At 72.6% G+C, this 55530-nt stretch carries 55 protein-coding genes, 4 tRNA genes and 1 pseudogene (2 of these 60 cut by a window edge); 27 read left to right on the top strand and 33 right to left on the bottom strand.

Going from position 1 to position 55530, the window contains the following annotated elements; genetic code table 11:
- From F7Q99_RS12155 to F7Q99_RS12145, 3 genes are all read left to right on the top strand, one after another.
- On the top strand, positions 1-88 hold the final stretch of the coding sequence (locus F7Q99_RS12155; RefSeq protein WP_153461238.1) for a SigE family RNA polymerase sigma factor. 443 nt of this gene lie to the left of the window's left edge; only the last 88 of its 531 coding nucleotides appear in the window; its start codon lies beyond the left edge, outside the window; the stop codon is at positions 86-88.
- Between the two features lie 398 nt (positions 89-486).
- Positions 487-954, top strand: a complete 468-nt coding sequence (locus F7Q99_RS41060; RefSeq protein ID WP_230210196.1) for a hypothetical protein — start codon at positions 487-489, stop codon at positions 952-954.
- Between the two features lie 133 nt (positions 955-1087).
- Positions 1088-3559 (top strand): pectinesterase family protein, encoded by a 2472-nt coding sequence (locus tag F7Q99_RS12145; RefSeq protein ID WP_195911045.1) that lies wholly within the window; start codon positions 1088-1090, stop codon positions 3557-3559.
- A 170-nt stretch (positions 3560-3729) separates the two neighbouring features.
- Here F7Q99_RS12145 and F7Q99_RS12140 read toward each other — a convergent pair whose 3' ends face one another.
- Positions 3730-5370: an RICIN domain-containing protein gene (locus F7Q99_RS12140; protein ID WP_326846572.1), complete on the bottom strand. Its 1641-nt coding sequence runs from the start codon at positions 5368-5370 to the stop codon at positions 3730-3732.
- 674 nt (positions 5371-6044) lie between these two features.
- The gene (locus tag F7Q99_RS12135; protein ID WP_230210195.1) at positions 6045-7289 is read right to left on the bottom strand and encodes a plasmid pRiA4b ORF-3 family protein; all 1245 of its coding nucleotides are present in this window, start codon (positions 7287-7289) and stop codon (positions 6045-6047) included.
- A 70-nt stretch (positions 7290-7359) separates the two neighbouring features.
- On the opposite strand from F7Q99_RS12135, the gene F7Q99_RS12130 reads away from it, so the two are divergent.
- The gene (locus tag F7Q99_RS12130) at positions 7360-8493 is read left to right on the top strand and encodes a hypothetical protein (RefSeq protein ID WP_195911044.1); all 1134 of its coding nucleotides are present in this window, start codon (positions 7360-7362) and stop codon (positions 8491-8493) included.
- 10 nt (positions 8494-8503) lie between these two features.
- On the opposite strand, the gene F7Q99_RS40365 is transcribed toward F7Q99_RS12130, so the two are convergent.
- The 6 genes from F7Q99_RS40365 to F7Q99_RS12105 all read right to left on the bottom strand — a co-directional run bounded on the left by F7Q99_RS40365 (position 8504) and on the right by F7Q99_RS12105 (position 10033).
- Positions 8504-8896, bottom strand: a complete 393-nt coding sequence (locus F7Q99_RS40365) for a type II toxin-antitoxin system VapC family toxin (protein WP_326846571.1) — start codon at positions 8894-8896, stop codon at positions 8504-8506.
- The gene (locus F7Q99_RS40360; RefSeq protein ID WP_195911043.1) at positions 8893-9120 is read right to left on the bottom strand and encodes a FitA-like ribbon-helix-helix domain-containing protein; all 228 of its coding nucleotides are present in this window, start codon (positions 9118-9120) and stop codon (positions 8893-8895) included. Before F7Q99_RS40360 ends, F7Q99_RS40365 begins: the two co-directional genes overlap by 4 nt.
- Positions 9121-9260: 140 nt before the next feature.
- Positions 9261-9337, bottom strand: a tRNA-Phe gene (locus F7Q99_RS12120).
- A 27-nt stretch (positions 9338-9364) separates the two neighbouring features.
- Positions 9365-9438, bottom strand: a tRNA-Asp gene (locus F7Q99_RS12115).
- 65 nt (positions 9439-9503) lie between these two features.
- A tRNA-Glu gene (locus F7Q99_RS12110) sits at positions 9504-9576 on the bottom strand.
- A 115-nt stretch (positions 9577-9691) separates the two neighbouring features.
- Positions 9692-10033, bottom strand: coding sequence for a metallopeptidase family protein (locus F7Q99_RS12105; protein ID WP_153466096.1), 342 nt, complete (start codon positions 10031-10033; stop codon positions 9692-9694).
- Between the two features lie 70 nt (positions 10034-10103).
- On the opposite strand from F7Q99_RS12105, the gene crcB (F7Q99_RS12100) reads away from it, so the two are divergent.
- From crcB (F7Q99_RS12100) to F7Q99_RS12075, 6 genes and pseudogenes are all read left to right on the top strand, one after another.
- A complete protein-coding gene (gene crcB, locus F7Q99_RS12100) occupies positions 10104-10607 on the top strand; it encodes a fluoride efflux transporter CrcB (protein WP_153461233.1) in 504 nt (167 codons plus the stop codon).
- Positions 10604-10960: a DUF190 domain-containing protein gene (locus F7Q99_RS12095; RefSeq protein WP_153461232.1), complete on the top strand. Its 357-nt coding sequence runs from the start codon at positions 10604-10606 to the stop codon at positions 10958-10960. The genes crcB (F7Q99_RS12100) and F7Q99_RS12095 overlap by 4 nt, the downstream gene beginning before the upstream one ends.
- Entirely contained in the window at positions 10957-11331 is a 375-nt protein-coding gene (gene crcB / locus F7Q99_RS12090; RefSeq protein ID WP_326846570.1) for a fluoride efflux transporter CrcB, read from the top strand. The genes F7Q99_RS12095 and crcB (F7Q99_RS12090) overlap by 4 nt, the downstream gene beginning before the upstream one ends.
- A 183-nt stretch (positions 11332-11514) precedes the next feature.
- Positions 11515-12315: a hypothetical protein gene (locus F7Q99_RS12085; RefSeq protein WP_153461231.1), complete on the top strand. Its 801-nt coding sequence runs from the start codon at positions 11515-11517 to the stop codon at positions 12313-12315.
- A gap of 195 nt (positions 12316-12510) precedes the next feature.
- Positions 12511-14838, top strand: coding sequence for a DEAD/DEAH box helicase (locus tag F7Q99_RS12080; protein ID WP_153461230.1), 2328 nt, complete (start codon positions 12511-12513; stop codon positions 14836-14838).
- A gap of 213 nt (positions 14839-15051) precedes the next feature.
- A pseudogene (locus F7Q99_RS12075) lies at positions 15052-15881 on the top strand (TIGR02452 family protein).
- Positions 15882-15901: 20 nt separating this feature from the next.
- Here the strand turns inward: F7Q99_RS12075 and F7Q99_RS12070 are convergent.
- Together F7Q99_RS12070 and F7Q99_RS12065 are read right to left on the bottom strand one after the other, a co-directional pair.
- Positions 15902-16240 carry a hypothetical protein gene (locus tag F7Q99_RS12070; protein ID WP_153461229.1) on the bottom strand — a complete coding sequence of 113 codons (339 nt, stop codon included), beginning with the start codon at positions 16238-16240 and terminating at the stop codon, positions 15902-15904.
- Positions 16241-16361: 121 nt separating this feature from the next.
- Positions 16362-17456, bottom strand: coding sequence for a hypothetical protein (locus F7Q99_RS12065; protein WP_230210194.1), 1095 nt, complete (start codon positions 17454-17456; stop codon positions 16362-16364).
- Between the two features lie 100 nt (positions 17457-17556).
- Between F7Q99_RS12065 and F7Q99_RS12060 the strand changes: the two genes are divergently transcribed.
- The gene (locus F7Q99_RS12060) at positions 17557-18006 is read left to right on the top strand and encodes an RICIN domain-containing protein (RefSeq protein ID WP_407697773.1); all 450 of its coding nucleotides are present in this window, start codon (positions 17557-17559) and stop codon (positions 18004-18006) included.
- A 19-nt stretch (positions 18007-18025) separates the two neighbouring features.
- Here F7Q99_RS12060 and F7Q99_RS12055 read toward each other — a convergent pair whose 3' ends face one another.
- From F7Q99_RS12055 to F7Q99_RS12045, 3 genes are all read right to left on the bottom strand, one after another.
- A complete protein-coding gene (locus F7Q99_RS12055; protein WP_153461228.1) occupies positions 18026-18721 on the bottom strand; it encodes a tyrosine-protein phosphatase in 696 nt (231 codons plus the stop codon).
- A 195-nt stretch (positions 18722-18916) separates the two neighbouring features.
- The gene (locus F7Q99_RS12050) at positions 18917-19675 is read right to left on the bottom strand and encodes an SDR family oxidoreductase (protein WP_153461227.1); all 759 of its coding nucleotides are present in this window, start codon (positions 19673-19675) and stop codon (positions 18917-18919) included.
- A 21-nt stretch (positions 19676-19696) separates the two neighbouring features.
- Positions 19697-20914, bottom strand: a complete 1218-nt coding sequence (locus F7Q99_RS12045; protein ID WP_153461226.1) for a DNA glycosylase AlkZ-like family protein — start codon at positions 20912-20914, stop codon at positions 19697-19699.
- Between the two features lie 72 nt (positions 20915-20986).
- Here F7Q99_RS12045 and F7Q99_RS12040 point away from each other — a divergent pair, with 72 nt between their 5' ends.
- Both F7Q99_RS12040 and F7Q99_RS12035 read left to right on the top strand, forming a co-directional pair.
- On the top strand, positions 20987-21865 hold the full coding sequence (locus F7Q99_RS12040; protein WP_326847194.1) for a nucleotidyltransferase domain-containing protein: 879 nt from the start codon (positions 20987-20989) through the stop codon (positions 21863-21865).
- Positions 21828-21900: transfer RNA gene (locus F7Q99_RS12035), tRNA-Lys, on the top strand. Before F7Q99_RS12040 ends, F7Q99_RS12035 begins: the two co-directional genes overlap by 38 nt.
- Before the next feature lie 16 nt (positions 21901-21916).
- Here the strand turns inward: F7Q99_RS12035 and F7Q99_RS12030 are convergent.
- The 6 genes from F7Q99_RS12030 to F7Q99_RS12005 are packed head-to-tail and all read right to left on the bottom strand — an operon-like array spanning position 21917 to position 27588.
- The gene (locus F7Q99_RS12030) at positions 21917-22462 is read right to left on the bottom strand and encodes a response regulator (RefSeq protein WP_153461225.1); all 546 of its coding nucleotides are present in this window, start codon (positions 22460-22462) and stop codon (positions 21917-21919) included.
- Positions 22459-23058, bottom strand: coding sequence for a flavoprotein (locus tag F7Q99_RS12025; protein WP_153461224.1), 600 nt, complete (start codon positions 23056-23058; stop codon positions 22459-22461). The genes F7Q99_RS12030 and F7Q99_RS12025 overlap by 4 nt, the downstream gene beginning before the upstream one ends.
- Complete coding sequence (locus tag F7Q99_RS12020; RefSeq protein ID WP_326846569.1) at positions 23051-24055, bottom strand: LLM class flavin-dependent oxidoreductase; 1005 nt, start codon at positions 24053-24055, stop codon at positions 23051-23053. The genes F7Q99_RS12025 and F7Q99_RS12020 overlap by 8 nt, the downstream gene beginning before the upstream one ends.
- Positions 24056-24081: 26 nt before the next feature.
- Complete coding sequence (locus tag F7Q99_RS12015) at positions 24082-24933, bottom strand: ABC transporter permease (RefSeq protein WP_326846568.1); 852 nt, start codon at positions 24931-24933, stop codon at positions 24082-24084.
- Positions 24930-25793 (bottom strand): ABC transporter ATP-binding protein, encoded by an 864-nt coding sequence (locus F7Q99_RS12010; RefSeq protein WP_230210193.1) that lies wholly within the window; start codon positions 25791-25793, stop codon positions 24930-24932. Before F7Q99_RS12010 ends, F7Q99_RS12015 begins: the two co-directional genes overlap by 4 nt.
- Before the next feature lie 25 nt (positions 25794-25818).
- Positions 25819-27588 (bottom strand): ABC transporter ATP-binding protein, encoded by a 1770-nt coding sequence (locus tag F7Q99_RS12005; RefSeq protein WP_153461223.1) that lies wholly within the window; start codon positions 27586-27588, stop codon positions 25819-25821.
- 365 nt (positions 27589-27953) lie between these two features.
- Here F7Q99_RS12005 and F7Q99_RS12000 point away from each other — a divergent pair, with 365 nt between their 5' ends.
- The 7 genes from F7Q99_RS12000 (at position 27954) to F7Q99_RS11970 (ending at position 33804) form a co-directional block, all read left to right on the top strand.
- The gene (locus F7Q99_RS12000) at positions 27954-28112 is read left to right on the top strand and encodes a hypothetical protein (protein WP_153461222.1); all 159 of its coding nucleotides are present in this window, start codon (positions 27954-27956) and stop codon (positions 28110-28112) included.
- Positions 28112-28336: a hypothetical protein gene (locus F7Q99_RS11995; RefSeq protein WP_153461221.1), complete on the top strand. Its 225-nt coding sequence runs from the start codon at positions 28112-28114 to the stop codon at positions 28334-28336. Before F7Q99_RS12000 ends, F7Q99_RS11995 begins: the two co-directional genes overlap by 1 nt.
- A 63-nt stretch (positions 28337-28399) precedes the next feature.
- Complete coding sequence (lxmK, locus tag F7Q99_RS11990; protein ID WP_153461220.1) at positions 28400-29527, top strand: class V lanthionine synthetase subunit LxmK; 1128 nt, start codon at positions 28400-28402, stop codon at positions 29525-29527.
- A 5-nt stretch (positions 29528-29532) separates the two neighbouring features.
- Positions 29533-30522 (top strand): T3SS effector HopA1 family protein, encoded by a 990-nt coding sequence (locus F7Q99_RS11985; RefSeq protein ID WP_230210588.1) that lies wholly within the window; start codon positions 29533-29535, stop codon positions 30520-30522.
- Positions 30523-30569: 47 nt separating this feature from the next.
- Positions 30570-30971 carry a transposase gene (locus F7Q99_RS11980; RefSeq protein WP_153461218.1) on the top strand — a complete coding sequence of 134 codons (402 nt, stop codon included), beginning with the start codon at positions 30570-30572 and terminating at the stop codon, positions 30969-30971.
- Positions 30972-31186: 215 nt separating this feature from the next.
- Positions 31187-32431, top strand: a complete 1245-nt coding sequence (locus tag F7Q99_RS11975; RefSeq protein WP_153461217.1) for a M16 family metallopeptidase — start codon at positions 31187-31189, stop codon at positions 32429-32431.
- Positions 32428-33804: a M16 family metallopeptidase gene (locus tag F7Q99_RS11970; protein ID WP_153461216.1), complete on the top strand. Its 1377-nt coding sequence runs from the start codon at positions 32428-32430 to the stop codon at positions 33802-33804. Before F7Q99_RS11975 ends, F7Q99_RS11970 begins: the two co-directional genes overlap by 4 nt.
- A 116-nt stretch (positions 33805-33920) precedes the next feature.
- Here F7Q99_RS11970 and F7Q99_RS11965 read toward each other — a convergent pair whose 3' ends face one another.
- The 3 genes from F7Q99_RS11965 to F7Q99_RS11955 form a co-directional block, all read right to left on the bottom strand.
- The gene (locus F7Q99_RS11965; RefSeq protein ID WP_153461215.1) at positions 33921-34112 is read right to left on the bottom strand and encodes an LxmA leader domain family RiPP; all 192 of its coding nucleotides are present in this window, start codon (positions 34110-34112) and stop codon (positions 33921-33923) included.
- 102 nt (positions 34113-34214) lie between these two features.
- Positions 34215-34406 (bottom strand): LxmA leader domain family RiPP, encoded by a 192-nt coding sequence (locus F7Q99_RS11960; RefSeq protein ID WP_153461215.1) that lies wholly within the window; start codon positions 34404-34406, stop codon positions 34215-34217.
- Positions 34407-34508: 102 nt separating this feature from the next.
- Positions 34509-34706 (bottom strand): LxmA leader domain family RiPP, encoded by a 198-nt coding sequence (locus F7Q99_RS11955; RefSeq protein ID WP_153461214.1) that lies wholly within the window; start codon positions 34704-34706, stop codon positions 34509-34511.
- Between the two features lie 448 nt (positions 34707-35154).
- On the opposite strand from F7Q99_RS11955, the gene F7Q99_RS11950 reads away from it, so the two are divergent.
- On the top strand, positions 35155-36084 hold the full coding sequence (locus F7Q99_RS11950; protein ID WP_195911042.1) for a phosphotransferase: 930 nt from the start codon (positions 35155-35157) through the stop codon (positions 36082-36084).
- A 39-nt stretch (positions 36085-36123) separates the two neighbouring features.
- Positions 36124-36438, top strand: coding sequence for a hypothetical protein (locus F7Q99_RS11945; RefSeq protein WP_153461212.1), 315 nt, complete (start codon positions 36124-36126; stop codon positions 36436-36438).
- A gap of 85 nt (positions 36439-36523) precedes the next feature.
- Here F7Q99_RS11945 and F7Q99_RS11940 read toward each other — a convergent pair whose 3' ends face one another.
- The 3 genes from F7Q99_RS11940 to F7Q99_RS11930 all read right to left on the bottom strand — a co-directional run bounded on the left by F7Q99_RS11940 (position 36524) and on the right by F7Q99_RS11930 (position 40120).
- Positions 36524-37651, bottom strand: a complete 1128-nt coding sequence (locus F7Q99_RS11940) for a helix-turn-helix transcriptional regulator (protein WP_153461211.1) — start codon at positions 37649-37651, stop codon at positions 36524-36526.
- A gap of 252 nt (positions 37652-37903) precedes the next feature.
- Positions 37904-38218 carry a hypothetical protein gene (locus tag F7Q99_RS11935; protein WP_153461210.1) on the bottom strand — a complete coding sequence of 105 codons (315 nt, stop codon included), beginning with the start codon at positions 38216-38218 and terminating at the stop codon, positions 37904-37906.
- A 426-nt stretch (positions 38219-38644) separates the two neighbouring features.
- A complete protein-coding gene (locus tag F7Q99_RS11930; RefSeq protein ID WP_153461209.1) occupies positions 38645-40120 on the bottom strand; it encodes an FAD-dependent oxidoreductase in 1476 nt (491 codons plus the stop codon).
- Positions 40121-40274: 154 nt separating this feature from the next.
- Between F7Q99_RS11930 and F7Q99_RS11925 the strand changes: the two genes are divergently transcribed.
- Complete coding sequence (locus tag F7Q99_RS11925; protein WP_153461208.1) at positions 40275-40520, top strand: DUF6269 family protein; 246 nt, start codon at positions 40275-40277, stop codon at positions 40518-40520.
- A gap of 27 nt (positions 40521-40547) precedes the next feature.
- On the opposite strand, the gene F7Q99_RS42520 is transcribed toward F7Q99_RS11925, so the two are convergent.
- Positions 40548-42329 carry an AfsR/SARP family transcriptional regulator gene (locus tag F7Q99_RS42520; RefSeq protein WP_153461207.1) on the bottom strand — a complete coding sequence of 594 codons (1782 nt, stop codon included), beginning with the start codon at positions 42327-42329 and terminating at the stop codon, positions 40548-40550.
- A 220-nt stretch (positions 42330-42549) separates the two neighbouring features.
- Here F7Q99_RS42520 and F7Q99_RS11915 point away from each other — a divergent pair, with 220 nt between their 5' ends.
- Complete coding sequence (locus F7Q99_RS11915) at positions 42550-42780, top strand: hypothetical protein (RefSeq protein WP_153461206.1); 231 nt, start codon at positions 42550-42552, stop codon at positions 42778-42780.
- 69 nt (positions 42781-42849) lie between these two features.
- Here F7Q99_RS11915 and F7Q99_RS11910 read toward each other — a convergent pair whose 3' ends face one another.
- From F7Q99_RS11910 to F7Q99_RS11895, 4 genes are all read right to left on the bottom strand, one after another.
- Positions 42850-45834, bottom strand: a complete 2985-nt coding sequence (locus F7Q99_RS11910) for an AfsR/SARP family transcriptional regulator (protein ID WP_326846567.1) — start codon at positions 45832-45834, stop codon at positions 42850-42852.
- A 124-nt stretch (positions 45835-45958) separates the two neighbouring features.
- Complete coding sequence (locus tag F7Q99_RS11905; RefSeq protein WP_153461205.1) at positions 45959-46177, bottom strand: acyl-CoA carboxylase subunit epsilon; 219 nt, start codon at positions 46175-46177, stop codon at positions 45959-45961.
- Positions 46178-46194: 17 nt separating this feature from the next.
- Positions 46195-47742: an acyl-CoA carboxylase subunit beta gene (locus F7Q99_RS11900; RefSeq protein WP_153461204.1), complete on the bottom strand. Its 1548-nt coding sequence runs from the start codon at positions 47740-47742 to the stop codon at positions 46195-46197.
- 27 nt (positions 47743-47769) lie between these two features.
- Positions 47770-48819: a polyprenyl synthetase family protein gene (locus tag F7Q99_RS11895; RefSeq protein WP_153461203.1), complete on the bottom strand. Its 1050-nt coding sequence runs from the start codon at positions 48817-48819 to the stop codon at positions 47770-47772.
- 233 nt (positions 48820-49052) lie between these two features.
- On the opposite strand from F7Q99_RS11895, the gene F7Q99_RS11890 reads away from it, so the two are divergent.
- Positions 49053-49733 (top strand): hypothetical protein, encoded by a 681-nt coding sequence (locus F7Q99_RS11890; RefSeq protein ID WP_153461202.1) that lies wholly within the window; start codon positions 49053-49055, stop codon positions 49731-49733.
- Positions 49734-49897: 164 nt separating this feature from the next.
- Here the strand turns inward: F7Q99_RS11890 and F7Q99_RS43625 are convergent, their stop codons facing one another.
- The 3 genes from F7Q99_RS43625 to F7Q99_RS11875 all read right to left on the bottom strand — a co-directional run bounded on the left by F7Q99_RS43625 (position 49898) and on the right by F7Q99_RS11875 (position 51996).
- Positions 49898-50101, bottom strand: a complete 204-nt coding sequence (locus F7Q99_RS43625; protein WP_407697851.1) for an MbtH family protein — start codon at positions 50099-50101, stop codon at positions 49898-49900.
- 199 nt (positions 50102-50300) lie between these two features.
- Positions 50301-51134, bottom strand: a complete 834-nt coding sequence (locus F7Q99_RS11880) for a LuxR family transcriptional regulator (RefSeq protein ID WP_326846566.1) — start codon at positions 51132-51134, stop codon at positions 50301-50303.
- A gap of 82 nt (positions 51135-51216) precedes the next feature.
- The gene (locus tag F7Q99_RS11875; RefSeq protein ID WP_326846565.1) at positions 51217-51996 is read right to left on the bottom strand and encodes a helix-turn-helix transcriptional regulator; all 780 of its coding nucleotides are present in this window, start codon (positions 51994-51996) and stop codon (positions 51217-51219) included.
- 653 nt (positions 51997-52649) lie between these two features.
- On the opposite strand from F7Q99_RS11875, the gene F7Q99_RS11870 reads away from it, so the two are divergent.
- A complete protein-coding gene (locus F7Q99_RS11870; protein ID WP_326846564.1) occupies positions 52650-55430 on the top strand; it encodes a non-ribosomal peptide synthetase in 2781 nt (926 codons plus the stop codon).
- A gap of 17 nt (positions 55431-55447) precedes the next feature.
- A protein-coding gene (locus F7Q99_RS11865; RefSeq protein WP_153466086.1) for an NAD-dependent epimerase/dehydratase family protein crosses the window boundary here: on the top strand, positions 55448-55530 show its beginning. Its footprint extends 862 nt past the window's final position; only the first 83 of its 945 coding nucleotides appear in the window; the start codon lies at positions 55448-55450; its stop codon lies off the right edge, out of view.

Here is a 55530-nt window from a genome sequence, read left to right as displayed (position 1 = left end):
CCAGACCTCGAAGGGTATGGCCGAGCTGGAACGGATGCTGGGCGCACGCGCGGCTGGAGAACTGGTGACGGGCAGGAGGAGTCGTTGAACGAGGAGGTCGCCGGGCTGCTTCGCAATGCCGCCGAGCAGCATCAGCCCGACCGCGCCCGGATCCAGGCTCGGATGGAACGCGGCATGACACCCGCCGCAACCCGCCACGACGGGCCACGGGTGAGGCGATCCTGGCCGAAGGCGGCTCTCGCTTCCGTTGCCACAGCTGGCATCCTGGCCGTCAGCGTGGCAGTCGCCGCCGTGGTCCGGACTTCGCCACCACGGCCCGACACCGCGACCGCTCCCACATCGACCGCGACGGCGACTGTGAGTCCTACGCCCTTCGTCCCGCCCACCGGCAGCCCGGCCCCGAACGTGCCGACGGGTGACCCCACCCCGAACGTGCCGACGGGTAGCTCCGCCCCGAACGTATCGTCAGGCAGGCCGGCCCCGAACGTGCCGACGGGTAACCCGACCCCGAACGTGCCGACGGGCAATCCGAGCCGGTCACCGTCCGGCAGCCCGCAGTCCCAGCAGGGAGCGCTGTCATCGGACGGCTCTGTCGACCCGCACAGCACGATCTACTGGGCGCAGAGCAACCTCACGCTCAAGACCACCCAACCGCTCGCCACCCTCACCGTTGAGCTGCGGATCGCCCAGACCGGCGGGGTGCAGAACACGGGCTACTGGCAAACTCTGCCCGCCAACTGGTTCGCCGTCACCGTGCAGGATCAGGGCGGTGCGCTGATCTACCGCTGGACGCTCAAGCCTGGCTGCACGGTGCCGCCGGGGCAGCACGTCTTCGCGGCCCAGTACAACCACGCCACGGGCCCGCGGGATCCGAGGGACGACACCTACCGTGCCGACGCCTCGGACTCCGATGGCGCCCTCGCAGTCGGGGGGCACCTCTCCTCCCCGCGGTGAGACGTGCAGCCGGAGGCGGCCCGCCCGGCGGAAAGGAACACACGCTTTCGCACGGCAACCTTTCGTGTCCCGACGGCAACTGATGGAGAATCCGGCCCGCGTCCGCGGGCCGCCGCTCCAGAAGGACAGACCGTTGCCAGATCTCGACCAACGCACACACCGCCGACGCCCGGCGACCCGTCGCGTGCTCGCCACCGCCGGAGTCCTCGCCGTCATGGGCGCCACCGTCCCCCTGATCGCCCAGGCCGTCCTGACCCCGAAGGCCCACACGCTGACCGTAGCCTCTGACGGCAGCGGCCGATATCGAACCGTGCAATCGGCGGTAGACGCCGCGCGGCCGGGCGATGAGATCCGAATCGCCAAGGGCACGTACCGCGAGGTGGTACGGGTGCCGGTCGGCAAGGACGGGCTGACCGTCACGGGAGCCACCGGGAACCCCGCCGACGTCGTCATCAGCTACGGCAACTCCGCCGGCACGGCCAAGTCCGGCGGCGGCCAACTCGGCACCGAGGGCAGCGCCACGGCCACCTTCGCAGCCACCGGACTGACCGTGGAGAACCTGACCGTCGAGAACACCTTCGACCGGGCCGCGGCTCACGTCGGCAGCGCGACCCAGGCCGTCGCCCTGGCGGCCGAGGGCGACCGCCAGGTCTTCCGCAACGACCGCATCATCGGTCACCAGGACACCCTGCTCGCCTGGTCCCCCAACGCCACCGCGCAGACCCGCCAGTACTTCACCGACGACTACGTCGAGGGCGACGTCGACATGATCTTCGGCAACGCCACCGCCGTCCTCGACCACGCGACCATTCAGGCCGACGACGACGGCGCTCCTGCCGACGGCCTCAACGGCTTCCTCACCGCCGCCAACACGGAGACCTCCCACAAGTACGGCCTTCTGATCACCGATAGCACCGTCCGCTCCACCGCGAAGGACGGTACCTACTACCTCGGCCGGCCCTGGCACCCCACCGCCACCGCCAGTGCCCAGGTCGTCGTCCGTAACACGGCGCTCCCGGCCGCGATCAAGAGCGCCACCCCGTGGACCGACATGAGCGGCTTCTCCTGGCACTCGGCCCGCCTCACCTCGTACGGCAACACCGGACCGGGCGCCGCCACCGGCGCCGACAGCCCGCAACTGCCGGCGGCCCAGGTCGGCGAGTACGCCGCCACCGCGTACCTCGCGGGCACAGACGGCTGGAACCCGGTCGCGGCCTCACATGGCACCGGATCGACCGTGCCAGCCGGAACAGCGACCGGTGACACCCGCCATGTCACCGAGCCCGCACTGCCCACCACCGTCTGCGCCACCGTCCCCGCCGCCCGGACCATGCCCACCCGCACTACCGACCAGGGCAGCGAAACCACCCCACCGGACACGATCCGCATCCAGCATGCCCTCGATACCTGCGCCCAGACCGGACAGCAGACCGTGGCCGTCCGCCTGCAGACGACGGACTCCAGCCACAACGCCTTCCTCACCGGACCGCTGGCCGTCCACCAAGGCGAAGTCCTGCTGCTGGACAGCGGTGTCACCCTCTACGGCTCACGCAACCCCGCCGATTACCAGATCAGCGGCAAGCCGCGCTGCGGCGCCCTCGCCTCCTCCGGCGGCGGCTGCAAACCACTGATCAGCGTCGCCGGAGCCAACGCCGGCATCGAGGCCGTCCGCGCCGCCGACGGCAGCCAGGGCCGCATCGACGGCCGCGGCGACCAGACCGTCCTCGGCACCACCACCAGCTGGTGGCAGCTCGCCACCGACGCCCAAAAAGCCGGCTCCAACCAGAACAACCCCCGCCTGATCCAGGCCGACAACTCCGACAACTTCACCCTCTACCACGTCGACCTGCTGAGCTCCCCCAACTTCCACGTCGTCTACAACGGCGGCAACGGCTTCACCGCCTGGGGCGTACGCATCAAGACCCCCGCCACCGCCCGCAACACCGACGGCATCGACCCGGCCGGCGCCACCAACGTCACCATCACCGACTCCTCCATCATGGACGGCGACGACGGCATCGCCATCAAGGGCGGCAACAAGCCCAGCGGCAACATCACCGTGACGAACAACCACTTCTACGGCACCCACGGCATCTCCATCGGCAGCGAGACCACCAGCGGCGTGACCAACGTCCTCTTCCGCGACAACACCCTCACCGGCACCGACGGCCTCGGCAACACCAGCGGCTCCAGCACCGGCATCCGCATCAAGAGCTCCCCCGCCAACGGCGGCAGGGTCACCGGCGTCACCTACCTGAACACCTGCCTCGACGCCGTCCGCGCCCCGCTCGTCTTCGACACCCACTACTCCGGCGGCAGCGGCCCCAACGCCCCCTGGTTCACCGGCATCACCGTCGACGGCGTCACCGCAACCCACTCCCCCAGCGGCGCGAAATCCACCCTCGTCGGACTGGACAAGACCCGCCCGCTCGAACTGACCCTGCAACACGTCAAGCTCGACGTCACCACGGCGACCGCCGCCAACGCCCGCATCACCGCCATCGACACCAACCTCCACCCGTCCGGCCCCGACGTCACCGTGACCACCACCAACGGCCCGGGCGCGGCCCCCACCTGCACCTTCCCCGCCTTCCCCGCCCTCTGACACCACCACCGACCGGGCCACCCAGCGAACCTTGCCCAGCCCGGAGCCGGTGGGCTGCGCCGCGTCGGGCGATCATCGTTCGACGTGGCCGACGCCGGCCGAGGAGTCCGCCCGGCCAAGAGAACGACTGTGGCCCCACCGAAGAGGCGGGGCCACGGTCTTTCCTTCGCCTACTTGAGCGCTGCACCGCCCGAGTTGTGGTACCCGATCGTCTTGTTGATCAGGTTTCCGCCGTCGGTCTCGGCCGTGGTCTGTTCCTGCTGCCCCGCGCCGAAAAGCAGACCGGCGATGTGCGCGTTCGCCACCTGGTCCATGTGCGCGAAGAACCAGTCCACCTTGTCGTCCTTGTAGTGGTTGAGCGTGTTGTTCTGCGCCATGTTGCCCACGGGGATCTGCCACAGGACCACCGGCTTGCCCACGGACTCGGCCATCGTCTTGTAGAACGACAGTTGGGCGGCGGCCTTCTGGTCGGTCCAGAATTTGTCGAGGCCGCCGTGGGCGGGCTGCGCGTACCAGCCCGCGTCGCGGTCCGACACGTCGGTGGCCAGGAAGTCGGCGTTCTGTGCGCCGAGGTGGGCGTAGTCCTTGACGCACTGCGGGGTGTTCTGCTGCCAGTCGAAGCAGGACAGGTGCATACCGACGGCGGTGTTCGGAGCGTACTTGTGCGCCATCGAGATCAGGCACTGGGCGAGTCCGGCGGCGCTGTTCTCCTGCGATCCGCAGTCCGTCGGGTCCGCGGCCGTGACCTGCGCGGCGACCTGGTGCGGGTCGCCGAGCGACCGGACGTAGCCCCAGAAGTCGGGCTCGAGGTCGATCATGTCGTGCGAGGTGCCGATCTTCTGGAGGAAGAAGCGGTAGTCGTTCAGGTACCGGGCGAGCAGGTCGGCCCTGTTGATGGCCTTGACCTCGCCCGGACCGTCGCCCTGGCCCGCCGCGTCGCCGAGGTCGCGCAGCGAGTACCAGGTCCAGAGGAACTTCTGGGGGCGCGGCTTGCCCTGGTAGGTCTCCTGGGCCGCCTTGGCGCCCCGCCAGGTCACGTACGTGCCGGGCGCCGTGGTGCTGCCGTTCCAGCAGCCCCACCAGCCCGTCCACGCGTCCTGGCAGCGGGCCGCCGTGTAGTAGTCCGAGGAGGGCGCGGGCTGGCTGTGCACGTAGGCGTACTGCACGTCGAACGGCGCGGCGTTCGCCGAGGCGTCGGACATCGAGCCGCCGATGAGCACCGTGTTGCTGCCCATGAAACTCTTCGCCGAGTTGTTGCCGCCGCCGGCCGGCGGCGCCGACGTCGGGTGGTTGCCGGAGCCCCCCGGGTTCCCGGTGCCTCCGGCGCTGCCGGCCGGGACGAGCTGCCACTGCTGGTTGGCGCCGTTCCAGTCGTGGTACTGGGCGATCTGGCCCCCGTCGGTCTTGGAACCGAGCGGGACCTCGACGGCCTTGCCGCTGAAGGTGTTGATCAGACGCACGTAGCCGTCCGACGACTTTTCCAGGTGGAACTGCTGGTTGGCGCCGTTCAGGTCACTCCACTGCCTCACCTGGGAGCCTTCGGTCCTCGACCAGCCGTAGTCGTCCAGCACCTTTCCGGAGTACCGGTTCTGCAGCCGGTAGTTCCCGTCACCCGCGTCGATGAACTTCCACTGCTGGTTCGCCTCGCCGGTGCGGCTCCACTGCACCACCGCGGCGCCGTCGTACGAGCCGTAGCCGTAGTCGTCCAGCACCTGGCCGGTGCTGCGGTTGACCAGCAGGTACCAGGGGCTCGTGTCCACGGCCACGGTGCCCGCCGAGGCCGTGTTGACCACGGCCACGCAGGCGCCCACGACCGCCAGGCCGACAGCCGCCCAGAAACCCCGGCGCTGGTGCAGCCGACGGGCGCGATGCGACGGACGAGCTCCGCGCCCGTGGCCGCCCACCCGTGCGACGCCACTGACGACGTGGGGTGGGCGAGGGACATCTCTGTGCTCTCGTTCAAGGGACACGTCTGTGCTCTCTTTCAGCCGTCGCATCTGACCGAACCACTTGGCCGGACACCACTGAGTGGCCGCGGAGGCCGAAAAGGTTGCCGCGAAGAGCCGGAGATTCTCCGTCCGCGATGCGGGCCGTCACCAGCCGGATGGGGCCGCCCCGGCTCTTCACGTACGGCACTGCCGGCACCATGGTCGACGTCGAAGGATTGTGATCGGCGTCACCCTGCCTCGAGCCCCGGGCGGCCCCATCAGGCTGCCCGGGTTCGCCGCGATTCGGGGCCGTTGGCGTCAAGCAACGCGAAAATGCCCCCGAAGCGACTTGCTTCGAGGGCATCGTGCCTGGTCACACGTGGTGGCCAGGGCTGGGGTCGAACCGGCGACCTTTCGCTTTTCAGGCCAAGCAATGGCGTCGAGATGCCCTGTTTCAGGTGGTTCTGCCGTCCGTAGACGGCCGCAGTCAGACGCCGTCATCCGGGTCGATTGGCGTCAGCACTGGCGTCATCCGGCACGGACGAGCTGGTTGGTCTTTACCAGTCGAGAGCGCGGAGCCGCTGGTTCGTCCGGTGCAGGTCAAAGCGGATCGGGTCGAAGTCGGCCGCTGTTTCGAGGCCGAGCCAGCGCAGCAGATCCTCGCGCTCGGGATGGGAGGGGCCGCTGAGGGTCTGCTTGAGGTCGTCGTATCCAGGCGCGCCGCCGCAGTCCTCGGGCGGGCAGGCTCCTGCCCCGTCGACGCACAGCGGGTAGTGGTGGCCCGCCCCGGCAGCCACTTGGCGCTCGACGAGGATGCGGTGCTCCCACGAGTCACCGAAGTCGTAGGTGTAGTCGAGGAACTCCCCCTCCTTGACCAGGGCGTCCAGGGCGGCGGCGGTCTCGTCGACGAAGTCGAGTTCGGAGGAGGGATGGCCGTAGTTGACGCCTTTGACGTCGAACGCGTGCAAGTGGCAGTTCTGCCAGCCCATGGCGGCCTGGATGACCAGGTGCAGTCGGTCGAGGCGGAATCCGGCGGGGACCTGAACGCGGCGCCAGACGGCGGGCTGTTCCACGTCGGCGAGTTCGATGCGGAGCTGGTAGACGGGATCGCCGGGGCGTGCTTCCCCGCGCAGCCGGGCCATGGCTTGACGGCCCCGCGAGGTGAGGGCGACGGCGCCGCCGACACGCTGGACCGAGCCGAGGCCGAGGAGCGTCGCGAGTACGCGGTCCACGTCGCGGTCATTGCTCTGGCGCAGCAGCCGGAGGCGGTCCTCGGGAAGATCGTCGAGGACGTAGAACCCGGAGACCTTGTCCCACACCGCAGCCTGAAGCTCCTGCTCGGGAACCAGGTCGTCGGCGGCATACAGGCTCGTCAGCAGCACCCGGAGCCCGGCCGGGTACTCCTCGGCGAAGATCGAGCCGAGCCACCCGGAGGGGAGCACCGCTTCGCCGATGCGCGGCAGGGCCTCGAACAGTGCGTCGAGGATGCGCTCGGGGTCCTCCAGCACGCGCGCGTTCTTCTTGACCGGCACCAGACGGCCGCCGACGACCCGCAGCAGCCGGGCCGCCTTGGCCCATTCCACCAGCAGGTTCAGGTGGTGGAGTTCCTGGCTCGACTTGGTCTTGAAGGTCCTGTCACCGATGGCCGGGTCGATGGTGTCGCCGGTCTCCAGGAGCGTCACCAGGGCCCGGGCGTCGGCGAGGGTGACCTTGCCAGTCTGGGTGAGCTTGCGCCCTGCGCCGATCCAGCTGACGAGACCTCGGATCTGCTCGACGGTGCGGGGCTGCTCGGATTCCATCATCGGTTCCTGTCTGCCTCGGGTTTGACGGATTCCATCATCGAGGATCGGCAGACTCGCTAGGGTCGCGGCGATGAGCGAGTACCAGTACTACGGGTTCCTGGCGATCGACCGCCCGTTGACCCGCGAGGAGCAGGACGAACTGCGATCGCTGTCGACCCGGGCCCGGATCACCGCGACCAGCTTCACCAACGAATACCAGTGGGGCAACTTCCGAGGCGACCCCAGGCGGATGGTGGAGCAGTTTTACGACGCTCATCTCTACCTGACCAACTGGGGCACCCACCAGGTGATCCTGCGTGTGCCCAAGGGGCAGCTCACACAGCGAGCGGTGGAGCCGTACTGCTTCGACGAGTGTTTCGAGGCATGGACGACCAGGACCCACCTCATCCTCGACCTGCGCAGTGAGGACGAGAGCGGAGACTGGGACGAGGGTGCCGAGGACTCGCTCGGCGCCATCGCCGGGGTTCGTGCCGAGCTGGCCTCCGGGGATCACCGCGCCCTGTACCTCGCATGGCTGTCCGGCATCGGCGCCTGGGCACTCCAGGACGACGACGAGGATGAGTATCGGGCAACGCTCGAGCCCCCGGTCCCGGCCGGGCTCGACCGGCTCACCGCACCGCAGCGGGCGCTCGCGGACTTCCTGCGTGTCGACGCCGACCTGCTGGCGGTCGCCGCCCAGGCCAGCCCGCCCGCCCCCGCACCTCGCAAGCGGCCCGGGAAGAAGGAACTGGCGCCGCTAATCGCCGCGCTTCCCGGGAAGGAGAAGGACGATCTGCTGCTGCGCCTGGCACTGGGCGATGAGCCTCAGCTGGGAGCCGGACTTCTGCGCCGCCTGCACGGCGAGCCGCCCGTCGTGACGGTGCCGGGGCAGCGCTCCGCCGCCGAATTGCTGGATGCCGCGCACGCGCTGGCCACCGAGCGCCGGCAGCGCGGTGAGCGGGTTCGAGCCGAGGCGCGCGCGACGAAGCTGACCGCTCTGGCTGCCGACGAGGAAGCGATCTGGCGCGAGGTCGAAAACCACGTCGCCCGTAAACAGGCGACCCGCTACGACACCGCTGTGGCCCTCCTGGTCGAACTCCGTGACGCCTGTGACTACGTCGGGCGCGGCCTTGAGTTCCGGCAGCGGCTGGCCGAGCTCCGCGACCGGTACCAGCACCTGCCCGGCCTGCTGCGCCGGCTCGACGACCGGGCCCTGCGGGGCTGACGCCCGTCCGTCAGTTGATTACTTCGATGACGCACCGTGCCCCGGAACCTCGCTGCAGCTTGGCGTCGCCAGTGACCAGAGGTACGCCCAGATGCTCGGCAAGGGCTACATACGCGGCGTCATATGCAGTGAAGTTGCCTCGGAGTTCCCAGATCCGCGGCAGGAGCTCCGTGTGCTGGGCTCGCTGAATCGGCAGTGAGGGCAACAGCCGAAGTGCGCGATCCGCGTCGGCGAACTCGATCTTTCGGCCCAGCAGCAGTCCTCGGACGGCACTCGTGGCCTCGATGTCGATCAGCGCTGGGGCGGCGAGGCGTTCTCCCGAAATCCGGCTCGCGCAGGCCTTCCCGACAGGGCCCCGATCAACAAGCGCGGCCACGAGCACCGAGTTGTCGACGACGATCACTCGCCCCGGCCCTCCCGCTGTGCGGCGAGGATGTCGGCCATCGAGACACTGCTCGACAGGTTCTCGCGGGCGGTGGTCAACACCTCCTCGACGGTGGGTTGTGCAGCCTCCTCCTCGAGTCGTAGCCGGAGGTACTCCTGCAGCGATCGTCCCGACTCGTCTGCGCGCCGACGCAGTATCGCGTAGGCCTCGTCGTTCAGGTTCCTGATCTGCACGGTAGCCATGCATGCATAGTAGCGCTGCTCGGCTTTGAATTCAGCGCTATTGCCCTCGGGGTGTGACCGTCCGCTGGGCCGTTGGCGTCAAGCAACGCGAAAATGCCCCCGAAGCGATTTGCTTCGAGGGCATCGTGCCTGGTCAGGCGTGGTGGCCAGGGCCGGGGTCGAACCGGCGACCTTCCGCTTTTCAGGCGGACGCTCGTACCAACTGAGCTACCTGGCCGTACTGCGTCGTCTCGGATGAGACGAGCGATCCCGACGGGACTTGAACCCGCGACCTCCACCTTGACAGGGTGGCGAGCTAACCAACTGCTCCACGGGACCTTGGGTGGCTGGTGGGCCACCAGGTCTTGCGGCACTGCACTTTACTACGGTACTGCGTTACTGCGTGCCCCCAACGGGATTCGAACCCGTGCTACCGCCTTGAAAGGGCGGCGTCCTGGGCCACTAGACGATGAGGGCTTGCGGCCTGTCCCGCTGTTTCCAGCGTTCGGGGACGTCGAGAAGCATATGGGATGCCGAGCCGATCGCCAAAACGGGTTTCGGCCGGGTGGGTGGGGACCCTCCGGTGGCGGGGTCAGGACCAGCCGAGTTCGCCGAGCTCGTGGTCGTCGAAGCCGAAGTGGTGGGCGACCTCGTGGATGACGGTGGTGCGGACCTCCTCGACGACCTCCTCGCGGGTCTCGCAGTGCCGCAGGGTGGGGCCGCGGTAGATGATGATCCGGTCGGGGAGGACGCCCGCGTACCACTCGCCGCGTTCGGTGAGCGGGGTGCCCTCGTAGAGGCCGAGGAGTTCCGGGTCGGCGGGGTCGGGCTCGTCCTCGACGAAGACCGCGACGTTGTCCATCATGGCCGCGAGCTGCGGGGGAATCTGGTCGAGGGCGTCGCTGACCAGCGTCTCGAACTCTTCCCGGGTCATCTCCACCGGATCATTGTCGGGTCTGGGGTGACGGTGTGCCAGGTGGTCGAGGCCGGTGTTTCATGGGCCTATGACGACCTCGGACGGGACGGTGGACGGGTTGGCGCGCGCGGTGCCGAGGCCCGGGGAGGCGGCGCGGCGGCGCCCGCCGCTGCTGCGCGGGCAGGGGCCGGCCGTGGCCGTGGTCGCGCTGGGCGGGGTGATCGGGGCGGTGGCCCGGTACGCGGCGGGGCTGGCGTGGGCCGGCGGGCCGTCGGCGTTCCCGTGGACGACGCTGCTGATCAACGTAGGCGGCTGTGCCGTGATCGGGGTCTTCCTGGTGGCGATCACCGAGGGCCGTCCGGCGCACCCGTTGCTGCGGCCGTTCTTCGGGACGGGCGTGCTGGGCGGGTTCACCACGTTCTCGACGTACGCGGTGGACGTGCGGCGCCTGGTGGAGGAGGGGCGGCTCGGGCTCGGGCTGACGTACCTGGGGCTGACGCTGCTGGCGGCGCTCGGCGCGGTCTGGGCGGCGGCCGGGTTGACGCGCCGTCTGGTCCACCGCGCGGCGCGGGCCGACGGGAGGCGGTCATGAGCAGGTTGACGGGGCCGGCGCTGCGGCTGACCGTGCTGGTGGGGGAGAACGACCACTGGCACCACCGGCCGCTGTACAGCGAGATCGTGCACCGGGCGCGCGCCGCCGGGCTGGCCGGGGCGAGCGTGTTCCGGGGGATCGAGGGGTTCGGGGCGTCGTCGCTGGTGCACACGACCCGGCTGCTGTCGCTGAGCGAGGACCTGCCGGTGGCGGTGGTGATCGTGGACGAGGACGAGCGGGTGCGCGGGTTCCTGCCGCAGCTGGACGAGCTGGTGGCGGAGGGGCTGGTGGTGCTCGATCCGTGCGAGGTCATCCGGTACGTCGGGCGGGGCGCGGGGGAGCACCAGAAGTGAACTGGCTGCTGGTGGTGGCGGGGGCCGTGGTCGGTGCGCCGCTGCGGTATCTGACGGACCGGGCGGTCCAGGCCCGGCACGACTCGGTGTTCCCGTGGGGGACCTTCGTCGTGAACGTGTTCGGCTGCCTGGTGCTGGGCCTGGTGACCGGTGCCGTGGCGGCCGGTGCCGCGTCCCCGCACGTGCAGGTGCTGCTCGGCACGGGGTTCTGCGGGGCGCTGACCACGTACTCGACGTTCTCGTACGAGACGCTGCGGCTGGTCGAGACCGGGGCGGGTCGGTACGCGGTGGCGAACGTGGTCGGCAGCCTGGTCGCGGGGCTGACGGCGGTGTACGCGGGGGCGGGGCTCGCGTCGGCGCTCTGGGGCTGAGATCCGGGGGCGGGGCCACGTCCGGACCATGGGCTTCGAACTGTCGGGGAAGCCGCCGGGTGGACTGCGCCCGGCGGCTTCGTCGTGCCCCGCCCGTGTCCCGCCGGGCCGGGCACGCGTTGATCGTCCAGAGCGGCCGCGCGGCTTCGGGCGGCCCGGGTGGGGCGGCAGAGAGGGAGCTCGGTGGCTTCGGTGCGGGCGGTGCGGACGGTTGGGACGGTCTCGGCGCAGGGTGTGGCGTGGGGCGGCGCGGTGGCTCCGGTGCGAGCGGTGGCCGACCGGTGGGCCGAGCCGAGGGTGGCGAACCTACGGACGGGTGTGGTGCGGGCGGCGGCGGTCCTGGCGGTGGCCGGGCTGGGGCTGACGGGGTGCATGTCGGTCGGCCCGGCGGCCGAGGGGAAGCACGGCGGCGGCGCGCCGGTGGGCCAGGCCGCCGGGCCGGCGGGCAAGCCGGGGGCGACGGCGGGGCCGTCACCCTCGCCGGTCGGCGGGCACTCGGGGGGTGCGTCCGGGCGCCCGGAGCGGCAGGGGGGCTTGCAGGCCGAGAACGCGCCGGCCGGAGGCGCGGCCCCGCCACCGGGCGAGCCGGCGCCAGGCGTGAACGGCGCGCCCGCCGGCGTGATCGCGGTGCCGGGCGCGGCGGCCCCGGCCCCCGAGCCCGGCGCGGGCGGCGCGGCCGGGGGCGTGAGCGCCAGCCCCGTGCCCCGGCCGGGTGGTGGCTCGTCGGGCGGCGGTTCGTCGGGCGCGGTGGGCGGCACCGCGGGCTCCGGCGGCACGGGCGGCACGGGCGGCTCGAGCGGTACCGGTGAGGGCCGCTCCGGCGGCGGTTCTTCGGGCAGCCCGTCGGCCGGCCCGAGCAGCCACCCGTCCACGTCCCCCGAGCCCGAGCACACCTCGCCCGTCGCGACCGTCCCACCGCTCCCCGGGCCCTCGTCCGGTAGCTCCGGTTCCTCGGCGCCGAGCCCGGGCACGGGTACGCATTAGGGGGATGGCCAGGGCGTTTGCCTCTGATCCCGAGGGTCGTCTATGGTGGTAGATCGTTCGTTTGATCCATTTGACTGGCGCCCTACTCCCATCTGGCGCCCTTGGCGCGTTCCGGCGATCCGTGGCTGACCGCATTGAGGCGGTTGTGAAACAGAACCCCGGACTTTGGCGCGTGCCACTTCCGGAAGGTTTTGAATGTCTCTCGTTGACGACGCCCGCTTCGCCATGCCCGCAAGCGAGTCCGCCGCCGATGCCGCCGACACCACCACCGACACCGAGCCGACCGCCGAGCTCGTCGAGACCGACGCCGTCGAGACGGACGCCGTCGAGGCCGAGGATTCCGCCGAGGCCGAGGAAGCCGCCGAGCCCACCATCACCTTCGGCGACCTGGGCCTGCCGGACGAGGTCGTCCGCGCCCTCGCCAAGCGCGGCGTCACCACCCCCTTCCCGATCCAGGCCGCGACCATCCCGGACGCCCTGGCCGGCAAGGACGTGCTCGGCCGCGGCCGTACCGGCTCCGGCAAGACCCTCAGCTTCGGTCTGCCGCTGCTGACCCGCCTCGCCGGCGGCGAGCGCACCCGCGCCAAGCACCCGCGCGGTCTGATCCTGGTCCCGACCCGCGAGCTGGCCATGCAGGTCGCCGACGCCCTGGAGCCGTTCGGCTCGGTGCTCGGCCTGCGCCTCAAGGTCGTCTGCGGCGGCACCTCGATGTCGAACCAGATCTACGCGCTGGAGCGCGGCGTCGACGTCCTGGTCGCCACCCCGGGCCGTCTGCGCGACCTGATCAACCGCGGTTCGGCCGTCCTCGAGGACGTCCAGGTGGCCGTCCTCGACGAGGCCGACCAGATGGCCGACATGGGCTTCCTGCCCGAGGTCACCGAGATCCTCGACCAGGTGCCGGCCGGCGGCCAGCGCCTGCTGTTCTCCGCCACCCTGGAGAACGAGATCGACACCCTGGTGAAGCGCTACCTGAACAACCCGGTCACCCACGAGGTCGACCCGTCGGCCGGCGCCGTCACCACCATGACCCACCACATCCTCGTGGTGAAGCCCAAGGACAAGGCGCCGATCACCAACGCGATCGCCGCCCGCAAGGGCCGCACGATCATCTTCGTCCGCACCCAGATGGGCGCCGACCGCGTCGCCGAGCAGCTCATCGAGGCCGGCGTGAAGGCCGACGCGCTGCACGGCGGCATGACCCAGGGCGCCCGCACCCGCGTCCTCGGCGACTTCAAGGACGGTTACGTCAACGTCGTCGTCGCCACCGACGTGGCCGCCCGCGGCATCCACGTCGACGGCATCGACCTGGTCCTCAACGTGGACCCGGCCGGCGACCACAAGGACTACCTGCACCGCTCCGGCCGCACCGCGCGCGCCGGCCGCTCCGGCACCGTCGTCACCCTGGTGCTGCCGCACCAGCGCCGCAGCGTGTTCCGGCTGATGGAGGACGCGGGCGTCGACGCCAGCCGCCACATCCTGGACCACGCCTTCGACGCCGAGGTCGCCCGGATCACCGGCGCCCGCTCGCTCACCGAGGTGCAGGCCGAGAGCGCCGCGAACATCGCCGGTGCGGCCGAGCGCGAGCTCGCCGACATGACCCGCCAGCTGGAGCGCGCGCAGCGCCGCGCCGCCGAGCTGCGCGAGGAGGCCGACCGTCTGGCCGCCCGTGCGGCGCGCGAGCGGGCCGCGCTGGGCATCGAGGACGAGGCCCCGGCCGCGGAGGCCGGCGAGGCCACCGCGGAGGCGGCGGCCGAGGCTCCCGCGGCGCCGGTGTCGGTGCCGGCCCAGGCCGCCCCGGCGGGCGAGGAGCGCACTCCGTCGTACCGCGAGGCGCGCACCGAGCGTCCGGCGTTCGGCCGCGACCGGGACCGTGACCGTGACCGGGACGACCGTGGGTTCAACCGTGACCGTGGCGGTTTCAACCGTGACCGTGACGATCGCGGCGCCCGCTCCGGCGGCTTCGACCGTGACCGCGGCGGCTTCAACCGTGACCGTGACGACCGCGGCGGCCGTTCGGGCGGTTTCAACCGTGACCGTGACGACCGCGGCGCCCGCTCCGGCGGCTTCGACCGTGACCGCGGTGGCTTCAACCGTGACCGTGACGACCGCGGCGGCCGTTCGGGCGGTTTCAACCGTGACCGTGACGACCGCGGCGCCCGCTCCGGCGGCTTCGACCGCGAGCGCGGTGGCTTCAACCGTGACGACCGTGGCGCCCGCTCCGGTGGCTTCGACCGTGACCGCGGCGGCTTCAACCGTGACCGTGACGACCGCGGCGGCCGCTCCTTCGGTGACCGTCCGGCCCGCTCCTTCGGCGACCGCCCGTCCTTCGGCCGGGACCGCGACGAGCGCGGCAGCAACAGCCGTCCGTTCTCGCGCCGCGACGACCACCGCTCCGGCGGCCGCCCGCAGGCCTCCGGTGGCTTCAACCGTGACCGTGACGACCGCGGCGCCCGCTCCGGTGGCTTCGACCGCGAGCGCGGTGGCTTCAACCGTGACGACCGCAAGCCGCGCTGGAAGAACTGAACGACCGGCGTCGCTTAGCCGGTAGTCGCACAGCCGGTAGTCGTCAGCTGACGCACGACGGGCCCGCTCCACTTCGGTGGAGCGGGCCCGTCGGCGTTCCCCCCGCAACGTTCCCCGGTGTCCCCCGGTATCCCCGATACCCCCCGAGGCGTTGTTCTGTCTGTGAGAATAACCTGTGGCGCGTGGTGAGGGAAGTCCCGTAGCGTCTGCGGCATGAGCAGCAGACTGCATGAAGTGGCCGTGGTGAACGAGGGGATCGTCGAGCGGGGGAGCTACCGGGCGGCCGGGGGCGAACTCGTGCAGGTGGAGGAGCAGTTGGCGGCGGCCAGGGCTGGGACGGTGTCGTACGCGCCGGCCGCCCTGGACGCCCTGCTGCGGGACGGCGGCCCGGGTCCGGGGCCCGGCCCGCGGCGGCCGGTGGAGGTGACGGCAGAGGGCAGCATCGAGGCCGCGCGGCGCCTGGTCGAGGCCGGGGCCGGGCCGGTCGGGGTGCTCAACTTCGCGTCCGCGCGCAATCCCGGCGGCGGCTACCTGCGCGGCGCCCGCGCCCAGGAGGAGGACCTGTGCCGCAGCGCGCTGCTGTACACCTGCCTGCTGGCGCCTACTACGAGGCGCACCGCGCGTCCGGCGATCTTCGCTACAGCCACCGGGTGATCGTCTCGCCCGGCGTGCCGGTGATCCGGGGCGCGCACGGCGAACTGCTCGCCCGGCCGTACCCCGTCACCTTCCTGACCTCGCCCGCGCCCAACCTCGGTCAGCTGGAGCGGCGTTCGGCGGGCGTCGACGTCCGCGGCGTGCTCGCCGAACGGGCACTGCGGGTGCTCGCGGCGGCGGCCCGGCACGAGATCCGGACGCTGGTGCTGGGCGCGTGGGGCTGCGGGGTGTTCCGCAACGACCCGGCGCAGGTCGCCGAGGCCTTCGAGGGCGCGCTGGCCCGGTACGGGGCCGCCTTCGAACACGTGGTGTTCGCGGTGTGGGACCGCACGCCGGTCTCGGCCAACCGGGCCGCGTTCGAGGCCCGGTTCGGCGCGGCGGTGCGGTGAGCCTCAGCCCCGTCGCACGGTCAGCGGGTCCGTCGTACGGCCAGCGCCGTCGCGACGGTCGAGGCGGCGGCGACCACCCCGGTGACCGCGAAGACGGACGGCCAGGCGCCGATCTTCTTCGCCAGCGGGTGCGAGGCGCCGAACGCCGCCACGTACAGCCCGGTCAGCGCCGCCGCGGTGGCCGCGCCCGAACGGCGGTGCCACTGCGCGGCCGCTCCGGCACCGGCCACCGCCAGCACCGCGCCGCCCAGCTCGCGACGCCCGCTCCAACGGGCCACGCCGTAACCGCCGACCAGACCGCTCGCCGCGGTCAGCGCGGCGGGCACGGCGGCCGAGAGCACGTTCGGGACCTTCGCCATCGTCGACTCCACTCATCGGACCGGTTCGCTTCGTCGGACCGGTTCGTTCCGGCTTCCGACGATAACCCGACCCTACGAGCCGGCCCCCGGCCCGGTGCCGTCCCGACCCGCGGTGCCGTTCCTACCGGAACGCCTCCTCGGCGGGCTGTGCCGGCGCCGTCCGGGCCAGCCGCTCCGCCGCCTCCGCCGGGGACAGCACCCGCTCCAGCCGCAGGTCGCCCGGGATCTCCTGGATGAACCGCCCCGCCGACCAGCTGCGCTCGTACGGCTGAGGGTCCAGCACCAGCGTGCGGACCCCGTCCAGCACCGGGATGTCGCTCGGCGTGCCCTCGTTCCAGAGCCACGAGCCGTCCGGCGCCACCAGGTTGAACGCGCCGCTCGCGATCACCTTGCGGCCGTCCAGGAACGCGTCGCGGCTGAGCGCCACCACCTCCGGGTCCGGCCGGGTACCCGGCAGGTGGCCGCCGCCGATCAGCACGTCGGCGAGCAGGGTGTGCAGCTGGAAGTTGTCGCTCAGCCCGTCCATGCGGAGCAGGTAGCCCGTGCCGGTGGGCCGGTCCAGCACCAGCAGCGGCTCGTCGTCGAGCAGTTGCGCCAGACAGGTGAGGCCCTTGAGGTCGTGGAAGCCGCCGCGGTACCGCCGGGCCAGCTCCAGCAGCACGGCCGTCACTCCTGAGGCGCGGGCCTCGGCCCGCACCGCCGCGTGCGCGTACACCGCCCACGCGGCCTGCTGCCACAGGTGCAGCGTCCACCAGCCGGCGACCGCCAGATGCGCCTGCCACTCGTCCAGCACCGCCGGATCCTCGATCCGCTCGTGCGCCTCGGCCGGACCGTCCTCCTCCGGGTCGGGCAGTGGGCCGCCGCCCGTCGCCTCCCATCGCTCCACCAGCCGCTGAGCGCCCGTCAGCGCCCCGCGCAGGCCCGCCAGCACCGGGCCGGCACAGGCCGACGGATCGGCGCCGCCCTCCACGCACGCGCCCACCACCATCGCCAGGTGCGAGCGGGGGAACGGTGGGGCGTCCGGCAGCAGCGCGGCCAGCCGGGGCCCGGCCGCCGCGACCTCGGCCGGGCCGGCCGCGCCGAACAGCCCGGCCACCTGGCCCAGCGCGGGGCCGAACCGCTCGTCGTCGGCGGCCGCGATCGCCGCCTCCAAGGCCGTCACCGCATCGGTGAAGGTGGGCTGCTGACGGAACGGTGGATTGTGATCGGAAGCCATTCGCCGCAGCATAGGCGGCGGTGCGAGCGGGTGTGCCGTCGGGTGCCCGCCGTCACCTTCGGCCGCGAGGCCTGTCGGACCCCGGTGGGAGACTTCACCCGTGACTGACACCGCGATCACGGACGGCCTCTACCGGGTCCGCAACGTCGCCAGCGGGCTCCTGCTCGGAGTCGCCGACGGCAGCCGCCGCAGCGGCGCCCGCATCCACCACGGCGAGGACACCGGCACCGACGCCCAGCTCTGGCGCCTCACCGCCGTCCACCCCGGCGGCGCCCTCTACCACCTGGAGAACGCCGCCAGCGGCAAGCGCCTCGACGTCACCGGGGCCTCCTCCGACAACGGCGTCCTCATCCAGCAGTGGTCGGCCAACGCCTTCGGCGCCCAGGAATGGCTCCTCGAACACCACGACGACGCCCCGGGCACGTACACCATCACCAGCTTCATCAGCGGCAAGCCGCTGACCGCCGCCCCGGCCCCCGACCCTGCCGTCCGGCAGTGGGAGGACATCGACTCCCCCACGCAGTGGTGGCGGCTGGAGCGCCAGGGGTAGGGGTAGGGGCGGGGGCGGATCAGGCGGAGAGGTTGGTCCGGAGGGCCGAGAGGTCCTCGTCGGTGACGCCGTGGGCGCGGAGGTAGCCGGAGATCGAGCCGTGGTGGGTGCCGATCCAGGCGAGCGCGGAGGCGAGAAGGGCGGCGTACACGGGGCGGGAGACGCGCTCGGTGCCGGTCTCGTCGCGGTACGGGGTGGGGCCGTCGAGGAGGCCGAGACCGGCGTTGGAGAGCAGGAAGCCGGCGGTGATGTCGGCCTCGGAGGCGTCGAGGAGGGACTGCAGGACGGCGATGGTGAGGCCGGTGCGGTCCTTGCCGACGGCGCAGTGGACGACGGCCGGGAGGGCGCCCGGCGTGGCGAGGCGGCGGACGGTGGCGGCCAGGGAGGGCCCGGCGGTCTCGGCCATGAACGGGTAGAGCTCGGCCTGGTCCTCGGGCCAGGGGCGGTCGAGGTCCTCGCGGTTGGCGGGGAGGGTCGGCAGGTTGAGGGTCTCGTGGTCGAGGCAGTGCCACAGGTCGGGCCAGACCTCCAGCTCGAACGGGCTGCGCAGGTCGATCACGGTGCGCAGACCGAGGGCCTTGAGCCGCCGGGCGCCCTCCTCGGTGAGGGTGTGGAAGGACCCGGAGCGGTAGAGCACGCCGCGGCGGAGGGCGCCGATGCCCCCGGCGTCACGGAAGTTGCGGACACCGGGGATGTCGATGAAGGCGTCGGTCATGGGCACCACGGTACGGGTGCGGACGGGGCGGCGGGAGGAATCCGGAGACGTCGGGGGCGTGGTCGCGGGGAAGATCTCAGCGTTCGCCCGGCGTCCGCCCATCGTCCTCTCGGCGTCCGCGTGTCGTGCGCGCGTCGTCCTCCCAGGGGCCGCTCAGGGCCGCTCAGGGCCGCTCGGGGTCCGCTCAGGGCCCGCTCAGCGTCCGCCGGAGACGTCCAGGAACGCCCCGGTGGTGTACGAGGCGGCGGGGGAGAGGAGGAAGAGGATCGACTCGGCGACCTCCTCGGGCCGCCCACCGCGCCGCATCGGCAGGCCGGGTGCGACCCGGTCGACGCGGCCGGGCTCGCCGCCCAGCGCATGGATCCCGGTGTGGATCAGGCCCGGGCGGACGGCGTTGACCCGGATGCCCTCGGCGGCGACCTCCAGGGCCAGGCCGCGGGTCATCGAGTCGACGGCGCCCTTCGCGGCCGCGTAGTCGACGTACTCGTTCGGCGAGCCGAGCCGGGAGGCGGCCGAGGAGACGTTGACGATGGCGCCGCCGCGCCCGCCGTGCCGGGTGGACATCCGCCGGACGGCCTGCTTCGCGCAGAGGAACGGGCCGGTGATGTTGGCGGCCCAGATCCGGGTCAGCCGGTCCTCGTCGAGGTCCTCCAGCCGGCACTGCCTCTCCAGTGTGCCGGCGTTGTTCACCAGGCCCGTGAGCAGCCCGAGTTCGGCGTCCACCGTGGCGAACAGCCGCTCCACGTCGGCGGTGCGGGAGACGTCGGCCCGGACGGCGATCGCGGTGCCGCCCTCGGCGCGGATGGTGGCCACGACGGCGGCGGCGGAGGCCTCGTCCGCACGGTAGTTGACGCAGACGTGGTAGCCGCGCCGTCCGGCGAGCAGGGCGGTGGCGGCACCGATGCCGCGGCCGGCGCCGGTGACGAGCAGGACCTCGGGAGGAGCGGTCGACATGGTTCGTACCGTACCCGGGGGTCAGCCGGCTGTGCGGGGGATTCCGGGGATGCCGGCCGCCGCTCTCAGCACCGCGATCTTCGGCGCGCGGCTCTTCGGCGAGTCGAGGCTGAACCCGCGGGCGTCGCCGAGCTCGTCCCGGACGAACGCCTCCGTCCGCCGCAGAGCCTCGCGCAGCGCGTCGTCGGGCGGCACGAAGGACTGGTGGACGATCTCCGCCCGCTCGGTGTCGTACTCCCACAGCCCGACGATCCGGCCCCGGTCGAGCACCACATGGGTCTGCGGGTCGGCCTCGCCGCCGAACGGGCGGCCGACCCGGCCGGCGGGCAGCGGGCGCTCGGCGTCGGCCGGGTCGAGCAGCCGGGGGAGGTCGCGGTGCAGCAGATGGATGCCGTCGATGCCGGCGAGCAGCGTGTAGCGCGGTTCGGCCGGCACGGTGAACTCCGCGAACTCGTCGACGAGTTCGGGTGGGAGGAGGAACTCGGAGCCGGGCGCCGGCGGCACCATCCCGGCCTCGGCGACGGCCCGCCGGGCGGTGGCCGCGGTGAACCCCGAGAACCAGCGGAAGTGCTTCAGCGTGGCCGGACCGGCCCAGGAGAAGTAGCGGCGGGCGAAGTCCGCGGCATCCCCGGAGACGGGCTGGTCCCACCCCACGTAGCCGTAACGCTGCTGGTCCAGACGGCCGTTGACGGGCACCCGGCGGATCCGCCCGCGCGACTGCATCAGTCCGAGGGCCAGCGGCAGCGTCGTCGAGACGCCGCGTTTCTTCCCCGCCTCGCCGAGCGGCCGGACGGCGTCCCCGACCGCCTCCCTGATCGACGTCGGATCCAGCGGCTCCACGTCCGACAGCACCCGCTCGATCGCCAGGCAGAGCTTCTCCACCTCGTCCCGGCCGACCCCCAGATGCTTCTCCGCGGCGGCCAGTTCACCCGCCGGGGCGGCCGCGCCGACCGCCAGCCCCAGCGCGAAGTCGGCCGCCGGCAGGACGTACGTGCAGCCGCGCGCCGTCGGCAACTCGTGCACCTCCAGCCGCGCCACCGCCGCGTCCACCGCCGCCCGGCCCAGCCCGGCCCGGGCGAACAGGCCCAGATACGGCGCCGCGCCACCCACCGAGCGGGCCCACCCGGTGGCGGCCAGCACCTCGGCGGCCGACGCGCCGGTGTGCGGGCGGTCCAGCCACTGGCGGTGCGACCACCAGGCCCGCAGCTTCTCGGGGCTGATCTCCGGACTGTGCTCCATGGGCCCAGTATCGGCGGACCGGCCGGCCCGGCACCGGAATTCGCTCGCCCGGCGCGGCCCGTACCAGGGAGGATGCGGTACCGGCCGTTCGACCGCACCGTCGACGCTCGACCACGCCATCGAGAGGAGCACGCCATGCTTTCCGTCCCCGGTACCGTCCTGCTCGCCGGCATCGTCGGCTCGACCGCGTACGGCTTCGCCCACGCCGGCTCCGACATCGACCGGCTCGGCCTGTTCGCGACCCCCACCGAGGAGTTGCACGGCCTGCACCGCCCCGCCGAGTCGCACGTCGGCACCGCGCCGGACGTCACCCTGCACGAGGCCGCCAAGTGGTGCCGCCTCGCGCTCTCCTGCAACCCCACCGCGTCCGAACTCGTCTGGCTGCCCGACGACCTGTACGAGACCCGCACCCCGCTCGGCGCCGAACTCATCGCGATCCGCACCAGCTTCCTGAGCGCGCCCGCCGTCCGGAACTCCTATCTCGGCTACGCCGACCAGCAGTTCCGCAAACTGCTGACCCGCGACACCACCGACCCCGCCACCCGCCGCCGGGCCGCCAAGCACGCCCGCCACCTCGTCCGGCTCGTCGAACAGGCCGTCCGCCTCCACGAGACCGGCACCAACGTCGTCCGCCTCCCCGACCCCGACCGCATCCGCGACCTCGGCGAACGCATAGCCGACGACCCGGCCACCGCCGAACCCCTCCTCACCGCCGCCGCCGACCGCCTCACCCGCCCCGGCATCCTCCCCGCCACCCCCGACCCGCGCCCCGCCGAAGCCTGGCTCCGCCGCGTCCGCGCCGCCCACTACACCCCACCCCCCACCCCGGCGCGTCCCCCCAATCCACTGGCGGACCCGCGGGCCCCACCGGGTAGGATCGCAGTGGCCCTCCCCACACGGGGACCGGGGCCGCGGGCCACTAGCTCAATTGGCAGAGCTGCGGACTTTTAATCCGTAGGTTCAGGGTTCGAGCCCCTGGTGGCCCACCGAACGGAGGCCAGGTCAGAAACTCTCTGACCTGGCCTTTTCCATTCCCGTTTCATCCCGCACGGAAGGTTCTGCCCTCAATGCCGTGCCGGGGTGGCCCAGTTCTCCGGCAAGAGCCGCTTCCCCGGCCGTGCTGATCGCGTCGCCGAGCAGCCCGGGGTCGACGTGGCACCGACCGGCCGGTGCGGCCCGGACGACCGCGGCGAGTTCGGTGACCGAGACGGCCTTCGGCAGGAAGGCGCTCACGCCGGCGGCCAGGGCGCCGGTGAGCCCGGTCGCGTCGGCCCGGGCGGTGACCAGCACCGCGCGGCTGTTCGGCAGCAGGCTGCCGAGCGCCTCGGCGACCCGGATGCCGTCGAGTCCGGGGAGGTCCAGGTCCGCGACCACGACGTCGGGGCGGTGCGCGATGGCCATCGCCAGGGCCTGCGGGCCGGTGGCGGCCTGCGCCACCACCTCGATGTCGCCCTCCGGCAGCAGTGCGAGCAGCTTCGTCCGGAGCTCGCGGATCCGCCGGTCGTGGTCGGCCAGCAGCAGGCGGATCCGCGGTGGCGGGCCGATCACCCCGAGGCCAGCCGGTCGAGCGCGGCGAGGGCGTCCGGCAGCGGCGCCGCGGTGGACGCGTCCATCCGGCCCGTCGTGACGCTGTACCCCGACTGCGGCGGCAGCACGGCGATGTTGGGCCGCCGTTCCAGGGCGTTGAGATGCCGGAGGTAGGCGGGCGATTCGGCGCCGCCCGGCGGCAGCGCCGGGGCCAGCACGATGGGGGAGCGGGTGCAGTGGAGGGCGAGCATGACGGGGGTGTCCGCGAGCCCGAGCGCCAGCCGGGCGATGAAGTGGAAGCTCGCCGGGTAGACCACGACGCCCTCCGCCCACTGGGCGAGGTCCACGTGCAGGGCGGTGGTTTCGGGCTCCTGCGGCCAGGCGTCCTGAAGCACTGGCTTACCCAGGATCGGCGACAGCGTCACCCGGCTGACGAAGCGCTCGGCGGTGCGGGTGAGGACCACCTTGGTGTCGACGTCCGGGTGTTCGAGCCGTAGCCAGTTGAGCCAGAACGGTAGCGAGGCCACGCCCAGCGAGCCGGTGCCGACCAGCAGCAGCCGGCGGGTGGCCAGGGGCGGCGCCGTCCGGGGCGCTGCCCCGGTGACCGGATCAGCCATGGGTGACCGCCCCCTCGGCGTCGAAGATCTCCTCCAGGTCGGCGATCGCGGAGTGCACGCCCTCGGTGAGCATCACCCCCGCCGGGTTGAGGACGACCTCGTCCACCCCGCAGTGCCGGTAGTGCTGGAGGGCCTCGGCGATCTCCTGCGCGGTGCCGGTCACGAACACCCCGGACTGCAGCAGGGCGCGCGCCCCGGCCTTGGGGTCCGCGGCGTCCACCGCCAGCCCGGCCTTGCGCAGCATGTCGGTGTAGTGGGCGGCCCCGAGGTGCGTGCCGGCGCCCCGGAAGGCGACGTGCTCGATGTCGCGGCCCGGCCGGGTGAGGGCGACGTGCACCACGGTCGCGATCCGCGGCGTGGCGGTGCCCGCCTCCGCGGCGCCGGCGGCGAGTTCGGGCGCCAGGGTGTCGCGGACGTAGTCGGGCGGGGTCATCCAGGTGATCGCCACGTCGGCCACCCCGCCCGCGGTCCTCGCCATCCGCGGCCGCAGCACGCCCAGGCCGATCTCGACGGGCGGGGCGTGGAACGGCTGGAGCTTGGCGTGGACGTCGTGGTACCGGCCCTGGTGTTCGACCGGTTGCCCGGACAGCAGGGCGCGCATGGTCGTGGCGAATTCCAGTGCGGCGGTGCGCGGGCTGGGATACGGCTCGCGCATCACCATCCGCTGGAACTCCGGTGCGCCGAGGCCGATTCCGGCCACGAACGGCTCCCCGGTCAGCGTCGCCACCGAACGGGCCTCGACCGCCGCGTGGTAGGGGTGCCGCAGCGGTGCCAGGGCGACGCCGGTGGCGCAGGGCAGCCGCAGGCCCATGCCCGCCAGCGCGGCGAACACCTGGTGGCTCTCCACGGTGAGCGACTGGCCGATCCACAGCCGTCGGGCCGCCCGGCGTTCGGCGAAGCGGGCGAGCGGGACGACCTGATGGATCGACGAGGGCTGGAGCGGGTAGACCACGGCGGTCCGATGGGTGGCCGACGAGTCGGTGTCGTGCGCGAACACAGCTTCTCCGGAAGGGTCGTGGGAGGTCAGCGGACGGGGGCCACGGTCGAGCGCTGGCGCCGGTCGGAGAGCCGGCTGCCGGACTCCTTCCGGGCCATCCTGAACAGCAGGCGGGGTGCGAGGGCCAGCCCGAGCACGCACCAGGCGGAGAGCACCCCGAAGGTCGCCAGGTGCTGCCAGCCGCCAGCGGCCTCGGCGACCGCCGCGTCGTCCGGCATGATCGCCGAACGGACGCCCTGGGCCATCCACTTGATCGGGAAGACGTCGGCGGTCCGCTGGAGCACGTGCGGCATCACGGTGGTCGGGAAGAACACCCCGGAGATGGCGACCAGCCCGTACAGCGGGATCATGACGACGGCGAGCGCCTCCCGCGGGTTGGGCAGTACGGCGCCCACCGCGGCGCCCAGCGCGCTGGCCCCGACCAGCCCGAGACCCAGGACCCAGAGCAGGGTGGCCCACTGCTGGACGGACCCCGGCAGCGACGAGCCGACGAACAGCGCGCCGCCGACCAGCAGGACGGCGGCGCCGACCCCGACGACGAGGGCGACCACGCAGACCTTGCCCAGCAGGTAGGCGAGCATTCCGCCGGGCGTGCCACGCATGCGCAGCAGGGTGCCGTCCTCCCGCTCCGAGGCGAGGATCTGCGCGAGCGTGGTGATCCCGGTCAGCGAGACCAGCGACGCCAGTCCGCCGGCGATCACCAGCTGCGCGGCCGGCACGGTGGTGCCGGGGACGGGGTGGTCGGTGAACCCGGCGAACACCAGGAAGATCATCGGAAGCGACAGGTGGGAGAACCACTCCCGCTTGCTGCGCAGGATGTGCCGGATCTCCATGCCGCCCCGGTGCAGCCCGGCCCGGAGCGTGCGGGATGCGTTCACTGGGTGTCCTCCTGGTGGATCATGCGCAGATAGGTGTCCTCGAGGGTGGGGCGGTGCACTTCGAGCCCCGGGATCGGGCCGCCCAGGCGGTTGTGGAGCGACCAGACGAAGCCGGAGGGGTCCGCGGTCGGTTCGCTGCGCGGAACACCGTCCTCCAGCCAGCGGACCTCCGCCTGTGCCCGGATCGATTCGGCCAGCTCGGCGGTGGTGCCGCAGGCGGCCAGCCGGCCCCGGATCAGGATGGCGATCCGGTCGGCCAGCCGTTCGGCCTCGGCCAGGTCGTGTGTGGTGAGCAGGACGGTCATGCCCTCCTCCTGGCTGAGCCGTTCCACGAGCTGGTGGAACTCACGCCGGGCCACCGGGTCGAACCCGGTGGTCGGCTCGTCGAGGAACAGCAGCTCCGGCCGGCCGAGGATCCCCAGCGCCACGTCGAGCCGGCGGCGCTGGCCGCCGGACAACTGGGCGGAGGACTGCCGCGCGTGCTCCTCCAAGCCGACCAGCCGCAGCACCTCCGCGGGGTCGCGCGGGTCGGCGTGGTAGCGCGCGAAGTGTTCGATCAACTCGCCGACCCGCCACCGGGGGTGGTCGCGCCAGGACTGCATGACGATGCCGATGCGTCCTCGCCAGTCGCCGTCCGGCCGGTCGGGGTCGCAGCCGAGCACGCTGACCTCGCCTCCGGAGCGGCGGCGGAAGCCTTCGAGGATCTCGATCGTGGTGGTCTTGCCCGCGCCGTTGGGCCCGAGCAGCGCGAGCACTTCGCCGCGCGGGATGTCCAGGTCGACGCCGTGCAGTGTGTCGCGGCTGCCGTAGCGCATCCTCAGGTCGCGGACCCGGATCGCCGTATCGCGGTGTGGGGTCATGGGACATGCACCTCTTGGTGGTGGGTCAGACGGTCTGGAGTTCGCGGTGGTGGCCGAGCTGGCTGGTGACCAGGTCCTGGTACCGCGGGCAGCGCGCGAGCAGGTCCTCGTGCGGTCCGGCGTCGACCACCGAGCCCGCGTCGAGCAGGACGACCCGGTCGGCGTGCAGGACGGTGGAGAGCCGGTGCGCCACGACGACGACCGCGCGGGTCTCGGCCAGCGAGTCGACCAGGTCGCGCAGCCGCTGCTCGTTGATTGCGTCCAGCTGGGAGGTGGGCTCGTCGAGCAGGATGACGTCGGCGTCGGTGAGCAGGACCCGGGCGAGGGCCAGGCGCTGCCGCTGGCCGCCGGAGAGATCGGTGGCCCGGCCCAGGACGGTGTCCAGGCCGTCGGGCAGCCGCAGGACGTCCTGGCGCAGTCCGACCCGGTCGAGCGTGTCGAGCAGGACGGCGTCACCGAGCGGCTCGGCGCTGCCGAGTTCGAGGTTCTCCCGTACGGTGCCCTCCAGCAGCGTGAACGCCTGGTCGACGTAGGCGACCCGGCGGCGCAGCTCGGGCAGCGGCCAGTCGTGGACGTCGCGGCCCAGCACCCGGATCAGGCCCGTCTGCGCGGTGTCGAACCGGTCGGTCAGCGACAGCACGGTGGACTTGCCCGCACCAGAGGCGCCTACCAGGGCCGTCAGCCCGCGGGCCGGCGCGGCGAAGGAGAGGCCGCGCAGCACCGGCTGGGCGCCGTGGGCGAAGGAGACGTCGGTGAACTCCACCGCGGCGGCGCCCGCGACCGGCTCGGTCCGTCCGGCGGCTTCCTCGCCACCCTCCTCCGCGGGCAAGGCCAGCAGCTCGTCGAACCGCTCCTGTGCCGCCCGGCCGGCCTGCAGGCGGCCGACACCGGTGGCGACCACGGTGACCGGGGCGACCAGCTGGAGCAGGTAGAGCAGGAAGGCGGCGAACTCGGGCACTCCGAGGTGTCCGTCGGCGATCCGCGCGCCACCACCCAGGATCACGCTCACCAGGGCGAGTTGCTGCCCCAGGTTCAGCACCGGGGTGATCAGGGACTGGAGCCGGGCACCGTCGAGCGCGCAGGTTGTGAGCCGCTGCGCCTCGTCCGACAGGTGGTTCGCGACGCGGGTCTCGGCCCGGTACGCCTTGACGGTGGGCAGCGCGTCCAGGGCGGCCGTGAAGCGCTGGGCGAGCTCGCCCAGCGCGGTCTGCTGAGTGACGAAGTTCCGCCGCACTCGGATCATCACGACGCCGATGACGGCGCCGGCCAGCGCGAACGAACCGATCGTCACCAGCACCAGCACCCAGTCCAGCAGCGCCATGACCACCAGGGTGGAGACGACGGTGAGGACCGCGATGGGCAGTTGCACCACGCCGACGTCGACGATCGAGCGCAGCACCATGGCGTCCGAGGTGATCCGGGCGACCAGGTTGCCCGGGCCCGCGGCGCGGACGGTGGTCAGCGGAAGGCGCAGGGCGTGGGCCATCACCCGGTCCCGCAGCCGGAGGATCAGGAACTCGCCCAGCCTGGCGAGCTGCCGGCCGGAGACGGCCGCGGTGACCGCTCCGACGAGGGCGAGCCCGACCATGACCGAGACGGGCTTCAGCAGGCCGCTGTGCTGCGCGAAGGCGGTCAGGACGTCCTTGACGACGATCGGCACGGCCAGCGTCGTCCCGGTCGAGACCAGGGCGAGCAGAGCGGCCCCGGCCAGCTTCAGCCGGTCGCCGCGCAACAGGTCGGTCCACAGCCGAATTCTCGGTGGGGTGGCTACGGCGTGTTCGGGTGATCCGGGCATGGTCGCGCGTCCTCGTCATTCGGGGGGCGGAAAGCCGACGTCGATTTCGGCGCGACCTTTCTAGCAATTGCGGAGCGGCCGAAGAATCGCGTTAGTGGGGTGCGAGGACGATGCGCAGGCCACCGTGGGGCGCGGCGCAAATATGGCGCAGGTCGGGCCGTTCCAAAGTTTCGGGCCCTCGGCAGACAGGTTGTTCTGTCCGGTTCTGTCATGCGATGCCCGTATTGCGCGCCGGGAGTGTTGCTGCATGCAGCTAGCTGCACACGGCGCCGGCTGTACCCGCACAGTGCCCGCTCGGCAGACTTGAGACATCGAAGAGGGCGCGTCGAAAGCGCTCGCCGATCCGAATTCAACCGGGGGAAAAAATGAGGGGAATCATCTCCGCTTTCGTGGCCGCGTTCGCCGTCGTCGCCGTCTGTGGAGCGGTCGCCACGACGAGCACGGTGAATTCCGCCGCGCCGACCGGCCCGCTGGGCGTGAAGCTGCCGACCGTGGTCGCGTACGACACCGCCTGGGGCAGCTGATGCCGGCCGGCGCGGGAACCGGCCGCGGCGCGCGGTACGCGTCCGTGGTCAAGCCGGTGCTCGCGTCCGCGGTCGCGATGCTCGCAGTGCTCACCGCCCAGCAGCTCATGAGGCGACGTCAGGTCCGCAGGGCCCGCGCCGTGCTGGCCGAGATGAGGGCGACGCGTCGCCGGACCGTCCCCACCGCTCCCGAGGCCTGGTCCGTCCGTTCCACCCACTGGTGACGGATGCGCCGCCCCGTCGGCCCGGCCATGCCTCTTCCGATCCTCTCCACGCAGAGAAGTCTCATGTCAACTGACTTGAAGAACCCGCCGAACCCGCCCAAGCTCCGGTACACGCCGGTGTCGCTCGACGACGCTCCGCAGGTCCAGGGCCTGCTCACCCGGGCCGGACTCGGCGCCCTGGACCCGGAGGCACTGACCTCCTACATGGGCCGCAACGACAACTGGGCCGGAACCACGTCCACCGGCGCCGAGGTCTTTGTCAAGCACATCGGCGGAAGCCCGCAGGACTCGCTGAGCCGGTTCAGCCGGGTCACCTCGTTCGACCGGATCCTGCGCTCCGCCCCGGTGGCCGAACTCCGCAGTCCCGCGCTGCTCGCCGCCGACGAGCCGTCCCGCATGCTCGCCTTCGACCTGCTGGACGGCTGCCGGTCCGGCGCCGAACTGGCCTCGGACGAGGAGTTCGACGACACGCTGTCCGAGCGGGCCGGCCGGCTGGTCGCCGAACTGCACGAACTCCCGCTCGACGAGCACGAGCTGGACGACTCGCTGCCCCCGATGCCGCCCATGGACAGCCTGCAGGCGTTGCCGTGGTCGCTGTTCGTGAACTGCAGCGCGGCCCAGCTGGAGGCCTGGGGCCTCATGCAGTCGGACCGGGAGCTGCTGGCCGCACTCGGCGAGCTTCGGGAGCGCGAACTGGCGGCCGAGCGCCGCCCGTCCCACTGCGACCTGCGGCTCGACCAGTTCCTGCTGTCGGGCGAGACGCTGCTGCTCACCGACTGGGAGGAGTTCCGGCTGGCCGATCCGGCCCGGGACGTCGGCGGGTTCGCCGGCGAGTGGCTCTACCGGGCCGTCCTCGGCATTCCGAAGGCGCTCGGCTCCGAGGATCGCTTCGGCCGCTCGCCGTCCCACGAGGACGTGGTCGGCCGAGGCGTCGAGGAGCTGGACCGGCTGCGCCCGCGGATCGAGGCGTTCTGCGCCGGGTACCGGGCGGTGCGTCCGGAGCTCGACGCCGGGTTCGCCGCCCGGACCGCCGGCTACGCGGGCTGGCACCTGATCGAGCGGATGCTCGCCGGCTCCGCCCAGCGCGTCCGGCTCGGCGCCGTAGACCGGGCCGCGGCCGGGATCGGCCGCACCGCGCTGCTCGCGCCCGCCGCTTCCGTCACCACGCTCGGCCTGGGGGGCCTCTCGTGAACACCATGTCGCTCGCGGACACCATGACGTCCGCACTGTCTCCGTCCGTCCGGGAACTGCTGGCGGCGGTGGAGGTGGCACCCGGGGGCTGCTCGGCCCGGGTGCTCGACCAGGAGCTGACCGCGTCGACCCCGCGCGACCTCCAGCACAAGCTGTCCGCCGCGTTCTACGACGCCTTCCACGCCGGGCGGGAGCCGATGTCCGGCGGGCAGCAGCGCACGCTGCGCGATCCGCGGCTGGAGACCCGGTTCGCGGCCGCGATGCCGCATTCGCACAGCCTGACCCGGGTCCGCCCGGTGGGCGCCGGCCCGAACGGCACGCGCGTCGTGGAGTACCACGGCGTCCGGGTGCTGCTGCCGGCCGCGGACCCGGAGGAGGCCGCGCCGGCCGAGTCCACCGGTGCCGGGCCCGTCGCGGTGCGGCTGCCCGCGGCCCGGCCGGCCATCTCCCCGGGCTACTTCATGGCGGACGGCTCGCGGGGCACGGTGGCCGGACGCCGCCTGCTGCGGGTGTACGTCCACCTGACGACCGTCGACGCGGCGGTGGAGGCCTGGCACCGGGTGCTCAGCGCGCTGGAGGACGCCGGCGTGCCGTTCCGCGCGAAGGTCGCCTCCTCCGAGAGGCTGCTGCCGCGCCGGGACGCGCTGGTGGTCTACCTCGGTACCGGTGCCTGGCACGCCGCCCGGACGGTGGCCGAGGCGGTCCGCGGACTGCCCGGAGTGGGCGACGAAGTCTCCCTGATCGCCGAGGAGTTGGCCCCCGGGGTGGCCGTCGCGTGGGAGCCGGATGACCTGCGGCCCGGCATGCGCAGGCTCAGCTTCGGCGAACACCGGGCGTCGGCGCTGGCCGAGGCCCTCGTGCACCACTCCCGGTCGGCCAACCCGGCCGGTCCGGAGGCGACCGTGCTGGAGACGTTCACGGCCGCCGGGATCGACCCCGCCTGCCCCGCTCGCAATCTGGACTCGCCGGTTCTGGGCCTTTCGGCTTCCGTCTGAGCGGCGATCCGAGTGCACCGGATCCGAAGGAACGGAGATGACTGGAGATGTCACGTCCCCCGGCCATGCCGGCCGAAGACAAACTGAAGATCATCCTCACCGTGCTCGGCGGCGGAACCTCGATCGCGGAGGCCGCCCGGAATGCCAAGGTCTCCGAGCAGTCGGTGGGGAACTGGAAGCGGCAGTTCATCGAGGGCGGTCGTCGCGGCCTGGAGGGCAGCGCCGGGCGCATCAACGACCGTGAGAAGGAACTCCAGGAGGAGATCTCCGAGTTGAAGACCGCGCTCGGCGAGGCGTACATCGAGCTGCGGGCCCGTCGACGAGTGGCGGACTACCGCCAGGTCCCTACCCGGCCCTTGAGGCGATTCGACGCGAGAGCGGTTTCACCATCTCAAGGTTTTGCCGACTCATGGGCATCCCCCGTCGTACGTACACCCGTTGGGCGATGAACCACCGGACCGTACCCCACGAAACCGCACCCGCACCCGCGTCCCAGGACCGGGCGTGACCGACGGGCCCCGCTCCGCACCGGGCGGGGCCCGCGCCTTTCCACCCACCAGGCCCCGAACCCGTGGCCACCGCACACCGGAGGCTGATCCCCTTGCACACGCCGGCGCTCCACCGGACGACGCTTCCCAACGGACTGCGCGTCCTCCTGTACCCCATGGGGCACATGCCCGCGGTCGGGGTCGGCGTCCACTACGACGTCGGCTTCAGGTCCGAACCCGAGCAGCGGACGGGCTTCGCGCACCTCTTCGAACACCTGATGTTCCAGGGCAGCGAGAGCGTCGCGCGGCTGGAGCACTTCCAGCGCGTCCAGGCGGCCGGCGGCACCGCCAACGGCTCGACCCACCAGGACTACACCGACTACTACCAGGTCGTCCCGGCGGCCGCGCTCGAACAGGTGCTGTTCCTGGAGGCGGACCGGATGCGGGCGCCCCGGCTCACCGAGGAGAGCCTGCGGACCCAGGTCGAGGTGGTGAAGGAGGAGATCCGGCTCAACGTCCTCAACCGGCCGTACGGCGGCTTCCCGTGGACCGTCCTGCCCGGCGTCCTCTACGACACCTACCCGAACGCCCACAACGGCTACGGGGACTTCCGCGACCTCGAACGGGCCACCCTCGACGAGTGCGCCGCGTTCTTCGACACCTACTACTCGCCCGCCAACGCCGTGCTGACGATCGCCGGCGACTTCGACCCCGTCGAGGCCCTCGCACTGGTGCGGCGCCACTTCGAGGACATCCCCGCCCGTCCGCGACCGGCGGCGGTCCCGCTGGCCGAGCCGCCGCTGACGGGCGCCCGCACCGGCGAGCACCCGGACCGGCACGCCCCCGCACCCGCCCTGGCGGCCGGCTACCGCATGCCGGACCCGGCCACGGAACTGGACGCCTACCTGGCCCAGATGCTGCTCTCGACGGTGCTCACCGGTGCGCCCACGGCCCGCCTGAAGCGCCGGCTGCTGCACGACACCCGGCTGGTGACGGACGTCAGCACCGGGTGCGGCCTGTTCGGTGCGCTGACCGCGCGGGCCCCCGACACCTTCCTGGTGGTGGCCACCCACGACGCCGCCACCGCGCCGGAGCGGATCCTGGACGTCCTCGACGAGGAACTCGCCGACCTCGCCGCCCACGGCCCGCGCGGCGACGAACTGACCTGCGCGGCGATGCGGGCGACGGCCGGCCTGCACCGCAAACACGACGGCCTGGAGGCCCGCACCAGGTCGCTGGGCGCGCTGGAGGTCCTCTACGGCCGCGCCGAACTGGTGGATCAGCTGCCGGACCGGCTCGCCGCCGTCACCGCCGATCAACTCGCCTCAGCCGCAGTCGCGTTGAGTCCGGACGCCCGGGCGGTGCTCCGGCTCGTGCCCACCTCCCGCCCCGCCGACCAGGAACTGGAGCCCGTCCTGTGATCGCCCAGACCCCGCAGCTCGTCCACCGCTCCGCGGCGCAGATCGCCCGCACCGTGCGCGGACCGCGTCCGATCCCCGACGTGGCCGCGCAACAGCCCTACCGGCTCCCACCCCTGGTGGACACCGTGCTGCCGAACGGGCTGCGCGTCATCTGCGTCCGCCAGCCCTCCACCTCGATGACCGAGCTGCGGCTGCGGATTCCCTGTGTGCCCCGCGGCACTGAAGCCCTGGCCACCGCCGAGGTCATGGCGGCGACCGTGCTGCGCGGGACCACCGGGCGCGATCACCGGGAGACCGACACCCTGCTGGCCCGCAGTGGCGCCACGCTGGACGCGGTGCGCAGCCCGATGTGGCTCAACCTCATCGGGTCGGCCCCCCGCAGCGGGCTGCCGGTGCTGCTGCAGGTGCTGGCCGACGCCCTGGCGGACGCCCGTTACGAGGCCGCCGAGGTCGAGTCGGCGAAGGGCCGGCTCGCCGAGCGCATCAAGGTCGTCCGCTCCCAGCCGCACGTGCTCGCCCAGGAAGCGCTGCGACGGCACTGCTACCGGGACGACCCGGCTGTGCAGGACACGCCCGAACCGGCCGCGCTGGCCGCCGTCACGCCCGCCGGCGTCGCGGCACTCCACCGGCGCGTCCTCACCCCGGCCGGCTCCTCACTGGTCCTGGTCGGCGACCTCGATCCGGAGCGGACGGTGGCCGAGGTGGCCGCGCTGACCGCGTGGTGGCAGGGCGGGCCGGCGGACCGGGAGCCGATCCGGGTGCCGGAGCTGCGGCCGGAGCCGGTGCGGCTGGTGGACCGGCCGGGGGCCGTCCAGTCGCAGATCCGGCTGGTCGCGCCCGGGCCGGCTAGGACGGATCCGTCCTTCGGCGCGATGAGCCTCGCGAACCTGGTGTTCGGCGGGTACTTCTCCTCACGCCTGGTCACGAACATCCGCGAGACCAAGGGCTACGCGTACCGGACGGACTCCCGGATCGAGGACGTCAAGGACACTCTGCGGCTGGCGATCGAGGCCGACAGCGCGACCGGGTACACCGCGGCGGCGCTTCGCGAGATCCGGGCGGAGCTGGCGCGGCTGGTGGACGGCCCGCTGCCGGCCGCCGAGGTCGAGTCGGCACGGCGGTTCCTGCTCGGGATGAGCATGATCTCGCTGGCGAGCCAGGCGACGCTGGCCACCAACCTCTCGTCCACGCTCGGCTTCGGGCTTCCGCCGCAGTGGCTCACTGACTTCCCGGAGACGGTCCGTACGGTCCGGCCGGAGGAGGTCGAGTCGGCCGCACACCGCTGGCTCGACCCACGGGCCTTCACCGGTGTGGTGGTCGGTGATCGGGAGGCACTGGCTCCCGCGTTGGCCGAGCTCGGCGCGGTCATCTAGCCGTTGACGGGAGTGCCGTTCATCCGACGGGAACGCCGCGAGGGCCGGTCGCGGGGGTCGACCGGCCCTCGTCGTTGGGGCGCGCAGCAGGTGCGCCCCACGTCTGTCGGGGCGGCTCAGCAGCCCCAGTTGGCGGTGGCGCCGACGGCGCCGCTGACCACGCTGACGGTGAAGGCGCCGCACTCGGGGGAGGAGGCGGTGACGATCGTGGGGGTGGTGGCCGGGGCCTCGGCGGAGGCGCTGGCGCCGACCTCCTGGGCGTCGGTGTAGGCGGTGTAGCCGGCGATGAGCTGGTCGGTGGTGTTCACGGCATCTCCTGAGGAGTTAGAGGGGGCGGCCCGGATGGAGCCGCGGTTGGTCGTGCCGGAGGGGCCTGCCTGCTGCGGGCCCCTCCTGCGGGAACGACTGGCTCAGCAGCCCCAGTTGGCGGTGGCGCCGACGGCGCCGCTGACCACGCTGACGGTGAAGGCGCCGCACTCGGGGGAGGAGGCGGTGACGATCGTGGGGGTGGTGGCCGGGGCCTCGGCGGAGGCGCTGGCGCCGACCTCCTGGGCGTCGGTGTAGGCGGTGTAGCCGGCGATGAGCTGGTCGGTGGTGTTCACGGCATCTCCTGAGGAGTTAGAGGGGGCGGCCCGGATGGGGCCGCGGTTGGTCGTGCCGGAGGGGCCTGCCTGCTGCGGGCCCCTCCTGCGGGAACGACTGGCTCAGCAGCCCCAGTTGACGGTGCCGGCGATCGAGCCGCCGATGGCGCTGCCGACGGCGGCACCGCAGGCGGCGGTCGAGACGGCGATGACGCTCAGCGCGGGGGTGGTCGCCGGGGCCTCGGCCGTGGCGCCCGCACCGACCTCCTCGGCGTCGGTGTAGGCGGTGTAGCCGGCGATGAGCTGGTCAGCGTTGTTCATGGTGTTCTCCGTCTTCGGGATCGGTAGTGGACGGCTCACGGAGGAGCCGGTGCGGCCGCCTTCGCTTCGCCCCGGGTGGGGCGTCGGCGGCTGCTGGGCAAATTTCTAACAGCTCTCGACCCCCGAAGAATGGCCCTTCTTTGGGGTCCGGATCCGCGACCTGCGCATCTTCCGGAATAATCACATTCACTGGCTCAGAAACGCGCCCGGGAATCTCGCGGAAACCATCCGCGGAGTCGCCCCGGTAGTCGTCCGTCAAGGAATGGCCCAGCCGGGGCGTCGGAATATTTTGCCATCGGCGAGCCGGTCGATCGGCCGCTCCTGCCTGGTGGTGGCCTGCTTCCGGTAGCTCCCGATGGATTCCCCATTCTTGTTCGCGCGAATCATGCTAGAAATGTCATCGCCGCCGGCCGTTCGGTGGCCTTCCGTTCGTCCTCAGGGGGTGAAAATGACCGACCAGGAAAACGGAACTCCGGTCGAGGAGTTCGACACCGGATTTCTGCGTACCGCCGTGTACCGGTCCGGTGCCGGATTCCACTGGAACCGCAGCCCCGGCGCTCTGCGGGCAGCCGTGCTCGGCGCGCCCTCGGGTCCGGTCCGAGCGGCCCTGGGCACGGTGGCGGGCGGGCTTTTGCCGGCGCTGCCTCAGGTGCGGGGCGAGGAACGCCGCTACCGCGTCCCGGCCCGTACGTCGGCGGCCGCGCTGCTGCTGCACCCGGTGTCGACGACCCGCACCGAGGCCCTGGTCCGCGCGCTTGCCGGGGCCGGCCGCACCCTCGCCCTGCTGCACGCCCTGGCTCTGCCCGGGGAGCAGCTGCCGCGGAACGGCCCGCCCGGGCCGGCCCGGCTCGATGCCTGGATGGGCACCGGCCACGGCCCCGGGGCGGCCCCGCGACTGTACGAGTCGCTGCGCGGTGTGCTCGGCCCGAGGCGCTGGGAGACCGTCCGGCAGTGGTGCGCCGGGCTTTCCGGGGGTTCCCCCGGGGACGTACTCCTGCACGGAGCACCCGGCCTCGGGTCGCTCATCGTGGACGGACGCACAGGAGCGGGCGCCCTGCTCACCGGTGAGGAGGTGTCCCGGGGGCCGGCCGGCTTCGATCTCGGCTGGATCCTCGGCGAGTTCACCGAGTTCCGGATGCTCCGGGAGCACTTCGGGGTCGGCTCGGACCCGGCCCGGCTGGAGGCGGCCCGCGAGGCGCTGCTCGACGGCTACGGGTCGCTGCCGGACGCACGGACGGTGTCCCGCACGTCGGTGCTCAGAGTTTTCACCCATGCCCACGACTTCGCCGCATACATGGGCTGGGACGACCAACTTCTCTTCTACGGACGGCAGATCGCCGAGCTCGTGGACGAGGAGTGCGCCGTCCCGGCGCCCTGACGGTCAGTTTGATAGGTTGTCTGACACAAGGAGTTGATCATGTTCTCTTCCCGTGAAACCCACTTGGTCGTCCTGCGTGAGCTGGACGTCGTCCGTACCGCCCTGCGCGAGGCGCTGGCCGCTGCCGGCCCCGACGAGCAGCGCGGCCTTGAGCGCGCGCTGTCGGTTCTCGACGGGCTGAGCGGCAATGAGCAGCAGCTGAAGGCGAAGTGGGTCGTCGGCCTGCTGCAGCACGCGGGCATCGACCCGCGCACCGAGGAGATGAGCGCCGTCCGCGAGCTGCGTCGCGCGATCCCCGGCCTCGGCCTCGCCGCCGCCGTCGACCTGGTCAAGCAGGCCAACGCGGCGGTCTGACACGCCGGTTGTCCGCCGGGCCCGATCGCTGAGTCGATCGGGCCCGGCGTCTTTGCCTTCGGCGTTGACGTGTGTGCTCCAGGCTTCAGGCGACTCCCGGGTCCTCCAGGCCGATCGCGGCGCGGGCGAGGTATCCGGCCTGGAACCTGCTCTCCGCACCCAGGATCTCCATGATCTCCGCGATGTGCTTCCGGCAGGTCCGCAACGACATGCCGAGGCGCCGCGCGATCACCTCGTCCTTCAGCCCCTCGGCCAGCAACCGGATGATCGCCTCCTTGATCTCCCCGGCCGCCGGAGACCTGCTGAAGCGTGCGGGGGTGTAGTGGTCCGCCTGCGACCACCACTGATCGAACACCGTACACAGGTATCCGACCGTCGAGGGATCGCGGATCACCACCGCGGAATCGGGATCGTCCTGATGCGGGATGAACACCACCTCGCGGTCGAAGGCGATCATCCGCCCAAACAGCTCGCTGGTCGTGCGCACCTCGGCCCCGACCTGAGTGATGCGTTCGACGTACTCCTGCGTCGGTGCGTGATGCCGGGCCGTGTGCTGGTACAGCGTGCGCATCCGCACCCCGCGCCGGATCATTGTCAGGTCGCGGGTGTACGCCTGCTCCAGTAGGTGGGGCGCCCGGCCGCCGCCGGGCTGACAGGTGAGCGCCTCCTCCCGGCACCGGGCCGTCGCGTCCGCGATGAGGTCGATGACCGTGCCGAGCTCGCGAACCTCGTCCAGCCCCGCGTGGTCCCGGGCGCGGCTCTGGGCGTAGACCTGGCCGAGCAGCGCTAGCTCGCCCCGGACGCGCTGGGTGTCCGCGAGCCGCCGACGCAACTCGCTCTCCAGCGGCGCGACCAGTCCGGCCGCGGCAACGTCGGGATTGACCGGCACGAAGCGCGCGATCCCGTCCGTCCCCGCCGGCAGCGGACGCAGCAGGTGCATCCGCTCCAGCCGCCGGACGGCCGCGCCGACCAGCTCCTGATCCATTCCCAGCGCCTCGACGGCGTCGCGTGGGTCGAGCTGGCCCCGGCCGACGGCCAGATGGAAGAGCCGGATGTCGTCCTCGCTGAGGGAGTCGAATTCGGCCAAGTCGGTTTCCGGCTCTGCATGGCCATCATGCATGTCGAGTCGCAATGTGGTTCCCCCGTGCCCTGCTGTGGGCCTGTGCGTTGTGGTGGTCACGCAGATGCCGGTGTACCCCGGACCGGCACCCATAAGCTGCCATTTTGCCTGGTTTATCGTACCAAGCGATACCGTCGCATCACGCTGTGCGACCGTCAGTCTCCGTTTCGGGCCGGTGTGTTCACGGCGACGGGCGCGACGGCGCGCGGGCGGAGCTATTACGAGAGCCAGTGGCTTGATAGCGACTTTTAGGTGACGCGGGAGGAACTCCGATTCCGCCTCGTCGCCAAGCGGCCCGCGCCCGCTGCTGCCTGACCGAGATCAACGGATCGACGAGCCACTCACTCAAGCCGTGGGCGGCCAAGCGACCAGCCGCAGATCCGCAGGATTCGGATTCCGGCCCAGGCACCGCAACGTGAGTTGCCTGCCACGTAGCCGAGGGGTCCAACCGTGGTGGAGCAACGCATCTCGGACGGCGCCGGCAACCAACCCGGGTGCGACCACCACGCCGTGCTCGACCCACGTCACCATGCGCTGTCCATCAACGTCCGCATGCAGGACAACGATCGCCAGACCGGGCTCGTCGTTGGGCGCGACTACCCAGCGATAGCGTTCCCCGTCGACGACAATGACCCGCGTGCCTTTCTTCGCCATGGCCATGTGGCGCAGCCTTTCAGGTGCCGCACCACAGCACCAGCTGGTACGCGCAGGTCGGCGGTATGGCCCCTGCCACGGCGTCGCGGAACATGGCGATGGCCGGCCTTCAGCTCGACCGGCCTCCCACTCCTGACGAATACGTGGCCCTCGGCCATGCCGAAGGAGGTCCGTTCGCCCGGTTCGGCTTCGACGCTGAGCAGTTCGTCGAGTTCCTGGAGGGCTGCCGCGAGTCGGGGGCGTTGTGCGCGTGGACGGCTGGGTGGGGCCGGCCATGGAAGTGCTCGGGGTTAGGGGGCCGTTCGGCTGCCGGCCGTGATGCATGCGCCACCCGAAGCCCACCTTCCCCCGGCCCGTCCGCGGTCGGCGGAGCGTCAGGTGAAGACCTGGCGTGGGGTCGGTGTGCAAGGGGTGGGAGCAGGCGACGGAGTGTCAGGTCAGGGCAGGGCTCGGGAGGGACTGGGTGGTGGAGAGGTAGATGTGGGCGTCGGGGAGGGTCTCCAGCAGGGTGCGCTGGTGGCGCTTGATGCGGGTGAAGGCGTCCTCGGCGGCGCGGACGGCGTGGGGGTGGTGGGCCAGGGACGGGGGCGGGTTGGCGGTGTGCGGGCTGAGGGTGGTGAGGAGGGTGCGCAGCGGCAGGTCGTCGGGGGTGGGGGCGAGGCCGGTGGCGTGGGCGTCGAGGACGGGGCGCAGCTGGTCGGGGTGGGGCGCGGGCGCGGCGTAGGGCGAGGTGATCCGGCGGAGTCGGGCCAGGTCGAGGGCCTGCTCGTGGAGGGCGGCGGCGGTGGCGTTGAAGCGGGCGGCGGGGGTCTCGCGGCCGGCGAGTGACGGCAGGTCGCGGATCAGCCGGTCGAGCAGAGTGAGGGTGGCGGCGTGGTCCTCGTCGAGCGGGTCGGCGGAGGCGGCGGCGGTGCCGAGGGCCAGGCAGTTCCTGACCCAGCTGCGGCGCAGCCGCCCGGCGGGGGTGGCGGTGTGGGTGACGACGGCGCCGGCGGGGGTGCGGAGGATGCGCTCGGCCTCGGCGGGGGTGGTGCGCGCGCTCGCGTAGACCAGGCCGATGGTGTGGCGGCCGGGGAGCGGGCGGCGCCAGAGGTGGCCTTCGGGGCGGGTGGTGACGGTGGTGTAGGGCTCGATCCCGTGGCGGGCGGTGTCGTGGGGGAGGGTGACGGTGGCGGTGCGGTCGGCGGGGAGGCGGTCGCCGGCGGGCTGGAAGGGTTCGCCGAGGATGCCGGCGAGCAGGCGGGCGGCGCGGCCGGTGCAGTCGACGAATAGGTCGGCCTCGATCCGGCCGCGGGTGGTGTGCAGGGCGGTGACCATGCCCGTCCCGTCCCGGTCGGCGCCGAGGATCTCGGCACTGTGCAGCCGTACGCCGCAGGTCTGGACGGCGGTGCGGCGCAGGAAGTGGGTGAGCATGGCGGTGTCCGCGTGCCAGCCGTAGGGGAACGCGGTGCGGCCGTCGAGCCAGCGCGGTGACTTCCCGGCGTCCAGCAGCGGGGGGACGACGGAGCACGCGTGGTCGACGGGTTCCAGGGTGTGGCCGGTGCGGCGGCGGAGCTGCCAGAAGTCGGTGAGCGGGAATCCCTCGCAGTCCTGGCCGCCGGCGGGGTTGGGCAGGTAGACCGCGTCGGCGCGCCAACCGACGTACCGGGTGGCCGCGTTGAAGGAGGCCGACGCGGCGCGCATCCAGATGTTCTCCGGTGTGCCGAGGCGGTCGAAGAGGTCGCGGCGGAAGGCCGGGGCGAGGGCGGTGACCTGGGCGGACGGGCGTTCGGCGGTTTCGACGACCGTGACGCGGACCGTGCCCCGGAAGGCGGAGGCCAACCGGGCGGCGGCGATCCAGGCGGTGAGCGTGCCGCCCGCGATGACGATGCTGTCGAGAGGGGCGGGCAGTTCGGCGCCGGTGGTCATGGGGGCAGCGTGGAATGCCGGTGCATATCCGGGCTATGGGCGGTCTGTATTTCCCGTGAAAGGCGGATCGGAGGGCGAGTAGAGGCGGTGGTTCCAGCCTGTGGGTGGGGGCCGGAAACGGTCCGACGCCACCGACGGAACGGAACGAGGAACGATGTTCGAGGAAGCCAAGGTCGAGCACCCGCTCGATGTCCTGACCGAGATCGAGAACACTGCGGCAGTGGATCAGGACCTGTTGCTGAAGGAGAACGGGACTCCGTGGGCCGAGCTGCTGGCGAACTACGTCGACGTGCTGAGCGATCTGGCCGTGCACGGGTCCGCGACGAACGGGCCGACGAACGGGTACACGGTGCGGTACGGGCTGGACGAGGGCCACGCCGGCGGGTGTGGCCGAGGGTGAGCGGACCCGCGTCGGCCTGAGGGGGGATCAGGCCGCCGCGGGTCGGGCCACCGGGACGGCGGAGCGGCCGAGCAGCCCGACCAGGGGCAGCAGCCGGTAGCGCGCGTGCGGGTCGACGCCGGAGCAGGGCTCCAGCAGCCGGGCGTCGGCGAGCCCGTCCAGGACGTCCTCGGCGTCGTCGAGGGGGAGATCGAGCAGGGCCGCCGCGTCCGCCGGGGTGAGCACGGCGAGGCCGGCGGCGGCCAGGACGGCCAGGGCCTGGGCGGCCGGGCCGTCGAGGACCTCCAGGGCGGGGCGCAGCGCGGCGGTGATGTCGAGGCTGCCGATGCGCAGTTCGGCGAGCCGGCGGTCGTCGTCGGCCAGCCGGTCGGCGAGGCGGGCCGGGCGCCAGTGCGGACGGTCGGCGAGGCGGACGGCGGCGATCCGCAGGGCGAGCGGGAGGCGGTCGCAGTACTCGGCGATCCGGGCGACGGACTCCGGGTCGGCGGCGAGCCGTTCGGTGCCGGCGATCGAGGCGAGCAGCCGGGTGGCCTCGGCGGGGCTCATCGGGCCGAGCCGGACGAGCCGGGCGCCCTCCAGGGTGGCCAGGGCCGGGCGCAGGCCGGTGACGAGGGTGCGGGTGGCGCCGCCGCCGGGGAGCAGCGGGCGGACCTGGGCGTCGTCGGCGGCGTTGTCGAGCAGGACGAGCATGCGGCGGCTGGCCAGGAGCGTGCGGTACTGCTGGGCGCGTTCGTCGAGGCCGCCGGGGATCTGCCCGGGGGCGGCGCCGAGGGCGCGCAGGAACCAGCCGAGGACCTCCCGGGGAGCGCGCGGGGTGCCCTGGGGGGTGCGCAGGTCGGCGTAGAGCTGGCCGTCGGGGAAGGCGGCGCGGGCCTGTTCGGCGGTGTGCAGGGCGAGGGCGGACTTGCCGGTGCCGGGGGCGCCGGTGACGGTGACGTCGCGGTCCTCGTGCAGGGCGTCGAGGACGAGCCGCAGTTCGGGCTCGCGGCCGGTGAAGTCGCGGGGCGCGGCCGGGAGCAGCGCCGGGCGGGTGCCGGGAGCGGCGGTGACGGCGGTCCGCTCGGGGGCGGCCGGACCGGCGAGGGCGCCGGTGAGGATCTCCCCGTGCAGGGCCCGCAGTTCGGGGCCGGGGTCGATGCCCAGCTCCTCGGCGAGGATGCGCCGCGCGTCCTCGTACTGCGCCAGCGCGTCGGCCTGCCGCCCGGCGCGGAACAGCGCGGTCATCAGCTGCCCGCGGGCCCGCTCGCGGACCGGGTGCTTGGTGACGTGCCGGGTGAGCGCGGGCAGCAGCTCGTGGTGCCGGCCGAGGGCGAGGGCGGCCTCGGTGTGGTGCTCGATCGTGGCGAGGTGGGCCTCGGCGAACTGGGGGCCCTCGGCGGCGGCCAGGTGCTCGGTGACGTCGCCGAGGGCCGGGCCGTGCCAGAGCGCGAGCGCGTCGGCGAGGTGGCGTTCGGCCTCGGGGTAGCGGGCGGCCTGCAGTTCGGCGCGGCCGGCGTCGGCCAGCTCGCGGAAGCGCTCCCAGTCGACGGTGGCGCCGGCGGTGTCCATCCGGTAGCCGGCGCCGTGGCGGTGCAGGCCGTGGCCTGCGCCGAGCCGGGTGCGCAGCCGGGAGACGTAGGTGTAGAGCTGGTTGGTGCTGGTGGCGGGCGGCTGCCAGCCCCACAGCAGGACGGTCAGCCGCTCGTCGGTGACGACGTGGCCGCGGGCGAGCAGCAGGGCGGCCAGCGCGGTGCGTTGCTTGGCGCCGTCGAGGTCGACCGGACGTCCGTCGATCTCGGCCGACACCGGCCCGAGCAGCTTGAAGTCCATGCCCGCCCCCCACCGCCGCCACGGCCCGCGGACACCCGCGTGCCAATCTGCGTGAAACGGTGTCGACCTGCGGTTCTTTCCCGCTGTCGGTCGGTTCTCGGATCGATTTCGGCAGATCGAAAGGGTTTTGAAAGCGCCCGAAAACGCGGGTTCCGTAGCGTTCGGGGCATGCCGCAGGGCTCCGGGTCAGGCGGACGAACGAGAGGTCCAGGAGGCCACCGTGAACTGCGTTCTGCTCTCCGCCCGCAAGTCCGCGCACGCCGCCGTGGTTTCCTCGCTCGGCAGGCTCGCCGCGAGCGCGACCGTTCTCCTCGTGGCGGCCGGCACGGTGGCGGTCGCCCAGGGCACCGCCCTCGCGGCGGACTCCACGGCGCCCGCGGTGCGGGCCGCCCCGCTGGCGAGCGTGCACCCGGTCGGCTACTCCCTGAAGCACGACGACCCGTGGACCTGATCCCTGCCGGCGGTCGCTCCGCGGCCGGCGTCCCGGCGGCGGCCCGGCACTGCGCGGCCGGTTTCGACGTCAGGGCTGCGCGAGCTCGAACAGCCGCCGCGCGTCGACCGGTTCGCCGTCCGTGAGCGCCGCCAGGATCTGCTCGACCCGCTCGTACCAGCCCCGCGCGCCGACCTCCACGAACAGGCCCGACGCCGTCCGCAACATCCCCAGCGCGCCGTCGCCGTCCCCGCGCAGCGCCTGCACGCAGCCGAGTACCGCGACCGCCCGCGCCTGGAGGAAGGCGTCCGGCACCGCCTCGGCGGCCTGGAGCGCGCTGCGCAGCACCGGCTCGGCCTCATCGCTCCGGCCCTGGCACCACAGGGCCTCGCCCAGTGCCCGCAGCACGTGCGTCTCGCCGCGCCGGTCCCCGCTGCCGAGCACCAGCTGCAGGGCGCGCCGACAGGCCTCCTCGGCCCGGCCGCCGTCGCCCGCGCGGATCAGCGCCTCCGCGAGCCGGACGGTGCTCTGCGCCTCGCCGCGGACCGTGCCCAGCCCGCGGCTGCGGGCCACCGCCTCCGAGGACAGCACCAGACTCGCCTGCGCGTCCCCGCGCTCCAGTTCGATCTGCGCCAGCAGGCCCAGCACATGGGCTTCGGCGTAGCGGTCACCGCCCCTGCGGAAGATCTCCAGGGAGCGTCGGCCGGTCCGCGCGGCCCGGTCCAGGTCGCCGCGCTGGCGCTCGCACAGCGCCAGGTTGCGCAGGACCAGGGCGCGCCCCTGCTCCTGGCCCTGCTCCTCGAACAGCCGCAGAGCCAGGTCGAGCCGCCGGCCGGCGCTGTCGTGCTCGTACTGGACGATCTCCAGGGTGCCCAGCGAGTGCAGCATCGCCGCCTCGGCGAGCCGGTCGCCGGTGCGGCGGGCGGCGTCCAGCGCGGCCTCGGCGCCCTCGCGCCAGTCCTCAAGGTAGTTGCGGTTCTGGTAGAGGGTGACGGTGGTCATCACCAGGTCCCAGGCGTAGCCGGACTCGTCGTCGCGGGCGGCCTGCTGGATCAGCCCGTTGATCGAGTTGCGCTCGGCCTCGAACCACCCCATCGGGTCCTCGACCAGGTCGTCGGTGAGGTGGTCGGGCAGCCGGTGCAGCGGCGCGGTGCCCGGCACCACGGTGAAGTCGCCGCCGTAGACCCGGCGGTGGGCCTCCTTGGCGAGGCCCAGCCACACCGCGCAGGCCCTCCGCAGGGCCTGCCTCAGGTCCCCTTCTCCGTCCTCGGCAAGCGCGCACTCGCGAGCGAACAGCCGGAGAAGGCCCTGGAAGCGGTAGCGGACGTGGCCGGCGCCGGCGCTGAGCGGCTCCAGCAGCTGGGCGTCGACGAGCTGTTCGATGAGGTCCTCGGCGTCGACCGGGTCGATGTCGAGGACGGCGGCGCCGGCCCAGGCGGAGAACTCGGTGACGTTGAGCGAGCCGAGCAGCCGGAACATCCGGGCGGCGCCGGCCGGCAGGTCGCGGTAGCTGAGCCGGAAGCCGGCCCGCACCCCGCGGGCGTCCAGGCTGAGTTCGTCCAGGCGGCGGTGCTGGTCCTCCAGGCGGGCGACCAGGGTGCGGACCGTCCAGTGCGGCTTGGCGGCGAGCCGGGCCGCGGCGATCCGCAGGGCGAGCGGGAGCCGGTCGCAGAGTTCGCTGAGCCGGGCCGCGCCGACCGGGTCGGCGGCGAAGCGGTCGGCGCCGGCCACCCGGGAGAGCAGTGCGATGGACTCGTCCCGGCCGAGCGAGGCCAGGTGCAGCGGGACGAGCGCGTAGTCGCCGGCGAGCCGGCTGCTCAGGCTGTCGCGGCTGGTGACGAGCACGCAGCAGCCGGAACTGCCGGGCAGCAGCGGGCGGATCTGCTCGAAGGAGCGGGCGTTGTCGAGCACGATCAGCACCCGCCGGTCGTACAGCACGCTGCGGAACAGCGCGGTGCGCTCGGTCGGGTCGGCGGGGATCTGCGGGCCGGGCACGCCGAGGGCGCGCAGGAAGCGGTCGAGGACGCCGGCGGGGCGGCGCGGCTCCTCCTCCTCGTCGTAGCCGCGCAGGTCGGCGAAGAGCTGGCCGTCCGGGAAGCGGGCGGCGACCTGGTGGGACCAGTGGGCGGCGAGGGCGGTCTTGCCGACGCCGCCGGTGCCGATGATCGAGCCGACCGGCAGCGAGGCGCCGCCCTGGTGCTCCAGCAGCCGGTCCAGGGCGGCGAGTTCATGGTGGCGGCCGGTGAAGGCGGCGGGCACCGGCGGCAGGTGGGCGGGGACGGTGAGCGCCGGGGTCGTGGCCGGGGCGGCAGGCAGGGTCAGCCCGGGGGCGTCGTTGAGGATGTCGTCGTGCAGTTCCTGGAGGGCCGGGCCGGGGGCGATGCCGAGTTCGTCGGCGAGCAGCCGGGCGCCGTCGCGGTAGGCCTCCAGGGCCTCGGCGCGGCGGCCGGCCCGGTAGTGGGCCAGCATGAGGTGGGCGAGGGACTGTTCGCGCAGCGGGTGTTCGCGGACGAAGGCGGTGAGGTCGCCGATGAGTTCGCGGTGCTCGCCGAGGTCCAGGCGCAGCGCGGTGAGCTGCTCGTGGACGTCCAGGCGCAGTTCGGCCAGCCGGGCGGCCTCGGCCTCGACGGCGTGGGCGGTGATGCCGGCCAGGGCCGGGCCGCGCCACATGGCGAGGGCGTCCTCGAAGTGGGCGCGGGCCTCCTCGGTGCGCCCGCGCCGGGCGGCCTCCCGGCCCTCGGCGGCGCGCTCCTCGAACTCGACGGCGTCGATGCGGTGTTCGCCGGGGTGCAGCAGGTAGCCGGGGTGGCTGGTGACGATCAGGTCGTCGATGCAGATCGCGGTCTTGAGGGTCTTGCGCAGGCCGGAGACGCAGATGGCGATCTGGTTGCGGGCGGTGGCCGGAGGGTGGCCGTTCCAGACCGCGTCGGCGAGGGTGTCGACGGAGACCACCCGGCCGGGCGCGAGCAGCAGCATGGACATCACGGTGCGCTGGCGGGCGCCCTGGAGGGCGACCGGCCGTCCATCGGCGCTGATGTCCAGGGGCCCCAGGATCCGGAACACCACCTGAAGCACGGCTGCCCTCCTCACTCGACCGCGTCCACATCCGGAACGGCCCCGGCCTCTTCACTCTGAGTAACAGGCCGTCCGCCGGAGTCGCAACGCGGACGGCAGCAAGCTGCCAGCCGGTGGCCCCGGTTCAGCTCCGGGCGGCCCAGGAGGCGGGCGGGAGGATGTCGCCGGCCTCCCACCGGGCGGCCGGGGGCGGCGCGGCCCGGTCCCGGTCGGCCGTGGGGGTGCGGGTGCTCAGCAGCACGGCGACCGCGGCGAGTTCCTCCGGGGTGGGGCTGCCGCTGATGACCCGGATCAGGGCGGGCCCGAGCGGGCCCTCCAGCACGGGGACGGTTTCGCCGGACATGACGCTCATTCCTCTGGTTACACCGGGGGGTTGCCATGCTTGCGGGACGGGCTTACGGCGTGCTTGGTCCGGAGCATGGCGAGGGCGTTGACCAGGGTGGCGCGGGTCTCGGCGGGGTCGATGACGTCGTCGATCAGGCCGCGCTCGGCCGCGTAGTACGGGTGCATCAGCTCGGCCTGGTACTCCTTGACGAGCTGTTGGCGCATCGTCACCGGATCGTCCGCGTCGGCGATCTGGCGGCGGAAGACGACGTTGGCGGCGCCCTCGGCGCCCATGACGGCGATCTCGTTGACGGGCCAGGCGTAGGTGAGGTCGGCGCCGATCGACTGCGAGTCCATCACGATGTACGCCCCGCCGTAGGCCTTGCGCAGGATCAGCGAGATCCGCGGGACGGTGGCGTTGCAGTACGCGTACAACAGCTTGGCGCCGTGGCGGATGATGCCGCCGTGCTCCTGGTCGACGCCGGGCAGGAAGCCGGGCACGTCGACCAGGGTGACCAGCGGGATGTTGAAGGCGTCGCAGAGCTGGACGAAGCGGGCGGCCTTCTCCGAGGAGTGGATGTCCAGCACCCCGGCGAGGCGCTGCGGCTGGCTGGCGACGATGCCGACGACCTGGCCGTCGAGCCGGGCGAGGGTGGTGATGACACTGGTGGCCCACCGCTCGTGGACCTCCATGTGCTCGCCGTCGTCGACGATCTCCTCGATCACCGCACGCATGTCGTACGGGCGGTTGCCGTTCACCGGGACGAGGTCGAGCAGGCGGTCGTTGCGGCGGTCGGCCGGGTCGTCGCCGCGGGCGGTCGGCGGCATCTCGCGGTTGTTCTGCGGCAGCAGCGAGAGCAGGTACCGGACCTCGGCGAGGCAGGTCTCCTCGTCGTCGTACGCGAAGTGCGCGACGCCGCTGGTCTCGGCGTGCACGTCGGCGCCGCCGAGGCCGTTCTGGCTGATTTCCTCGCCGGTGACGGCGCGCACGACGTCGGGGCCGGTGATGAACATCTGCGAGGTCTCGCGGACCATGAAGACGAAGTCCGTCAGCGCGGGCGAGTAGGCGGCGCCTCCCGCGCACGGGCCGAGCATCACGGAGATCTGCGGGATGACGCCCGAGGCCTTGGTGTTGCGCTGGAAGATGCCGCCGTAGCCGGCGAGGGCGGTGACGCCCTCCTGGATGCGGGCGCCGGCGCCGTCGTTGAGCGAGACCAGGGGCGCGCCGGCCGCGATGGCCATGTCCATGATCTTGTGGATCTTCTGCGCGTGGGCCTCGCCCAGGGCCCCGCCGAAGATCCGGAAGTCGTGCGCGTACACGAACACCGTCCGACCGTGCACGGTGCCCCAGCCGGTCACCACGCCGTCCGTGTACGGTTTCCTGGCCTCCAGGCCGAAGCCGGTGGCGCGGTGCCGGCGCAGCGGCTCCACCTCGTGGAAGGAGCCCTCGTCCAGCAGCAGGGCGATGCGCTCGCGGGCGGTCAGCTTGCCCTTCGCGTGCTGCGCCTCGGTGGCGGCGGCGAGACCGTGCCGGACGTCCTGGCGGATCCGGTCGAGTTCGGCGACCCGTGCGGCCATGGTCATGGGGGCTCCTAGCGGGGTTCGCCCGCGTCAGCGGGTGCGGGGGGCGACGTGGTCGCAGAGGGCGAGCAGGGCGCGCCGGGCCGGCCGGTCGGGCAGGGCGTCCAGGGCGGCGCGGGCGCGGTCGAGGCGGCGGTGCATCACGGCCTCGGTCTCGTCGAGCGCGCCGGAGCGTTCGAACAGCTCCAGTGCGCGCGGGACGTCGGCGGCCGGGACGGGCCCGGCGGCGAGCAGGGCGCGCAGTTCGGCGTCGGCCGGGTAGGCGCCCTCGCGGGCGAGCAGGACGGGCAGGCTCGCGACGCCGGCCAGCAGGTCGGTGCCACGCTGCTTGCCGCTGAGTTCGGCGGGCTGGCGCAGGTCCAGCAGGTCGTCGGCGACCTGGAAGGCGATGCCGAGCTGCTCGCCGTACTCGGTGAGCGCGGCGGCGGCCGAGGCGGGCGCGCCGGCCTGGACGGCGCCGATGCCAAGCGCCATCGACAGCAGTGCCGCGGTCTTGCCGGCCGCCACGTGGAAGTAGTGGGTGACCGGGTCCACGTCGGGCCCGGGGCCGGTCAGTTCGCGCAGCTGGCCGGCGACCAGGCGGCCGGCCGCCTGGGCGTTCAGATGGACGGCGGCGGAGCCGAGTTCGGCGGCCAGCTGGGCGGCCCGGGCGAGCAGCCAGTCGCCGCTGAGCACGGCGGCGCGCTCGCCGTAGCGGGCGTGCACGCTGGGGACGCCGCGCCGGGTGGCGGCGCCGTCCATGATGTCGTCGTGGCAGAGCGAGGCGAGGTGGACCAGCTCGGCGATCGCGGCGGCCTGCGGGATGCCGGGCGCCGACGGGTCGCCGAACTCGGCGCCGAGCAGCACCAGCAGCGGGCGCAGCCGCTTGCCGCCGGCGGCGGCGAGGTGCCCGGTGAGGGCGCCGACACGCGGGTCCAGGGCGTCGTGCGCGCTGGCCTGGAGGCACTTCTCCGCCTGGATCAGTTTCGCCCGCATGTGGGCCTCGAACGCAGGTTCGGCGAGGTCGAGCCGGTCCAGCAGCTGGGCGGCGGGAAGATCCGGGGCAGCGGACATCCCGTCGTGCATTCGTCCGGCCGTCATGCGGAAACCCCCTCTGCGGCGTGGCCGCGCTGGATTCCAGATATCCGTGCGACAGCTTCCGACGGGTTCGGAGCGGTGTTCAACAGTGCTGACATGAAGGTGTCACTAGGGCCGTCGGGACCGTTTCGACCAGCGCTTTGTCAGCTTCCTGTCAAACTTTCGGCGGAACGGCCGATCCGGAACGATCACCGCTTACGCTCCCTGGCGATCACTCACCAGGAAGGCCCGGAACCTTGCGCAACCGAATCACCCTCGCCGCCGTGCTCGCCGCCGGAGTTCTGGCACTGACGGCCGCCCCGGCCTCCGCCGCCACCGCCGGGACGGCTGCAGCACCGGCCGGGAAGGACTGCGGTGCGCTGCGGCTGACCGGCGCACTGCCCGCGCCGCCGGCCGGGATGGCCGTGCAGCAGCAGATCACCGTCGGCGCGGACTGCAAGCCGGTGCTGGGCGAGGTCAAGCTCGTCCCGGCCGCGAAGGGCACCGCCGTCAGGGCCCGGGCCGCCGCCGACGCCGGCACCACGCGCCAGTTCAAGAGCTGGAACGAGTGGTTCGACTGCTGCAACATCCGGATGACCGGCCTGTACACGACCTCGTCCTGGACCACCGACGGCACCCGGATCGGCGCCGCGAACACCGACGCCACCCAGCAGTGGAACCGCGAGCCGTGGGACGCCGGCTGGTCGCTGAAGGCCGCGACGAAGAACACCGACTGCACGACGGACTGCGCCGCCTCGCACACCGACGCCCACGCCGAATTCACCTACAAGGGAGTCTTCGACGTCACCGGGCTGTGGTACGCGAACACCCAGGACTCGCACATCGACCTCAACGCGGACGGCACCGCCACCTGCCGTTTCGAGACCGCGACCCGGCACACCTTCATCGGCTGGAACTGGCAGCGCGGCTGCCAGTGACGACCTTGGCAGCATGCTGTCAGCGTCGCCGGAAGCGCACAGGTCAGCGCCCTGCGACGCCCGACCGGCCAGGCACGTAGACGCTGAGCCCCTGCGAACGAGGCCCTGCTTCCGCTCAGAGGAAGCAGGGCCTCGTCGGTTCCGCGGCGCCCGGTGGGGGAATGTCAGGCGGCGTTCATGGCGTCGGCCAGGGACTTCGGCCGCATGTCGGTCCAGTTCTCGTTGACGTAGTCGAGGCAGGCCTGGCGGCTGTCCTCGCCGTGGACGGTGGTCCAGAACGGGTTGGTGGCCAGGACGTCGTAGGCGTTCTGCAGGTGGTGATCTGCTTGAGGTCCGACTCCGGCAGCCCCACGCTGGGGAGCGGGGATCCGCCGCCGGAGGTTTTCCGGGCAGGTCGGATCCCCGCGCGCCGATGTCTGCTGTTCGGGGGAGCACGGCAGGCCATCGGGAAGGGATTTCCTGGTTCCCGCGGAACCGGTTTTCCCTTTCCGGGGCCCATACAACTGCGGGCGCCGGGGGAGCGGCAACGGACCCTTCAGGAAGCTGCCACCCGCCCGGCGCCCGGCGTCAGTTCTGGCCGCCGCCGCTCGTGCCGGAAGCGGGCCGGCCGGGGCGCAGCAGGCCCAACTCGGCGGCGCGCACGCCGGCCTGGAAGCGGGACTGCGCACCGAGCATCGTCATGATCTCGGCGACGTGCCGGCGGTAGGTGCGCACCGAGACGGTGAGTTCGCGCGCGGCCACCTCGTCGGTGACGCCGGCCCGCAGGGCGCTGAGGATCTGCTGGGCCAGGGCGGCCCGGTCGCGGTCGCCGAAGACGATCCGCTCACCGGCGGGGACGGCGTTGCGCCAGACGCTCTCGTACAGCGAGCCGAGGGTGTACACCACTTTGGGCTCGCGGATGACGGAGGCGCGGACACCGGTGGCCGACTCGGCGACGACGAGGGCGGTGGTGCCGTCCACGATCAGCGCCTGGAGCGGGGGCACCCGGGCCACCCGGATCGCCACCGGCCGCTCCTTGGCGAGCTGCTCCCGGACGAAGTCCTCGTCGATCATGGCCGGGGTGGCCAGCAGCCGGACGGCGATGGATTCGGCGGCCGCGTAGATCAGCTCGCGTTCGGCGAACTCGTCGAGTCCGGGCTCCTGTTCCTCGGTCCTGGGCATCCGCGCGTGCACGATGTCGATGCTGCGCACGGCGCCTCGGATCAGGTTGGCGGCGGTGCTCAGCACCGGTCCGTAGCCGCCGTCCACCGTGGCGATCTGCTGGGCCCGGTGGTTGCGGTCGCGGTGGATGGCCACCGTCGACTCGATCAGCTCCCGTACTTCCAGGAGCGCTCGTTCCAGTTCGTCCTCGGCCTCGATGGACACGTCGTACTCACCAGTTTCCCCGTTGGTGTTACTCACAGCCCGCGGTAAGGGCCGCGGTTCTCCCCGCGTAGAGCGGGGGCGGCGCCCGGCCCTGGATCGCAGGGCCCCGTGGGGCGCCTCAGTCGAAGAGCAGCCCCAGCTCGACCGCGCGCACGCCGGCCTGGAAGCGGGAGCTGGCGCCGAGTTCGCGCATGATCTCGGCGACGTGGCGCCGGTAGGTGCGCAGGGACATGTTGAGGTCGCGGGCGGCGGCTTCGTCGGTGGAGCCGCTGCGCAGCCGCTCCAGGATGATGCGGGTGAGCTCGCCGAGCAGTCGAGGGCTGAGCGCGAGGTGGTCGTCGAGCTTGCGGCCGAGCGACCAGGCGCCGGCGAAGAGGAGCTCCAGGGCGCGGACGGCGGCCCGGTCGTTGACGAGAGTGGCCTGCCCCTTGGCGTTCCCGGAGGCGGCGCGGACGAGCGCGGCGGCGCCGTCGGAGATGACGATGTCGCGCAGGTCGGCCTCGGAGACCCGGATCTCGTAGCGGGCACCGGGCGCGTGCGCGAGCTTGGCCAGGGCGCAGTCGGCGACGCCGGGCGCGCAGAGCACCCGGACGACGGTGCCGACGGGCATGGCGGTCAGCGCCTCGCGGGCGATCTGCTCGAACGCGCCGGTGCCGGTGATCGCGATGCAGACGGAGTGCCGGGCGCCGACCACCAGTTGTTCGACGGCCTCTCCGAGCGCGGTGACGTCGGTGTGCGGGGCGGGGGGGCTCTGGTCCGGGCGCCGGCGGTAGAGGCTGACGGTGGATTCGATCAGCTCCCGGGCCTGGAGCAGGGTCTTCTCGACATGCGCGGCGTGGGCCGCCGGCGTCGTGTCTTCCTGGCCGGGGCCGTTCGGCGAGCCGGCTGCACTGGTCACTTCGTCCCCCTGACGGTGGTGATCTTTCCGCTCATTCGTCGTTCAGCATGGTAAACAGGACATGTTGACTGACGATCAATCAGACCACCTGCTCCCGACAGTAGTTCGCCTGTTCGAAGTCAGTCAACCTTGGCAAAAAAGCGCAGGTCAGGCGCCATTGAAGGCTGCCGCGGCAGGGGTCTCGCGGCTGCGGCGCGGAAGTGGTACGTCGCGCACATATCATGTCTCGATTTTCCCGCCGCCGCCACGGCGAATCTCCAGTCGACCTGGCATCAAGCTGCAGTCGGACTCCGTAACGGAAAGTCGCGGATTCCGCTTCTCTCACGAGAAGTAGCCCGCCCCTCACCGCCGGTCGCCGCCTTGTCCCCTTTCGGCCAAACCTTGAACCACCCGGCTGACCAGGCGTGATCCGACCGTACGGTGGCAATCGTGACCACACGCCACACGGGGACTCTTCAACTCAAAGCTTTGCCGATCCGGCCCGCCACCGACGCGACGGCGCGGTGCCGGCCGAGGCCGTCGTCGACACCCCCGCGCTGACTCGTCCGGTCGCATCACGTGTGCGGACTCCCGTACGAGTTTTGGTCCCTCACCCTGTTCGGCGTGCCAGGCGGGCTGCCCCGGCGCGCCCCGAGGCCAGGAGACAGACGGCCGTGAATCGTCCCACCAACCTCACAGACCTGCTGCTGGACGTCGCCGGACGGCACCCCGCGGTGGGACTCGGCCACTGCCGCGGCGCCGCCGACGCCGGCACGGTCGAGCAGAGCTACCCCGAACTCCTCGACGCCGCCCGGAGAATCCTCACCGGACTGCGCGCCCGCGGACTGCGCCCCGGCGACCGCGTGGTGCTGATCCTGGAGCGCGCCCAGGACTTTCTGCCCGCCTTCTGGGGTGCCGTGCTCGGTGGCTTCGTCCCCTGCCCGCTGGCCGCGCCCGCTGCCGCCGACCCGGAGCGCTGGGCCGCCCAACTCGCCCATGTGGCAACCCTGTTGGACGGCCCGCTGACGGTCACCACCGCGGGTCTCGCCGCGCTCCTGCCGCCCGACCCGGACCGTCCGCTGGCCGTCCTGGAGGAGCTGCCCGGCGAGCCGGCCGAGGAGCTGCACCGCGCGGCGCCCGAGGACACCGCGGTGCTGATGCTGACCTCCGGCTCCACCAGCAACTCCAAGGCCGTCATGCTCAGCCACGCCAACCTGCTGGCCTCGATGGCAGGCAAGAACGGCGCGCACCGGCTGGACGCCGCCGACGTCACGCTCAACTGGGTCTCCTTCGACCACGTCGCCGCGCTGCTGGAGTGCCACCTGCTGCCGCTGTCCGTCGGCGCCCGCCAACTGCACGTCGCCCCCGCCGTGGTGCTCGCCGACCCGCCGGAGTTCCTCCGCCTGCTCTCCCGGTACGGCGTCACGATGACCTTCGCGCCGAACTTCCTGCTCGGCCTGATCACCGCCGCCGCCGACCGGCTGGACGCCTCCGGCGAGCGGTTCGACCTGAGCCCGGTCCGGCAGATCATCAGCGGCGGCGAGGCCGTCCTGGTCGGCACCGGAGAAGCGTTCCTGGAGCGGCTCGCGCCGTACGGTCTGGCCGGCGACACGCTCTGGCCCGCCTTCGGCATGACCGAGACCTGCGCCGGCAGCATCTACTCCCGCCGGGGCTTCCCCGGGACGGACCGCGGCGCCGAGTTCGCCAACCTCGGCACCCCGGTGGCCGGCCTGTCCGTCCGGGTCGCCGACGAGGCCGACCGCCCGCTGCCCGCCGGCGAGGTCGGCGAACTCCAGCTCACCGGCCCGATGATCACCCGCGGCTACTTCCGCAACCCGCAGGCCACCGCCGAGGCCTTCACCGCCGACGGCTGGTTCCGCAGCGGCGACCTCGGCCGGATCGACGACGGCCGGCTCACCCTGGTCGGGCGCAGCAAGGACAGCGTCATCGTCAACGGCGTCAACCACTTCAGCCACGACATCGAGGCCGTCCTCGAACAGCTTGACGGCGTCGCCCGCTCCTACGTCGCCGCCTTCCCGATCCGCCCGGCCGGCAGCGACACCGAGCAGTTGGTCATCGCCTTCCACCCCGAGCTGCCCGCCGGCGACGAGACCGCCCTGCACCGGGTGCTCACCGCCGTGCGCGCCACCGTCGTGACGCACTGGGGCTTCCGGCCCGCACTCGTCCTGCCGCTGCCCGCCGAGGCCTTCCCCAAGACCAGCCTGGGCAAGATCCAGCGCGCCCTGATGCGTCGCCGCCTGGAGGACGGGGCGTACGCCGGGCAGCAGGAGGCCGTCGCCGACCTCACGCTGCGCATGCTCGGCGGCCACACCGCGCCCGAGGGCCCGGTCGAGCACGCCCTCGCCGAGATCTACGCCGAGATGTTCGACTGCGACCCGGCCGCGATCTCCGCCACCGCCGGCTTCTTCGACCTCGGCGGCACCTCGCTGGACATCCTGCGGCTGCGCGCCAAGGTGGCCGAGCGCCTCGGCGTCACCGGACTGGAGGTCGTCACGGTGCTCACCGCGCCGACCGTCCGCGCGCTGGCCGCCCGCCTCGCCGAGCCGGCCGGCCCCGGCACCCGCCGGTACGACCCGCTGGTGCCGATGCAGACCGGCGGCGACAAGACCCCGCTGTTCTGCGTCCACCCCGGTGTCGGCGAGGTGCTGGTCTTCGTCAACCTCGCCAGGTACTTCGTCGGCGACCGCCCGTTCCACGCGCTGCGCGCCCGCGGCTTCAACGACGGCGAGAAGCCCTTCGCCACCTTCGAGCAGATGGTCGACGCCTACGTGGACGCCATCCGCGCCGCGCAGCCGCAGGGCCCGTACGCGGTGGCCGGCTACTCCTACGGCGCCGCCGTCGCCTTCGAGATCGCCAAGGTGCTGGAGTCGCAGGGCGAGCGGGTCGACTTCGTCGGCAGCTTCAACCTGCCGCCGCACATCAAGTACCGCATGGAGGAACTGGACTTCGCCGACACGGCCGCCCACCTGGCGCTCTTCCTGGAGCTCATCGACAAGCGGCAGTCCGTCGAACTCCCCGACACCCTCCGGCACCTGCCGCGCGAGGAACAGGCCGCCCGGCTGATCGAGCTGGCGCCGCCGCGGCGGCTGGCCGAACTCGACCTGGACGCCGACAGGTTCGCCGCCTGGGCGGAGATCGCCGACACCCTGACCGACCTGGGCAGGACGTACCGGCCGAGCGGCGACGTCCGCTCGATGACGGTGTTCCACGCGATCCCGCTGCGCGGCACCCGCGAGGACTGGCTGAACAACGAACTGCGACGCTGGGACGAGCACAGCCGCGAGGAGAACCGGTACCTGGAGGTGCCGGGCGAGCACTACACCCTGATGGGCCCGCGCCATGTGGCCGCCTTCCAGGCGATCCTGCGGCGCGAGCTGGACCGCGCGCTGGCGGAGGCCGACGACATCGCGCGCGAGCGGGGTGGGAACCGATGACGAGGGGGAACAACGGCATGCGGGGCAAGAAGATCCTGATCACCGGCGGGACCGGGCAGGTCGCCCGGCCGGTCGCCGAGGCGCTGGCCGAGCACAACGA

Source organism: Streptomyces kaniharaensis (genome assembly GCF_009569385.1).
Lineage (GTDB): Bacteria > Actinomycetota > Actinomycetes > Streptomycetales > Streptomycetaceae > Kitasatospora > Kitasatospora kaniharaensis.
This window is presented reverse-complemented; position numbering and strand designations above follow the sequence as displayed.

Bases quoted from the DNA above. Each gene is read 5' to 3' on its own strand.
- F7Q99_RS11975 (WP_153461217.1), top strand. From the start codon at position 31,187: ATGGGGCACATGCCCGCGGTCGGGGTCGGCGTCCACTACGACGTCGGC.
- F7Q99_RS11930 (WP_153461209.1), bottom strand. From the start codon at position 40,120: ATGACCACCGGCGCCGAACTGCCCGCCCCTCTCGACAGCATCGTCATC.
- F7Q99_RS11935 (WP_153461210.1), bottom strand. From the start codon at position 38,218: ATGGCCATGGCGAAGAAAGGCACGCGGGTCATTGTCGTCGACGGGGAA.
- F7Q99_RS11955 (WP_153461214.1), bottom strand. From the start codon at position 34,706: ATGAACAACGCTGACCAGCTCATCGCCGGCTACACCGCCTACACCGAC.
- F7Q99_RS12095 (WP_153461232.1), top strand. From the start codon at position 10,604: ATGAGCAGGTTGACGGGGCCGGCGCTGCGGCTGACCGTGCTGGTGGGG.
- F7Q99_RS12130 (WP_195911044.1), top strand. From the start codon at position 7,360: ATGAGCGAGTACCAGTACTACGGGTTCCTGGCGATCGACCGCCCGTTG.
- F7Q99_RS40360 (WP_195911043.1), bottom strand. From the start codon at position 9,120: ATGGCTACCGTGCAGATCAGGAACCTGAACGACGAGGCCTACGCGATA.
- F7Q99_RS11980 (WP_153461218.1), top strand. From the start codon at position 30,570: ATGTCACGTCCCCCGGCCATGCCGGCCGAAGACAAACTGAAGATCATC.
- F7Q99_RS12105 (WP_153466096.1), bottom strand. From the start codon at position 10,033: ATGACCCGGGAAGAGTTCGAGACGCTGGTCAGCGACGCCCTCGACCAG.
- lxmK (WP_153461220.1), top strand. From the start codon at position 28,400: ATGTCAACTGACTTGAAGAACCCGCCGAACCCGCCCAAGCTCCGGTAC.
- F7Q99_RS12135 (WP_230210195.1), bottom strand. From the start codon at position 7,289: ATGATGGAATCCGAGCAGCCCCGCACCGTCGAGCAGATCCGAGGTCTC.
- F7Q99_RS11925 (WP_153461208.1), top strand. From the start codon at position 40,275: ATGTTCGAGGAAGCCAAGGTCGAGCACCCGCTCGATGTCCTGACCGAG.
- F7Q99_RS11940 (WP_153461211.1), bottom strand. From the start codon at position 37,651: ATGGGTGCCGGTCCGGGGTACACCGGCATCTGCGTGACCACCACAACG.
- F7Q99_RS12045 (WP_153461226.1), bottom strand. From the start codon at position 20,914: ATGGAGCACAGTCCGGAGATCAGCCCCGAGAAGCTGCGGGCCTGGTGG.
- F7Q99_RS12055 (WP_153461228.1), bottom strand. From the start codon at position 18,721: ATGACCGACGCCTTCATCGACATCCCCGGTGTCCGCAACTTCCGTGAC.
- F7Q99_RS11900 (WP_153461204.1), bottom strand. From the start codon at position 47,742: ATGACCATGGCCGCACGGGTCGCCGAACTCGACCGGATCCGCCAGGAC.
- F7Q99_RS12050 (WP_153461227.1), bottom strand. From the start codon at position 19,675: ATGTCGACCGCTCCTCCCGAGGTCCTGCTCGTCACCGGCGCCGGCCGC.
- F7Q99_RS11945 (WP_153461212.1), top strand. From the start codon at position 36,124: ATGTTCTCTTCCCGTGAAACCCACTTGGTCGTCCTGCGTGAGCTGGAC.
- F7Q99_RS11895 (WP_153461203.1), bottom strand. From the start codon at position 48,819: ATGACGGCCGGACGAATGCACGACGGGATGTCCGCTGCCCCGGATCTT.
- F7Q99_RS12000 (WP_153461222.1), top strand. From the start codon at position 27,954: ATGAGGGGAATCATCTCCGCTTTCGTGGCCGCGTTCGCCGTCGTCGCC.
- F7Q99_RS42520 (WP_153461207.1), bottom strand. From the start codon at position 42,329: ATGGACTTCAAGCTGCTCGGGCCGGTGTCGGCCGAGATCGACGGACGT.
- F7Q99_RS12070 (WP_153461229.1), bottom strand. From the start codon at position 16,240: ATGGCGAAGGTCCCGAACGTGCTCTCGGCCGCCGTGCCCGCCGCGCTG.
- crcB (WP_153461233.1), top strand. From the start codon at position 10,104: ATGACGACCTCGGACGGGACGGTGGACGGGTTGGCGCGCGCGGTGCCG.
- F7Q99_RS12025 (WP_153461224.1), bottom strand. From the start codon at position 23,058: ATGGCTGATCCGGTCACCGGGGCAGCGCCCCGGACGGCGCCGCCCCTG.
- F7Q99_RS11995 (WP_153461221.1), top strand. From the start codon at position 28,112: ATGCCGGCCGGCGCGGGAACCGGCCGCGGCGCGCGGTACGCGTCCGTG.
- F7Q99_RS11905 (WP_153461205.1), bottom strand. From the start codon at position 46,177: ATGTCCGGCGAAACCGTCCCCGTGCTGGAGGGCCCGCTCGGGCCCGCC.
- F7Q99_RS12065 (WP_230210194.1), bottom strand. From the start codon at position 17,456: ATGGCTTCCGATCACAATCCACCGTTCCGTCAGCAGCCCACCTTCACC.
- F7Q99_RS12005 (WP_153461223.1), bottom strand. From the start codon at position 27,588: ATGCCCGGATCACCCGAACACGCCGTAGCCACCCCACCGAGAATTCGG.
- F7Q99_RS12010 (WP_230210193.1), bottom strand. From the start codon at position 25,793: ATGACCCCACACCGCGATACGGCGATCCGGGTCCGCGACCTGAGGATG.
- F7Q99_RS12080 (WP_153461230.1), top strand. From the start codon at position 12,511: ATGTCTCTCGTTGACGACGCCCGCTTCGCCATGCCCGCAAGCGAGTCC.
- F7Q99_RS12040 (WP_326847194.1), top strand. From the start codon at position 20,987: ATGCGGTACCGGCCGTTCGACCGCACCGTCGACGCTCGACCACGCCAT.
- F7Q99_RS11985 (WP_230210588.1), top strand. From the start codon at position 29,533: ATGTCGCTCGCGGACACCATGACGTCCGCACTGTCTCCGTCCGTCCGG.
- F7Q99_RS11950 (WP_195911042.1), top strand. From the start codon at position 35,155: ATGACCGACCAGGAAAACGGAACTCCGGTCGAGGAGTTCGACACCGGA.